The following is a 46228-nucleotide window of genomic DNA, read 5'->3' on the forward strand; positions in this document are numbered from 1 at the left end:
TCGTTCATGATCCCGACCCGCCAGTAGTAATAACGGTTTTCAACAAGGGGTTCGGTCACCGTATATGAAGGGGCAGTGAGGGTGTCGTCGTCAACGATAAAGCCGCTTTTGAAATCCCCGTTCCCGCATACCTGGAGGTGGTATTTGAGGATGTTTTTTCCTTCCGGCCAGCGTATGACGAGACTTTCCGGTATGACGCTTTCATTGTCCGGGGGTGAAAATCCGTCCGATCCAATATCGAATTTTTTTTCGTTATAGGTATCTTTATCCATGGGAAAGAAATCGCACGTCGAAATGAGGAATAGTGTAAGAAGCACGGGTAGTATGAAAATAATTCGATCAGGTGTTTTATTCATGGTATTGGTTTTCGTTTAGGATAATATTACCGGCAGTATATCATAAAAAACGCCCGGGTGCAATAAAATTCGAAATCGGTCTTTACGTTATTGACAGAAATAACAAAAAAACATATATTACTATATCAGGATATATTGATATAGATGAAAGCGCTCGAATACTTCAAGGCCCTGGCCGATGAAACGAGGATCAGACTCTTTACGCTGCTCGGCTCCCACGAACTGAATGTGCACGAGATTACGGAAATCCTCCGCATGGGCCAGTCGAGGGTGTCGAGGCATCTCAAAATTCTTTCCGACTGCGGCCTCCTTACGGCACGGCGGGACGGGTTGTGGTCGTTCTATTCCGTGCCGGATACCCCGGATGCCCGCCGGTTTGCCGGACTTGTACGGGAAGCGGTTGCGGGGGAAGCCGTGCTTGCTGAGGACGGCAGGGAAGCGGAAAAGGTGATACGGGCCCGGAAAGATCGGACGAGGGAGTTTTTCGATGCGGTCGCCTCGCACTGGGAGTACATGAAAAAGGAGCTTTTCGGGGATATCGATATCATCGGGCTGCTTTTGGAGACAGTTCCTTCATGCCGGACGATCGCGGATCTGGGGTGCGGGACCGGCGACCTCCTTCACGCGCTGCTCGGCAGGGCGGAACGGGTAATCGGGGTGGACAATTCGTCCCGCATGCTCGATGAAGCCCGGAGGCGTTTCGGGGCGGATCGGGGGCGGGCGGATTTTCGGCTCGGCGAACTCTCTCACCTCCCCCTCCGTGACGGGGAGGCGGAGTGCGCGGTGATCGCGATGGTTCTGCATCACCTGCAGGCGCCGGAGGTCGCGGTGGGGGAAGCCGCCCGCGTCCTTGAGCCCGGAGGCACGCTCGTCGTCATGGATTTCGACAAGCACGAAAACGAAATGCTCAGGGAGCGGTTTTCCGACCGCTGGCTCGGCTTCGGGATGGAGGGGCTTTGCTCTTTTTTGTCCGGAGCGGGTCTCGCAACGGAGGTGACGAAGCGGATTCCGGTCCTGAAAGGACTCGTGGTGAATATCGCGTCGGGAAAGAAGCAGGCCGATTGAAGGGCCACCGGGCTGAATGTATGGGCGAATACATCGGTCTGAAATTTCCGAATGAAAAAACAAGGGGACGATACCGTTTGACAACAACCGGTTTTACGACAATTGTCGCAGGGACGGGAGGCGGTCCCCATTAACGATTATGGAATCGATTCCCGCCCTCAGGCGGGGTTACGTTATTTTACATGAAGGGAGACAATCATGGATAAAGGAGATTTTTTTGAGGTAAAGGACCTGAAGCTGGCCGATCAGGGACGGAAAAATCTGGAGCTGGCCGAACTCAATATGGGCGCGCTTATGGTCGTGAAAGAACGGTTCGAAAAGGAAAAGCCGCTCGCCGGGATACGGATCGGGCTGGCGCTGCACGTGACAAAGGAGACCGGCATTCTGGTCAGGGTGCTGCGCGCGGGGGGAGCGGAAATCGCGATAACAGGGTGCAATCCCCTCTCCACACAGGACGACGTTGCCGCGGCCCTCGCTGAAGAAGGGGTGAAGGTCTGGGCGTACAAAGGCGAAACGAAAGAGGATTACTACCGCTATATCACCTACGTGATCGACAACAAACCGCATATCACGATTGACGACGGGTGCGACCTCGTCTCGGAGATCCACAAAAACCATCCGCACCTGATTCCGGACATTATCTGCGGGTGCGAAGAAACGACCACCGGCATCATACGGCTCAAGGCCATGGAACGCGACAACCGGCTCAAGTACCCGATGATCGCGGTCAATGACAACAACACGAAACACCTGGTGGACAACTATTACGGAACGGGCCAGTCGACGATCGACGGCATTCTCCGCGCGACGAACATTCTCTTTGCCGGAAAAACCGTCGTCGTCTGCGGGTACGGAAGCTGCGGCAAAGGGGTGTCTTTGCGGGCAAGCGCCCTCGGCGCGAATGTCATCGTCTGTGAGGTCGACAAATTCAGGGCCCTTCAGGCGGCATACGACGGATACCGCGTGATGAAAATGGAAGAGGCCGCCGTTATCGGGGACGTCTTCTGCACGGTTACCGGCAACAAGCACGTGATCCGGCTCGAACACATGAAGGAGATGAAGCACGGGGCGATCATGCTCAATTCGGGCCATTTCGATATCGAAATAGACCTTGCCTCGTTACGGGAAGCGGGTGATTCATCCCGAAAGGTGCGGCCGTTCATGGACGAATACGTCCTCGGCGGGAAGAAGCTTTTCGTGCTGGGTGAAGGCCGGCTCGTCAATCTCGCCGCGGCGGAAGGGCACCCGAGCGAGGTGATGTCAACCTCGTTCTGCGGCCAGGCCCTCTCGTGCGAATACGGGGCAAAAAACAGGGGAAAAATGGAGAATAAAGTGATCCAGCTTCCCGCCGAGATCGACGACGAGATCGCCGGTCTCCAGCTCAAGGCCATGGGAATCACGATCGACACCCTGACCGCGGAACAGATCGCCTATCTCGATTCGTGGGAAGAAGGAACCTGAGCAACATGTTTCAATCCGGCCGCCGGCCGAAGATTGTTTCGGACAGTTCCCTGTCATAGGCGAAAAGCATAAACCCGCCGGTTTTGAGCTCTCTTGTCGTGCGGATCTGCTCGAAAAGCATCGTCATGTCGTACGGGGTATCCCAGACACTGATCCCGATGCCGGGATAACAGGGAACCCCATACGCGTGGCCGAGCTGCGCCGAAGTCAGCACCCCGAACCGGAGGGCGTTGTCCGTATAGGTCATGGGGCAGACGAAATCGACATAGCGTCTTTCACACCAGCGTCCCCACTCCTGGGCGACCTCCTCACGGTCGAGGAACGGGTTGGGAAAAACCGCGGCTGACACGCCGATTCCGGGCCGGACTTTTTTTACTTCTTCGCTTATCCGTTCGACAAGCCCTGTTATTGTTTCCCTCCTGAAATTCTCCCACGAGTCCGTCAGCACGGGATCGGAAAAAATCTCTTCCGGCCACTTATAAAGATTCCTGCCGATTTTTTCCTCGAACCGTTTTCTGCATTCATCGCAAAAACAATACCCCGCGGATGGGTAGCGAATATAATCGAGATGGATACCGTGTACGCGATAACGCCGGACGATCTCGACTGCGGCTGCCGTCTCCAATTCCCGGTTTTTCGGGTGTGAAGGACACAGCCATGCTTCGGAAGGGGTCCCGGAAGAAGAAACCTGGAGACGCTTTTCCTTTTTCAGGAGTGAAAGAAATGAGGCGGGAACCTCCTGCCCGAGCTTGAAGCATATCTTCCAGACATGGCATCTGATGCCGTTCTTATTGCAGGCGGTCAGGCACTCATCGAGCCGGTCACCTCCTGTTTTTACAGCGGCATGATTCGGGATAAGGGAGCTTTTGTAATAAGCGATACCGCTCGTCCCCATATTCGGGAAAAGGTCGGTAAACCGGCTTTCTTTCAACCGCCCGACCGCCTCGTCCCACGAAAGTCCGGGTATTCCCGCCGCATTTGCGCACCAGACACCCCTGAACTCATTCCCCCCGCCCGACTCAAAAAACTTTTCAAACTCCAATTTACCGATACCGCCTTTTTCCGGCGGGATATACCCCGTTCGTTCTTTCAATCCGGGAAAGAAATGTTCGAGTATCGCCGCAAGCATCAGGCGTTTCCCGACGGGATCGTCCTGTAAAAGTACATGAGAAAAATGAACGCAGTTGTCCGAAATAACGGCGGCCGACAGTCCCGTGTTCTCTCCATTGACCGTATACCATGACCCGAGTGTTTTACTTTTGCCCGGGATCGGGGCCGGTTCGATAATGTTCCAGGAAGCCTGAACTACCGAGGGGGGAATCCCTCTCACCGTTTCATCCTCGAAGCGCATGGTATAGAAATATCCGGGATACTCCTCCGCAATAAAAGATCCGGCGCCGAAACCGCAATCGCCGCGAAGCGAAGGAGGAAGGATATAAAAACTAATCAGGTGACCGCCTAAAAGAAGGTAATCTTTGAGGACATCAAGCGAGGAATCACTCATCGCGGGATTATAGGGCAGAATCAGGACTTTCTTGGATCGTATTTGCTGTAGCGACAGCTTTGTATCGCTCAATATATTGCAGGTCATCCCTAAAGCGGAGAGGGTACGGGATACATTATTCGTATACTCGATAACGGAGGGCCCTTTGGCCGGATCTTTTTTATACACCGATTCATTACGAATGACTGCGACCGGAAACTCGTCCTTCATCATGGCAATCTCGGAGACGGCAAACCATGTATCTCGGCCGCTGCAGGGATAGGCGGCAAGACGGATCATCTCGATCCTGTTGTACCCTTCAGGCGACCCCGTTATCTGCATACTGCTTTTGGGAATAGTGATTGTGTCCCAGCAGTCCTTTCGCCGCGGATAAAAGGAAGCATAATACCAGCCGGTACCGCTTTTCAGATAAAGATAAAAATGCGATATCGATGAAAGATCGGCGCAATAGAAGCGGATCCGTATACCCGGATACATTGTCATATCCGAAGCATCCTGCAATGCGACGGCTTTGTCCCAGAATGACCTTTCAGGCGGCAGTGAAGAAAAGAGACAGGGAAAACGGACGGCCTTTATCCCTTTCTGTTTTTTGAGTGAAACCTTGCCGCTTTTCCCTCCGGATTTCCAGGCATTTCTGGCGGCGTTATCATCGGTGTATGAACAATTTTCAACGGCCATTTTGTCCCGCGGGACCGGCCTTGTCCCGAACTGGCGGCACGAGGGGGTCGTTACAAGGAAAACGAACAGCAGAGGATATACGAATTTCAAAGCGTTACCGAACATAACGGAATCCCGTCTTTCAGTATATGCGGAGAGAAGAGGAAAAGCAATAACCGGACGCCATGATAAAACGGCTGCCGGTAATCCCACGAAAGTGTCATTTATCCGTGAATATCATACCGTGTTTTTAATAAAGTGAGAATTTTTCTATTTTATCTTTTACGGCGGTGGCGGGAGATAATATTTCAATCACGATATCCGGCGCACCGAGACACCCTTTCTCATCCAGCTTTCCCGAATCACATATAACAACAAGGTCCGGCTGGACGACCGTTTATATTTCCTTTTCCGATTCGCCTTCTTCAGGCAGACGGACGTCAAAAGGGGCGAAGTAAATTGTGCATGATTTGTTCTTGAGGAATTGCGCGATTTGCATTCCTATTTCCCTCAGAATATCCCGGTGCCTTCTGGATGGTGCGTGGGACATATTATAAGCCTCGCTATCGATGAGTTCCCACCGTTCATTGTCGGGCCAGTCCACATAATCCGCATAGGTATAGTGATGATGAGATTTTTTAAGGGCACCGACATGATAGAGCCATTATACGTTAAAGATCGGAAAGAGTCAAGGATTGCCCCATTGATGCAGGTACCGGCTACATGTTCCAGATTTCCTTGAACTGGTGGGGTTTTTCGCAATATTTACAGATATAGAAATCCGCCTTCAACCGGTAGAATTCCGGAATCGCATTTTCATGGTGTACGGGGTGGGAGATGCAATCCGGATTCGTACACCCGATTTCCTCGAAATTATATACGCGGGGCGGCGCAAGAAGCCGGAGCTTCTTGATCACCCGCTGATGTTTGATAAAATTGAGTGTGCATCCCGGAGCGATCGCCGCGAGTTTTTTTATCTTCTTCTCTTCGAAATCGACGACATCGACTTCGGGAAGAGAGACGATTCCTTTTGTGTCGTTGGTTTTGAGCGATTCGAACACGCCGTGGGAACTGGGCATATTGAGATCGAGGATTTTTCGTATTTTGTAGATGTGATCCCAGATCGTGTCCACGTTGTCCCCCCGTCCGATATGATCGATGACGATTCCGTTTTCGATCGGTTTGATCCCGACTTTATATTCCGTTTTCGGCTGATCGTGAGGCTCGGCCTCTTTTATGAAATCATCCTGAAACCGAAGGGGTTCGGGGTGTTTGCCGGAAAAATCACGACCCAGTCTCCCGCCCAGCATACCGATAGCGATAATCCGGATAAAGTATCCGTTCAGTGCCTGCTCCTCCCATCCGTTCAACGGTGTATTGTCGAGAAAAAGCGGGACGGTGGGATGCTCGCGGTGCCGCGGGAGGGGATGATAGAAGCGGGTTTCCTCCGGAATCCGGTCGATAAATCCTCGTTGAAAGGTAACGGCATCCCGCAATATGTCACTCTTCTCGCGAACGTCTTCTCCCATCCGCTCGAGCTGCAGGCGGCTGAAATACCAGATATTCGCGATACTGTCCTGCTTCAGATATTCTTCGATCGATGAAAAGGTACGGACTGCGAATTCGTTTTTTGCCATTTTTTCCGTATAGTGGGCGGGCATCTGGAGTTCTTCCGGGGCGATCAGATCCACGGTAACCTCATGGAAAATCCTCAAGCCGTCGGCTTTCGAGTGAACGGTTCTGCCGTGGAAAAGGTCCCCTAAAAGCGCGATATGAATAGAGTCCCTGTTCCAGTTCTTCTGTTCAAAGAAGGTATATTCATCCAGGAACTCCTGGGTGGGGTGTTCGTGCTTCCCGTCACCTCCGTTGATAAAAGAAGGTTTGGGCAGGTGATTCCGCTCCGCGTATTCGGCGAGGGTGGCCTCGAGCCATCTGCATACGCCTTCCAGTTTGGTTCGTACGATATAGATCGAATAATCGTTGTATCCGCAAAGCATTTTAAAGGTGTCCGAATAACTTTCCATTTTATTAAAGGAGGAATGACCGGGGTCGAGAACGTTCAGCCGCGTGTTGTGAAACTCGGCGGCGTTCTTGAATGATTCTTTTGTTCGCGTGCTGTCTTCGAGAAAGATAATGTAGGTACCGATATTCTGATTGTTGATTTGAAACGATTCGAGTGTTTTTTTTGTACGAATGGCTTCTTTAAGTTCCTTTGTTTTCCGGTAAAGATACAGCTGCTCGTCGATGGAAAGATCATTGACAACGGCGATGGTTCTTCCTTTAAACGGACCGTCTTCAAACGGTGGTCTCTTCATCGGCACACTCCTTTTTAAGGAAGAATCTCTCACGCGGTTTTCTCACATTCAGTCCGAAAGTACGACAATTGTCGTAAAAAAAAGATTCGAGAGACAACCGGGCTCGTATTCCCGTAAAAGTAAACTATAAATCTCGGGCATTGTCAATGGATATTCTATACAAAGAAGAACTTTCGGGGTATTATGTCAATCGTGCTTTGCGGGTTTATTAAAGACACCCTCAAAAAAATGGTAAAGCAACTATAGGGTAATAAAGGAGTGTTTTTATGTCTTGTCGTCTGAAAGGCCGTTCGTTTCTCACTCTTTTAGATTATTCGGAAGAAGAGATCCGGTGTCTTCTCGAGGCCGCACACAAAGCAAAAAAAGAAAAAAAATCGGGGAAAATATTCCGCCGTTTCGCTTCCAAAACGCTCGCGCTGCTTTTCGAGAAAAGATCGACGCGGACACGATGCGCGTTCGAAACCGCGTTTGGGGAAGAGGGCGGACATCCGGTTTTTCTGGGTGCAGGCGATATTCACCTCGGCGAAAAGGAATCGATCGAAGACACGGCACGGGTCATGGGCCGCATGTTCGATTGTATCATGTTCAGGGGTTATGAACAGAAAACAGCCGAAATACTCGCCGAGTATTCGGGGGTTCCGGTCTATAACGGGCTTACCGATCTCTTCCACCCGACGCAGACACTCGCGGACCTCATGACCATGGAAGAGGCGTTCGGAACACTCAACGGGAAAAAATGCGTGTACATCGGCGACGGAAGAAATAACGTGGCCAGGTCACTCCTTGCCGGGTGTTCGATTATGGGCGTCCATACGACAATTGTCGCACCGGAAGAACTCCGCCCGGACCGTGAATTCGTCGCGCGGTGCGGTACCATAAAGAAAGCCGGAGTAAAAATCGAAATCACGGATTCCGTGGACACCGGCCTTGACGGTGCCGATGTCGTTTATACCGACGTATGGGTTTCGATGGGTGAGGAGGAAAAGGAAGAAGAAAGGGTAAGACTGCTTACACCCTACAGGGTCACCGAAACCCTCATGAAAAAAAGCGGGAAATCCGAAACGATCTTTCTCCATTGCCTTCCCGCGGTAAAAGGAAAAGAAGTGACCGCACCGGTCATTGAAGGATCCTCCTCACGGGTATGGGACCAGGCGGAAAACAGGAAGCACACGATAAAGGCGCTCATGCTTCTGACGCTTTGACCGGCCGCGCTAAAAATAGTAATCGAAATCCTGTTCTTTACGCGTCCATCGGCGAAGCAGCAGGATATGCGCCGGTTCCTTTTCGGGGTCCAGACTGATGAAATTTTTTATCCCCTGCCAGTAGAATTTTTCTTCGGAAAGCAGATCGATGACTTCGTAGGATTCATCCGGCCGGATATGGAATTCTTCTATCGGGACCGAAATATAACTTTCTTCTTTTTTGTAGGGATCGAGATTGACGATCACCAAAACGATATCCTCGAGATCCGGGGTATATTTTCCGTAAAAAAGGATGTTTTCGTTTTCAGCCGCGTAAAACCTCAAGTTTTTATAGGACTGAAGGGCCGGGTGCGCTTTCCGGATCACGTTGAGTTTTTTGATAAACGCCTTGATGTGACCGGGCCTGTCCCAATCCCAGACTTTATACTGGTATTTTTCGGAATTGAGGTATTCCTCCGTCCCCGGTTTCGGAGTGCCTTCGCAGAGTTCGAATCCGTTATAGATGCCCCAGGTCGGGCTGAGGGTTGCCGCGAGGACGGCCCTCATTTTGAAAGCACTGCGCGGCGCATTCTGAAGGACGACGGGAAGAATATCCGGTGTATTGGTAAATAGATTTCCGATCATATACTCGGCCACCTGTGACCGGGTGAGTTCGGTGAAATAATCGGTTAACTCCTGCTTGAAATTACGCCAGGTAAAATAGGTGTAGCTCTGTGTAAATCCGGCCTTCGCGAGCGCCTTCATGATTTTGGGCCGAGTAAAGGCTTCGGCGAGAAAGATGACATCGGGATCCTTCCGGTGAATTTCTTCGATCAGCCATTGCCAGAAAAAAACAGGCTTTGTGTGCGGATTATCGACCCGGAAAATCCTGATTCCCTGATCCATCCAGAACCTGATTACAGACAATATTTCCTTCCATAATCCTTCCCTGTCTTTTGTGTTAAAGTTGAGGGGATAGATATCCTCGTATTTTTTAGGCGGATTTTCCGCATATTTTATCGTGCCGTCAGGCCGCTTATAATACCATTCCGGGTGTTCGGTGACCCATGGGTGATCCGGTGAAGACTGAAGGGCAAGATCGAGCGCTATTTCCATGCCGAGTTTCCGGCATTCCTTCTCGAACCGTCTGAAATCCTCGATCGTTCCCAATTCGGAATGTATCGCCGTATGACCGCCTTCCTTGCTTCCGATCGCAAAGGGACAACCGGGGCTTCCCGGGGGACAAATGAGACTGTTGTTCGGACCTTTTCTGTTGGTTATACCGATGGGATGAACGGGCGGAAGGTAGATGACATCGAACCCCATGTCCTGTATTTCAGGAAGCCGCGCGATCATATCGTCGAATGTCGCGCTTTTCCCTTTGACCGTTCCCTGCGACCGGTGCCACATTTCATACCAGGAAGAAAACCGTGCTTTTTTTCTTATCGCCTCCACGCGGAGAGTTCTGCCGTAGCGGCCGCAGTCCGATCTGTCGGCATAGGCGTACATGACACTCTTCAACTCTTCACCCAAAATGATTTCGCTGACCGGATCATGGGCGGGTTTGATAAGAGTCTTTTCCGGAGATATGGCTTCGACCAGTTTCCTCATTTTTGCCAGTTGAGAGGAGATCGGTTTTTTCTCTTTGGATTTGACTTCGATTGTATCGATGATTTTAAAAAGATCTTCGGTCGCCCGTGCCGGTTTCAGTTCCCTGTCGAAATAGGTAAGTATCCGCTTCAAAAACACCTTGTCCTCTTCCTTTGCCTCAGGGAGTATCGATTCGATCATGCTCTTTCCCTGAATCAGTTCGCTTGTAATATCCTGGTCCGCCGTATACTTTTTCTCGAGGTCTTCAGCCCAGGAGAGAAAGGGATCTCGCCAGGCAAAAAATGTATATTCATAGGCGGTGTTTTCATCAAGGCAGAACGAAGCTTCCCACCGGTCGTTGGTCGCGGGGATCATTTCCGTCTCGGTCCAAACAGGAGCCCCTTGTTTTCTGTACATGCAGACCGCCTTTATCACCTCATGGCCGTGCGAAAAAATATCCGCCTCGACATGAAACACGTCTCCGACTGTACGTTTGACCGCGAACGAACCGCAGTCGATTTCCGGATAGACGTTTTCTATGATTACCGTGTTGATGTTCGTATTCATCCTGTCATTATCCTCCTTGAACATGCTGATATAATTCATATACCTTTCCCGCAATCGCATGCCAGGAAAAATGATCGCATACCCTCTTCCTGCCGGCCTCCGCCATCGCCTTTCTCTTTTCACCATCCGACATGAGGGAACTCATCGCGGCAGCGAGATCCCTGGCGAATTTCTCCGGATGCCGCGCTTCGAAAGGAGGCAAAGATTCCTGTTCCAGGGGAACGAGAAGACCCGTTTCATCATGAACGACGACCTCCGGTATCCCCCCCACCTTGCTCGCAACAACGGGAGTTCCGCACGACATGGCTTCGAGGTTGATGATTCCGAACGGTTCGTAGATCGACGGACAACAAAACAGCGACGCGTGACTGTAAAACTGGACGATCCGGTTTTTTGGAAGCATCTCTTCGATCCAATAGACATGGGGATGCGTTTTTTTCAATTCGGCGACTTTTTCCTTCATCTCCTGCGCAATTTCGGGGGTGTCCGGTGCCCCTGCACAAAGAACGATCCCGATATCCGGATCGAGGTATGTCGCTGAGCGCACGAGATGGATGATCCCTTTCTGCCGCGTAATTCGACCGACAAAAAGAATATACTCGAGGTCGCGCGGTATCCCGTAGCGGTCGAGGGCCTCACGCTCCTCCGTTTTTCTATACTCGCCGGTATCGATGCCATTGGGTATAATCGCGATACGGTCCGGATCGCAGTTGAAATGGGCTAAAATATCTTCTTTCGTCGACCGGGAGACGGCGATGACGGCATCGGCCATCTCGAGTGCGGTTTTTTCTATCCATGAGGAATAATTAAAACCACGCCCGATCTGCTCTTTTTTCCATGGCCGGAGCGGTTCCAGGGAATGGGTGGTGATGACCAGGGCGGCATCGTAAAGCAGCTTCGCCAGTATGCCGCCGAAATGGGAATACCATGTGTGGCAATGGACGACATCGGCTGCAACCGGCAGCGCGTTGAACTGCACGCACCGGTCGATCGTCCCGATCGTCGAGCGCAATATATCGGGCGCCGTCTGAATACGGTCCCGGGCAACGGGAAAACCCCTGACGGTCAGATTCTCCGAGGCGGACCGCTGGTCGCCGAAGCAGCGGACTTCCACATTCGCGAAGGAACACAGACTGCGGGAAAGGTAATCCACATGCACTCCGGCCCCGCCGTAGACGTGCGGGGGGTATTCATTGGTCAGAAAAAGTACGTTCATGAGCGTCCGCTCCCGTGCTTGATGGCTGAGGTTATGGGCTGCCGTTGTTCGATGATACGAGTCACGTCCATATGGTATCCTCTGTTTATGACCGACTATAATAAGTATAAGAGGTTTTGTAAAGGGAGGAGTCTCATCCGGCTTTTCACAAACGGCGTACAGACTGAGGACTGATCGCTTATTTGTCTATAACAAAAACACTTACAACAGCCGCGCCACGTGCCCGCCGGCGGGATTATGAAGAAAAACATGAGTTAAAACCCTATCGACATAATGAAGGCCGCTGATGCGATACAAAACCCGATAAACTGCGCTTTGACGATAAACCTGAGTACGGGATACTTCACACCCCCGAACCTGACCTGTGATTTACCGATGTAATAACCGAACGACACACAGATAAACGGCGCGATATATCTGAACGCGTGGGTTGTATGGTAGGGCGACGAGAAATGCATCCATATATAAAAGAGGATCGAGACCGCGAAATTGACGAACAGGATATATCCTTTACCCTCGAGTTCTCCTTTCCCGCTCAGCAGAAAGTAAAGGACGAGCAGCCCGAGCGTGATGAGATAGAAAAACATGAGACAAACCGCGACATCGCCGATTCCGGGAAGCGCCTCGTTATGGAAAAAAACGCCGAATACCGATGTCCGGATAAACTCCATGAAAAGAAAGATCCTGTCCGCGCCGTCTTCGAGGACAAAGGGATGTTCGAGTAGTTTTTCCACGGAGACGTAGAAGAGGTTATAGGGATTACTCGGCATGACCGGACCGGTCACCGAGACCGCATACCCAAGGTCCTGCTGAAAAAGAATATAATTCCTGATCTGGAAACTCAGGCCAAGGGGAACGGCTATCGCCAGAAAGATCAAAGCGAGTCTGATGTAGCGTTTGAAGTCGATGCGGTTTCTCACCAGTTCGACCAGAAAGACAATACCGCCGACCAGGAAAATAATGAGCGCCGATTTTTTTGAAAGAACGGAGAGTGCGGCAAAAACGGCGAAGAGAACAGTGTGTTTGACCGATGAATCGCCGGCCCATTTGAGTAGATAATAGAAGCTGATCGTGTAGAAAAACGCGAGGGTCATATCGTTATTGAGGTAAACCGACATGAAGATCAGGCTCGGCAGAAAACAGGCAAATGCCATGCCGATGAGGGTGACCCGTTCATCGCACTTGAGCAACAGGAATATGCGGTAAATGACGAGAAGAAGGACGGCGGAAATAAAGAGCAGATACACCTGCACCGCCCTGAACGCGTTCACCTCATTGAGGCCGAAACTTTCGGCGATCCTGAATACGATACCACTCAGCAGATAATGGAGGGGCGGATGGTAAGCTTCGTGTGTGCCGACCGGAGGAAGCAGGAACGTCCTGCCCATATATTTGATGTATTCGGTGTGACTCCACGCCCCCCACAGGTCATGCTGGCGTCCGCCGATAATATCGGTAAAAGGCGAATAGAGAAAGTAACAAAGCCGCAAGGCGATACCGAGAAAAATGACGATCTTTATCACGTTTGTCCACGTAAGCTGTTTCAACCGGTACAGATAGACCATTATTCCTGCCGCCATAAGCACAAAAAGCGCAAAGCAAAGCTGGACATCAAGGGCTGTCAGGGGCGAGGGGGCGTTCAGATGAACGATAAAAAACAGGACAAAAAACAGCGCCATCGGGACGTAAAACCACCGGGTAAACGTTTTCCGGACGATCGTATCCAGCGTATTGTTTTTGCCCCTGAGTATCAGCATATACAATGAAAAACATATGCTTGCGGCGAGCATACAGAGTGAGATAAAAAGCGACATATGAAGGTTTCTCCTTGTGTAGTGTATGTTATTGACACGCGCGAAGTATTCATCGGCTTTTTCATCGGAATAATTTTCATTGAAAGCGAACGAATGTATTTTCGAATTCGCCGGCTTCCCCGTCACCTGTTCGATCCGTATATCGTCGAAAAAGGCGGCTCCTTCGGAATCGGCCGCCCAGCTCCCGATCCTCAAGGCCACGGGCATCTGTGTCTGATACGGGGCGGTCATACCGTAAAGAGTCGCCATTTCCCATTTTCCCCCCGTATCCCTGTAGTCATTCGAATGGGCCGATGAATCAAGGACGGCGATATTGGCGCCGAGACTGCCCCGTATATCAATTGCTTTTATCCAGCAGGTAATTTTGTAGATCGTCTCCGGCAAAACCGTGATATACTGATATACCCTGGCGTCATTCGGCCGGGTGTTCTCAATCCTGACCGACCGCTTCCCCGTATGGGCGGTTCCTTCGGCGACCGCATAATTGACATGATCTCCGGCCTCGTACAGGGCGCGTTTATGCCAATGGGATACCCAGTCCATGCGAATATCTTCAAAAGAAGCGTTTTTAATCGTGTTTTCAATCGAGTCTTTCTCCGGGACCATGCCGCACGATAAAAAAAGGCCAGAGATGACGAACAGGATAATAATCAACAGAGCCGGATGTTTCATTATTTCCTCCATGAAATCGACCGACGGGTTCGTGATTCATTTATTACAGGTAATACCGCTTCCCGTTCCGGCCGTAATATACGGGCCGCCTGACAATTTATTTTCCTCATCGGCATAATATAACCGGCGCATGAGCAAAGGAAATGCATAAACCGGATTCTTCTAAACCATTCATCCCGAATAATTTACAAGTAAAAATCCGCCTGCAAAGGAGCAACCGTCTTTTGAAGCCGTTTGCTAACGGCAACCAATCGACGGCATATTGCTGTTTTTTACCCTCTACCGGTATTATCGTTACAATGGCGACTACCTGACGAAGTCATATGAATCATTCCCGTCTGCCGTATATTATTCCCGTGATGGGGATTGGAAACGGACAAATCAAACACGAGATATGGGATTCGGCCAATACACGATTCGCCGTCGACATCGGCGACGTCCATCCCGGTATTTGGTCTCATATCGTCCTTACATGGAAAACCGGCGGGAAAATGCGTTCATACATCGACGGCATCCTGACCCGTGAAATCGATACCGGCTCTAATCCCATGGGGATCGCGGTGTGTCGACTCCCCTTGAGGATAGGCTGCGCACCGCGGGATATCGATTACGCCGGATTCAACGGCAACATCGACGACCTCCGGCTGTATGAAGAAGAACTCGGTGCATCGGAAATCCTGGCGCTGTATCATTATCTCCCTTATTGACATACCTTTTTATACTTGTCCCGATGCCTATCTTTTATTATATATGTGAAGACAGTATTATATTGACGGAGGATTTGTCGTCCGTCCGGATGGAAAACAGAAGCGATGAACCTTTCCGGCCGCAAAGGAAGCCGGCGCCTTTCTCGTTATTTCCGGACGGTAATACGTGAAGAGAAAAACATCGGGAGGATACCATATGGCCGGACATGTCGTTATTACCGGAAGCACAAGGGGATTCGGTTTTGCCATGGCAAAAGAGTTTTTGAATGCCGGATGGAAGGTGGCTTTATCGGGAAGAAGTGATGCCGGGGTAACCCGTGCCGCGGCCGGACTTACCGACTCGGGAAATCTTCTTTTTCTCAAACCCTGCGATGTGACCTCTTACGATCAGGTATCGGCCCTCTGGAAGGAAGCCGCTTCGAAATGGGGCCGGATCGATATCTGGATCAACAACGCGGGGGTAAGTCAGCCCGACGCCCCGGTCTGGGATATACCCGCGCTTTATATCGATGCGCTGGTGAAAACGAATATCCTCGGTGTTGTGTATGGTTCCCGTATCGCCTTCAACAATATGGTGAAACAGGGATTCGGCGCAATCTACAATCTGGAAGGATGGGGAAGCGACGGCAGACACATGGACAACCTCACGTTGTATGGAACGAGTAAATGCGCGGTCGCCTATTTTACCGAAGGTCTTGTGCAGGAAGCAAAAAACAAGGGAGTGATCGTCGGGACCATCCAGCCCGGTATGATGGTCACCGATTTTGTCCTCCTCCCCATGAAAGAAAACAGGGAAAAATTCGCACGATTCAAAAAAATTCTGAATATCATCGCGGATAAACCGGAAACCGTTGCCGCGTGGCTCGTCCCGCGGCTTATCCGCAATAAAAAACACGGTACCCGCTTTCGATGGATGTCCGGACCGAAACTCCTTTCGAGATTCATTACCGCGCCCCTTTCGGGAAGAAAAGTAATTTAGTGCGGTTTTCACATACAGTCTCCGGCAGACAGAGTGCATTCCGAATGCGATATTGCCGATAAGCCGGTTCAAAACAGCCTTGCATCGCTTTCTATCATAGGATATTATGTCCGGTAAGATGGCACAGGAAAAGGAATCCATACAGCAGATCGTCGAGAAGGAACTTCAAAATCTCATTAAAGCGACCGAGTTTATACAGTCGTTTTATACCCAGATCTATGATTCAATTATCAATCTGCGGGACAATGTTTTTACGAACGCATTCACCTCGAATCAGGAATGGAAGAAATCACTCGATCCTTCCGCCGAAACGCTTCAATTCCCCCAATTCACCCTTCAGAGTCTCGAAGGAGAGATACAGAACAACGCGGACCTGATCGTCACGGTATTGAATAATATCCAGGCTATCGAAAATATCTCGCTCAAGAATCCGGAATCCATGTCCATCGCCTCCCTCAACACGATGAAGGAACTCAACACATATATCATCGCCTTTATCCAGCGGCTGTATTCCCACGATCACCTTTCCGTTCTTGCGTCACAGCGTCTCAATCTTGCCAAGAACATCAGGGAGTCGATCGCACAGGTCTTTGAAAACAATATCAATCCTTATATCGAGCGCTTTATCACGATCAAACAGGACGAATACAGAATCAAGCTTCGCCCCGAACTCAAACGTCTTGTCGGGTCCCACGCCCTCTATATTCAAAACACTAAAAAGTACGACGAATCGATCCGTCAAAAATGCAGGGAACTGTCGCTGGAATATCTTCAGGATCTTGTCGTGGTGGGTATTGCCGACCTCGCGAAATCCGACGAAAGTTTCGAGCGCGAGATACGGTCGCGATACGCGACACAGGACACGCAAACACGATCCGGGAGGGTCTTCAGGCTCAAGGAAATCGCCAACCGTTCCATCGCCCAGATACAGAATCTGACGAATCTCGAACAGTTTCTCTCATCCGTGTATGAATACTATCAGCCGCTTACGATTTTCCAGCAGATCATCAATTTCGTCAAAAAACTGTTTACGGGAGCCGGGATAGATTTTCCCAAAAAAGACCTCGTCTTTTTCTATTCCTCCCGGTCGGGGAGAATCGAACGCCGGCAGACATCGGTGAGGAACCTGCTGCACGATGTCGCTTCTCTCAGGAATTTTCTGACAAAAATCAAAAACACCTTTGATTTCTACACCTATACGAAGAACACCAGCATTACCACGATCAAGGAAATGGAAAATGTCATTGACAACAGCATCTCCTCCCTCGACAGTATCCATACGCAATGCATCGGTCTCAGGGACTGGCTCATCTGGAAAAAGAATATCAATTACCTGAAAAAAATCCCCCCCAGACAGCAGGAAGAGTTCAATGACCTGATTCTCGCGATCAACCACAATCTCATTATCAACAAACAGAACCTCAGGGATATGAATAAAAAGTACGAGCAGCGGGATTGACGGCGGACCGGCTTTCAGGGCCGTGTTCGATTTGTATCTTCTACGGATTGTTTCGTGAAAAGTCCGGGGAAGCGGTCAATCGGCCTCCCCTCCTACCGCAGACGGTAGTCCAGGGACCTCTTGATAATGTTTTTCCAGCCCTCATACCGCCTTTTCCGCTCCTTCTCGTCTATTGTCGGATGATAGGCGACACCCTTTTTCGCGAGGCCTTCGAGTTCGTCTTCAGATTTCCAGAATCCGGCTGCGAGTCCCGCCATGTAGGCGGCGCCGAGTGCCGTGGGTTCGGGGTGCGGAAAGTATTCGACATCAAAACCGAGAATGTCGCTTAAAAACTGGCAGAGAAATCTGTTCCTGGAAACCCCCCCGTCGAGTTTGATATTTCCGGGTCTGATCCCCGTATCGCTTCCGATCCCGTCGACAATGTCCTTGATACGAAAGCAGAGTCCTTCGAGCACCGCCCGGATGAGATGGTTTTTTTTTGTATCCAGACTGATTCCAAAGAAGTTCCCCGTTGCCGTGGGGTCCCAGTACGGAAAGGTAAGCCCGGAGGTAAAAGCGGGAAGGAAATAGACCCCGTTGGTCGATTCCACTTCACCGGCAAGCGCCTCCGATTCATCGGGGTGCTTGATGAGGTTGAGTTCATCCTTGAGCCAGTCGATGATGTTGCCGGTATTCTGCGACTGGCCCTCGAGCATATAGGTGGTTTCACCGTTCACCCGCCACGCGACAAGCGGATAAAGCCTTCGTTTCGAGGCGAACGGGCGTTTCCCTGTGTTTATGTCGATAAAGGAACCTGTCCCGTTCGTGCATTTCATATCGCCGTAGCGGAAACAAAGCTGGCCGAACAGTGACGCCTGCTGATCCGCGACCATCGCGAGGATGGGAATCCCGCCGCCGAAAAGGGTCGTCGTGCCGAAATTCCCCCTCGTTTCCCTGATTTCCGGGAGGATATGTTCGGGAATTTTAAAAATCCCCCGCACGATCGGATTCCACTTCAATGTGAAGGGGTCGAGAATCCCGGTCGAAGATGCGGAAGAATAATCCGTTGCGTGGACCTTTCCCCCGGTGAGGTTCCAGAGTATCCATGAATCGATCGTTCCCCACGCGACCTGCGATGAGGGCTTTTTCACCTTTTCATTGAGTTCGGGATGTTTCTGAAGCAGGTACCCCGTCCTCGAGGAGGCATGGACGGAATCGAATTTCAGAATCGATATGGTCGTGAGTTTTGTGTTCGGGATTACGGAACAGAGCATCCCGACGATTCGCCTCAGGATACGCAGCCAGAAAAGCCCCGTTTTTTCTTTTGCGTACGCCGCGGACCGTTTGTCCTGCCAGGTGATGATGTTCGTGTAATGTTTTCCGGTTTTTTTGTCCCATAAAAGAAATGAAGCGCGCTGTGTCGAAATACCCATGGAGACGATGTCGTCCGCCGTGTATTTTTTGGTTGAAAGGACATCCGCGATCACCTGCCTGCTCATCTTCCAGATTTGACCTGGATCTTGTTCAACCTGGCCTTCCTCGTTGATAATATAGGAAGGTTTCGCCCGTACTTCATGGACGATCGAACCATTTTTATCAAAAAGAAATCCCTTGATATTTGTCGTTCCGACATCAAGAACCAAAACAAATTTTTTCATTTTTATAGCATTGTATAGCACAATAACGACCTTTGTACAATATAAAAAACATTTCTCGCCTTGACAAGGAAACCCCGGGTTGTTATAAACGTACCATAACGAACAAGGAGCATACCACATGGCGGAAAAAAAATGCAAAGGCGATCACGAAGGGCATCTCTGTGTGCTTGCGAGCAGGGAGCTGTTCGATGACATCATGAAACTGACAAAGGACCCGCAGTATATCTGCTTCAATTGCGGCCGCGTGGCCGATTGCGAAAAAAACCTCTGTAATCCAATGAAATATTGACGCCTTCCAATGTCCGGGCCCGCCGCCTATCACTATAAACGGTTTCCGGCACCGAGCCATAAGACATCCGGTTCCGGTGCCGGCTCCGATCAACAAAAGGTTTCAACAAGCCCCACATAGTATTGCGCGATAAGAAGGGCATCCACTATATTTATCACACCGTCGCAATTTGCATCCGCCCTGTCGAAAATGAAATTAGCCGGGTCCAGTCCGACATAATACTGCGCAACGAGGAGGGCATCCACGATATCGATATTCCCGTTGTCATTGACATCCCCCATCGCGGAGTGGGAAACCGGCCGGCTCTTCAGGATGATATGTGCAACGGAAAGCTTCGGGAGGGTACAAACAAACCGGTTCCCTGTTATCGAGGAAATCCCCGTACGTTTTGTAATCGAAGAGCCGGCGGAATCGAACGCCCATACTTCCCCGGAGGAGTAATCGATATTTCCGCTGATGGCAAAGATCGCATTCATGCTTTGATCGTAATTTTTATTGATCGCGATAATATGGAGTTCGGACTCATCACCGCTGAAATACGATGCGTAGACTGAACTGTCGCCCACATTGTTCGTCTCCGCCTTCACCGTTGTGTCCCCGAATGTGCCGTTATTACCGTCATAGTTTCTGTATATTTTGAACGCCGCACTCGTATACCGGGTGGTATCCTCGAGTTGCCAGTAATTGGCGAGGTACACGCCGTATTTACCGAAAATGCCAAGGACATCGGCGGTCGCGATACCGCCTGAAACATGGTTTTCGCCGCCATAGCAGTATTCGGTGACCGCGCATTTCGTTCCCGGATAATATCCGTCGATCGACTGCTTTAGCCGGGGGATCAGGGGGAGAAAATCGGAAAACCATTCCCCGATCCAGCTGTCTTCCGTATAGGAAGGATCCCAGAGGCTTCGGGGGGCCTGAATACGGGCTTTGCACGTTTCATCGCTTCCCGCACCATTGAATACGATCCGCTGTCCTCCGCCCTGCGCTTCGGGATACCAGTGAACATCGAGGACGTCGAGCAGTCTTCTGCCGTCCGAATTGGAAGCGGCGCGCATTGAATCCAGATAATAGTCGATAAACCATTCGTAACCGCCGCGGACGGATTCCCAGTCGGGGGCGTCCTGAAAGCTGCTGAACGCGGCAAACCCGTAAAGAACGGGTCCCAGAAGTTCGGCTTCAGCATCCACATCCTTGACCGATTTAGCAAGGGCGACGGTTTTTTCGATTATTTCACGGCACCCGGACTCATCGGGATGAATCCGGGGGTGGGTGGAAGGCCAGAGTGCGGGTTCATTGTCCAGGCAGTAGAACCGGATGCCCAAAGCACTCCCCGCGGGGCCGTTTTTGTTCACGAGAAAATTGACAAACTCGTCCATATACACATAATTGTCCCCGGTATCGGGATTGAGGGAAAAGGCCGATCCCTTTTTCGCTATTACCTCCTTCCATCTCGGCGACGGAGCCGTTTCGCTTTCCGCAACTTCTCCGTTTTTGTCCGCCGACACATAACCCGCCATCTGAAGCGTGACAATTGTCGCACGGGCTTTTGTGACGTCTGCCTCACGGGCAACGGTCATGACAGCCGCCGGCGTCTCGAACATATTGTCCGGTACATCAAGCGAATCGCAAAGGTAATTGTCGCTGCTGTTGTGCCAGTCTTCACCCGCATTCGATGCATTGGTTTCCCAGTTATAGCCGGTTGTCCTGTTTCCGCCAATCCTCCGAACGGTCCAGTTTTCCGTTCCGGTAAGCAGCTGGTTTGTCCCGTAAATATAAGGACTGATCGGCTTGTTATCGGTTTCGGTATCGATGGTAAAGGTGACATCGAGTCCGAATGTACTCAGACAGATAAAAAGAAAAAGAAAAATAAGCCCGCAACGGAGTGTCTTTCCCCCAAAAAAAAGATACGATTGCATGATAAACCTCCACAGCCATTGATTTTTAATCTTCCGACAGATTGTTTATATCGGTTTTTAATCATTTCATTTATCATATATACCATTGTTTTTCCCGCAAATATATAGGACATATGTCCGTGTTTTCATGCTGATCACCACACCAGGCGCACAAAAACGGGGCGGACATGCCGCGCCCGCCCCGTTTCTTAATATTTCATTTATTACGGTACGATCGCCTGAACGATCATGTTGTTCACGGTGATGAACAGCCCCACGAAAACGATCGATACCATACTCATGAGTTTGACAAGGATATTGATCGATGGACCCGAAGTATCCTTGAAGGGGTCCCCGACCGTATCGCCGACAACCGCCGCCTTGTGCGCTTCGGAACCTTTTCCACCGTGCTGTCCTTTTTCGATAAACTTTTTCGCGTTATCCCAAGCACCGCCCGCGTTCGCCATCATGATGGCCAAAACAAACCCGGAGGCAAGGGCTCCGGCCAGAAGGGCGATCACGGCAAAAGGGCCGAAAATAATACCGACAAGGATCGGCGCTATAATCGCCAGAAGCGAGGGGAGGATCATCTCCCGCTGCGCCCCTTTTGTGGAAATGGCCACACACGCAGCGTAATCCGGCTCGTCTTTCCCCTCGAGGATCTTCTTCTCCTTGAACTGCCGCCTTACTTCCTTAACCATATCGCCGGCCGCGCGGCCCACCGCACTCATCGAAAGGGAGGAAAAAACAAAGGGGAGTACGGTCCCGATAAACAGCCCGATAAGGATGACCGGATTCAGGAGATTGATCTTGAGAAAATCGATATTGACCGCGTTTTCGGCCGGAACCGCCATCCACGCCCCGAAATCGATTATCCCGGAATAGAAGGAGCGGAACGAAGCCGAAATGGATTCGATATTCTTATGCATGAACTCCAGGATTTTATTACCGTATTCGGCAAGCAGCGCGAGTGCGGTGAGTGCAGCCGACCCGATGGCGAATCCCTTGCCTGTGGCTGCCGTGGTATTTCCCAGGGCGTCGAGGGCGTCCGTCCTCTCCCGGACTTCGGCTTCGAGACCCGCCATTTCGGCGATACCTCCCGCGTTATCGGCGACCGGGCCGTACGCGTCGGTCGAAAGCGTGATGCCCAGGGTCGAAAGCATACCAACCGCGGCCATTCCGATCCCGTAAAGTCCCTGTCCCCCTCCTCCAGAGAGGAAATATGCCGCGAGGGTGGCGGCAACGACGGTCAGGACCGGAATAAGCGTAGAAACCATTCCAAGGGAAAGACCGGCGATAATGATGGTCGCCGGGCCGGTAAGGGATTCGTTTGAAAGCCTTTGTGTCGGCTTGTAATGGTCGGAAGTATAGTATTCGGAGAAAATACCGATGATATTCCCCGCGAGAAGACCGACAAACATGGCAAGCCATATACCGATGTACCCGGGACCCATAATAAACCATACAAGAATGAAGGAACATATCGCGATAAGGACGGTCGACGTATAGACCCCTGTTCGTAATGACCGGAGAAGAACCTTCTGTGAAGCCCCCTCCTTTGTCCGCACCAGGAACGTTCCGATAATCGAGCAAAGCACACCGATCGTTGCGATCGTCACCGGAATCTGTATGGCATTCAGGGCCATATTCGCCGGAAACATACTGCCGGTAAAGGCGACGGATCCCAATGCCATTGTCGCGACGATCGAACCCACATACGATTCGTAAAGGTCCGCGCCCATTCCCGCGACATCGCCCACATTGTCTCCGACATTGTCCGCGATCGTTGCCGGGTTTCTCGGATCGTCTTCAGGTATCCCCGCTTCGACCTTGCCGACAAGGTCGGCTCCCACATCTGCCGCCTTGGTAAAAATACCGCCTCCAAGACGGGCAAAGAGGGCGACGGATGAAGCCCCCATTCCGAAGGTGATCATGATCGGCGGTATTTCATTCACATCCTTTATCCAGTGGAGTGTCTCGAGGAACAGCCACCTGAGAAGGGTCCACCAGATCGAAAGATCCAGGAGCCCCAGCCCGACGACGACCATCCCCATCACCGTCCCCGATGAAAAGGCGACACGGAGTCCCGCGTTCAGGGATTTACGCGCCGCCCACGCGGTACGGGCGTTCGACCGTGTCGAGATATACATACCGATAAATCCGGCAAGCCCGGAGAAAAACCCGCCTGTGATAAAGGCGAACGGAACGAACCCGGATATAATATCAAACCCGAAAGAAAGAACAAGGAAAATTATAAAAAGAACCAGAAGGAAAATTCCGACCACCTTATACTGCTGCTTCAGGTAGGCCATGGCCCCTTTCTGGACATGCCTGCTGATCTCTTTCATTTTATCCGTTCCCGCATCCTTTTTAAGGATGGTAAGGGCAAGGACAAGGGCAAAAACAAGCGCCGCGATCGAACCGATCCAGGCGATCAACATGAGACTCGCCCCGCCGCTTTCTCCCGTATCCCCGAAAGAAAGGGCAGCGGGGACGATACTCAGGAGAATAATAAGTAAAAAAAGAGTACTTTTTTTCATTTTTTTGATTATTCCTCTCTCGTTATAGGATGTTCCCCCTAATGTAAAGATAAAACTATTTTCAGTCAAGACGATAAACTTTCTTGCACTAATCGAGACAACATGATAGCATTATGGTTTGTGAAAAACGTAATATTCATGCCTTTTATATTTCTGTTTGTCCTCATCGTTATATTTCTTCTTCTCACCTCGATTCATGTGCTGAATCAGGTTCTCGCCGAACATATCGAGGCGGGCCAGATAACGATCGGGTTTATTCTTTCAGCGTTTCCGTTCGCTTTTCTCTACGCCCTTCCCGCATCCGTCCTTCTCGCCTACATCTTCATTTTTTTTAAAATGCTCAAGACACCGGGCTACAGATTCTTTACGGTTATTTTCGTCGCCGGTGCAGCGTTTGTCGTACTCGCGGCCGGGATGATCTTTTTTACCGCCATTACACCAAAAGGCCAATCGGAAAGAAAAACAGTCGAACAGATTATCCTTCCCGGAAAGTTCTATAATGCCGAAAAAGCGACGATCAATACAGGTGCCATCGACAACAACACACTCTCCAATACCCTCGTCTTCTCTCCGGGAAGCATGAGAACCCGTATGGCATTTTACAGAAACGGTGTGGGCAGGATAAGCGGTAATATCATCAGACTGAGTTTATCCGGTGACGGCAGAGAAATGATTTCTCTGCCGGTCGGGAACCCGTACCGGAGTGCCGGATCGAATGATTTTTTTACCAGTGAGTTTTTTTCCGCGTACGGAGATTTTGTACGTGACCTGATCCAGCTCGTCGTATCGGGAGGAATCGGGTTCTACATCTACTGTTTTGCATTTTCATTCTTTTTCATGACCACAGGTGTTTTCATGAGAATATCGAAATGGCCCCTCTTTAATCTCTGTTTCATGTTTTTTATCATAACCGGTGTCTTTTTTCTCTACAGGCTTTACAAAAATATCCTGCTCATCGAACTGGATAAACTCATGAAAGGGATAACGCTATCATCAATGGTTCCGGCCGTTGCCTTGATTATTACCGGCGCGCTCCTCTTTCTCATCGACATACTCTTTATACCGGCGGGATTCGAAAAAAAGGAAACCGCAGGTGCTTAGATCGAGTTTGAACAAAGTCGTTCCAATTTTACTCGTCACCTATCTTGTCAGCTATCTGGGGTTGTTCCTCTTCTGTCTCATCTTCCCGCCGCCCGACCTTCTTCCCTATTTCCGTCTCGATACCGCGGCAAAAAGCGGTCTCGACCTTTTTATCGAATACCTTATTCCCATTCATGCAACGGGAGTCCTCATTGCCTATTCGCTTTTCGTCGAATTTGCCGCGATCGGTATCGGGAAACGTTCCGGTATCCACAGGATCGTCACGTCTGTCATCATCTTTTTTATCATCATATCCATGATATATGCGGCGATCATCATATGGGTTCAGCCTGCCGTCATCACCGGCATTAATGAAAACAGATCCAAAAGCATGCTGTCACAACGTTATTACGAACAGGCGGAACAGGCAACGATTGACGCGGATAAAGCCACAGGAGACGAGAGAGAACGGCTTTACCGGAGCGCCTTTCTATATATCGACTCGTCTCTCTCCATCAATCCGGAATACAAACCCGCACAGGAACTTGAAAGGAAAATCAGGCGCGTTATTTCAAACGAAGAAATACCGCTTACAGAAAGCGGGCATCATGAAAAGGCGGAGCAGGAGGATCAGGGGAAAGCCCGTATCGAAGGACTCGATGCCGACGGTCTTATGGAAAACGCAAACAGAATGTACGCAAAAGAGGATTATTATTCCGCTTACTATTACGCCTCAATGGCCTTTCGGCTTGACAACACAAGGGTTGATGCAAAAAATATGATCGTTACATCAATGGAAAAGATAAAATCATACGATCTGTCCGGGGAAGATGAAAGAATCCGGAGTCTGTATTTGAAAAAACAGGAAGGATACGAGAAACTGGCAAGCGGGGAGTTCATATCGGCATACTATCTGTTCAAGGAATTACATGAGGAGTACCCGGCCGATCAGGACGCAAGCGATTACCTGGCAAAAATCGAAGGGGAATTTCTCGATAAACTCGCTTTCTTCTATGAAGAATTGGAACATCTCGACCTTCTTGTCGGTGTCCGGGATATCCTCTTTTCCAATCAGATTGATGAAACGGAAGCCGAGTATGTTTCCGTCGAAAAAATGGTCCGTGTCGATGAGGGGATATATTTCTTTAATACCGAGGTGATGCGCGTTTCCCCTTCCGGAACCATCCTGAGTCATTATCTGGCCCCCTACGGCAAGTATATGTTTGTCGATACCTCGATGCTTTCGGGCGGAAAGGAAAAAAAGCGGTCCAGCCACCATATTAATTTCAACTGTATCTATAAAAACTCACCGGTTCGGGGAAGCGGCCTCAGGCAGGGAACGGATCTGCTTCCCGTCTATTTCATTCAATCGAAAAAAGAAGGGAATGAACTCAAAAACATACTCCCGCTTTCGCCCGACATCAGCCTGTTCAAGAATTTCAGATCGACGCCGGACAATCTCCGGGAAACGGGACTGCTGGAACTCCTTTCAATTGCATTCAATCGGGAATACGAAAAGGCGGGTTATTCGATAAAAACGGTCGATGCTGAAATTGTGACAAGATGCATGTTACCCTTTCTCTTCATCGTATTTTCCCTCTTCGCGATCGCATTGGGCTGGGCGTGCCGTTCCCGTTATGAAGATCGTCCGTCATTGTTTACCATGATCTTTATCCCCGTATTCCCCATTGTCGTCACACTTTTCATCCGGTTTTTCATGACGGGTATGATGACGCTCTTTGATTTTTTCACGCTCATCTTCCCCCTTCTCGTATCGCTAGCGGTCTGCATCGCCATCCAGTTTATCTTCATCTTTGCCGGGCTGATCGTTATCGCGGGGAAACTCACCGATTGACACCTTTTTCATGGTTCAGCCCGCCCTACCAGACCATCTCCTTGGCGTCGGCGTCGATATAAATCGGGTCCTTGAGCGACCATTTCTTCAATATGGTCCTGCCGACTCTGGCAGCCGCCTGCTCCGGAGTTATCGGTGCCTCTTTGCCGCCCATATCGGAACTGAACCATCCGGGATGCATCGCCAGAATTTTAATCCCCTCTTCCCTGAACCGTGTCTGGAGAATTTTCGAAGCCATGTTCAGGGCGGTTTTGGACATACAATAAGAATACTCGGTTTTTCTCCAGGCATTCCCGATCGATCCCGCTTCGGATGATATATTGATCACGAGTTTTTTGTCGCCCGCTTTGAGGAGGGGGATAAAGGCTTTTATCACCATCAGGGGCGCAATCGAGTTGACGAGAAAGGTCTGTTGGTAGACGGAGAAATCGATCTCGTCGAGATCGGGTTTTTGCTGTTCGAGATGAACCGCCGCGTTATTGACGAGAATATCGAGATGGGGTGTTTTCCCTTTTATGGCCTCATATGCATCCAGCAACTGCTTTTCATTTGTCACATCCGCACCATAAAATGCGAACCGTTCTCCATGTTTCTTCTCAAGATCCTTCATCCCGTCGCTTTTCCGTCTTCCGAGACCGATAACACGGTGACCGTTTTCAAGAAAAAAATCCGCGAGGGAGAGTCCAAGCCCCCGCGTGACGCCGGTAACGAGTATGTGGAACGACAGTTTGTTCATACGCTTCCTTTTCATCATTTCAGAATAGTCTTCAGGTTGACACGATTATAGTATAGTAAAAGCGGGCGGGGATATCCACATAAAAAAACTGTTGGAAGGGAGGATCTGAACCATCCCTTCCAACAGCAAGCATGCCGAAAAATCTCGAGACGATTACATCACCGGAATTGCGGGTATCGGAATCGTATATGAATATTTCAACGAATATGCATAGCCATTGACCGTATATCCTCCGGAAAAATCAACTGTGGCGTTTGCCCCGTCGTTTGTCATAGAACATTCCATGTCCCAGATCACATCGTAGCGTTCACCCTTCCAGACAATCTTCATTCCGCCTACATAACTCATCTCCATATTCATATAATCATCCATGGTCATCGTCATCGTCAATGAACCGTCCGCGACCGCCTGATAATACCCTTGAGCTTTAAATCCGGAAAACGTTATTTTTCCGACCCAGATGACGGGGTAAAAGTCATCATCATTATACTCATACCCGACTTCGATAGTACATGTCCCCGATCCGTTCGTATACGTACCGTCTCCGGTCCCCCGCGATTTCATCAGATTAACGTTGTTGATCTCACCTATTGCGGGCAACATTTCCAGCATGACGCTTCCCATCACCGTCATTGCCATCTGCTCCGCTTCCGCCTCGGCAAGGGGCGGTGAATCCGTGGAGCAGCCCGAAAAGAAAAGTGCCGCGCAGACCAGCACGGGAAAAACAAATGCCTTTTTCATTATATATTCCTTTCTTCCATATGATGTCTCTGTACGCACCAGTATACCACATATCGGTTATATTTCAAGAATTTTTCTCATATCAGCCGGGTTCCTCACTTTCCCTTGTCCGTTCGACCCTGGCGCCCAGGATTCTCAACCGCTCGGCGATATTCTCGTATCCGCGTTCGATCTGGTAGACATTATGCATCGTGCTCCTGCCCTCCGCGCAGAGTGCGGCAATCAGCAGACCCATCCCCGCCCTCACGTCCGGCGAGACGAGTTCCGATTCCTTGAGCCGCGTGGGCCCGGCGACGACGGCCCGGTGGGGATCGCAGAGAATGATTCGCGCTCCCATGCCGATGAGTTTGTCGACAAAAAACATCCGGGATTCGAACATTTTCTCGTGAATGAGAATCGTTCCCTCCACCTGAGTCGCCACGACCAGGGCGATACTGATCAGATCCGGTGGAAAGCCGGGCCATGGGGCGTCATCGATCTTCGGGATCATCCCTCCCAAATCGGGAACCACTTTCAGTTTTTGTGACGGTGAAACATAGATCGTGCTTCCGTCCGTCTCCCATGAAATTCCGAGCTTACCGAAAGCAATTTTTGTCATCCGGTGATGGTGCGGGGCCGCGTCCTCGATTTCGAGCTCGCCCCGGCTTGCCGCCGCGAGGCCGATGAACGACCCCACCTCCATATAATCGGAACTTATCGAAAACTCGGTACCGTGCAGTTTTTTCACGCCCTCTATGGTGAGAATATTCGAACCGATACCGCCGATCCGCGCGCCCATCCGATTCAACATCACGCACAGATCCTGAATATGCGGCTCGGATGCCGCGTTCATGAGGGTCGTCGTGCCCCCGGCCAGAACGGCGGCCATAATCGCGTTCTCCGTGGCGGTGACCGACGCTTCATCGAGGAAAATATCCGTTCCCATGAGTTTTTGAACCTCGAATACGAATTTCCCGTCGATGGTAATCTTTACACCCAGTTCCTTGAGCGCGAGAAAATGGGTATCGAGCCGCCTTCTCCCGATAACATCGCCGCCCGGCGGCGGGAGGACAACCTTTCCTGTTCTCGCGCAAAGGGGACCCGCAAAAAGAATCGACGCCCTGACCATCCGGGAATATTCCGGGGAAATCTCCGTGCGGTTGATATTATTCGTTTCAAGCACGTAGACGTTTTTTTCCGGCCGCTCGATTTTCGAACCGAGGTCTTCGAGAATCCTGACCATAACGGTCACGTCTTCCAGATCGGGTATATTGCGGAGAACAACCCGTTCGTCGGTGAGGAGTGTCGCGGCGAGACAGGGGAGAGCTGCATTCTTGTTTCCGCTCGGTCTGATTTTTCCCCGTATGGGGAATCCTCCCTCGATAATATATTTATACATAGTCCGATATGGTAACTCTTGGCGATAATAATGTCAATAATATGACATCTTCAAGGTATGATTGTGCAATTCATAGCGAATTGTGCAATTCATAGCGAATTGTGCAATTCATAGCGAATTGTGCAATTCATAGCGAATTATAAAGGAACGTTCGGCTCTCGACAAACCGGAGACGATTTATTCAGCGGGAATCGGGTACAGGACGAACTGCCGTTTGCCGAAGGGATTTTTGAGCATGTAGATGAGGACTTCCGGAATCACCGACAGACCGTTTCCATAAATGATACGAAAGGAGAGTTTGAAATAGGAACCTTTCCCGTCTTTGACATAAAAAGGATTATCGAGTATCTCGGGAAAGACAACCTCCTCGATCCCGTCGAGAACATTGATGCCGGTAAGATCCTGTTCAAAAAAACGCGACAACCCGAACAAATTAAAAAGTATCTGTTGCTGCGTCATCCCCGATTTTTCAAATTTCCGCTTTTCGGCCGGATCGAGTGAATACGAAAGAAGTTGTTCGATACTGCCGGTCAGACAAATTTCCCTGAGTCCTTCGAGAAAACCATTGAGGTTTCTCACGATATTTATTGTCTTGTATTCGATAAACCTCTTTTTGTTCCACCTTTTCCATGTGAGAAATGTCTCATATCCGACACCTTCCTCCATCCCGCGTTCATACAGAAGAATATCGAGAATACCGTCATTATCGATATCCTCGACAATGGTCTTTACCGAAACCGTCTCCTTCAGACTGACGGTCGCAACGGGATAAATCACCGGACTTTTAAAAACAAGCCATTCCTGCACGGACCCCTCTTTGGTTTGAAACGAAACAGCGATGACGACGGGATCGGGCTGGTTTTTATCGAGGTTGAACTTTGTAATCGACCCGTACACCGAATGTTCCCCCAGGGCTATCGAATTAACGAGGGAATAACTGTCGTTGTGAAGGGAAAATATATTGAAAAAAAAGGGAAACACTTCCCGTTTTTCCTTGAACAGGCGGGAAAAATCCGATATGAACTCGAGCTGCGCGTTCGCCGGATCGTCGCTTTTTATACTCAACACACATACTTCTTCCACGTCGTCCTGCGTGAAATCATGGATAAGATAGAGGATTTTTTTGTTGTTGACAAGGGGGTAGTCCGGATAATGAAAGAGACCCGCAATTTCATCATGTACTTTCTCCCGCCTGAACGGGGCCGGTGAGGCAGCCGCACCCGTATCGCTTTTATCGTCATGAAGCGAAGAATCCGTCTTGCCGCTTCCGAAGAGACCGGCGTTTTGTTCCTCGTCCTTTCCGAAAGTACCGTCTTCCTTGTCTCCGCTTGCGTCATGGATTTCGTTTTGCCGGGAAACCGATGTGCACACGGAAAACAGGGGAAGGATTGCCATCAGCATAATAATCACGGGCCCCGCTGTCTTTTTCATCTCATTCTATTATCGTTAATTTATGGTGTTCTGTTCAAGTCCCTCATTGGGTATTTTATCCGGTTTACCGGCGGAGCATGCGTGCTGCCAAAATGCCGCGGATCGGTAAAACGAGGATGCCCGCCGTCGGGCGGTGCAAAGAGAGTGTCCCGTGAATCGACGGCGAACAGCCGGAAACGGAAGCGTTATGGACAACGGCGATAATTTACCGTATACTCATCAATGATCGGGCGCCGGAAAAAGATCGAACCGGTATATCGACTCTTTTTCCAAAAACGAACGGGTGTAAAACGGAAATCCCGCAAGGAGGGGAGAGCATGAAAATAATGAAGTTCGGAGGCAGTTCTATCGCGAACAGCACACTCATCGAAAAAGTGGCGCGAATTGTCGCCGGTGAATCGGAAAAAACCGGGATTTGCCTCGTCCTGTCGGCGATGAAAGGGGTGACCGACCTTCTCATCGGGTGCGCAAGGGAAGCCGAAAACGGCAAAACATGCTATAAAGAAACCTTCAACGAGATTAAGAAAAAACACCTCGATACGGTTGAAACACTCTTCACTCAAAATAAAAAAAAGGAAATCAGGGAAGCGGTCATTTGGATGCTTTCGGAACTCGAGGAAATTCTGCACGGTATCGAACTCGTGCGGGAATGCTCCGCGCGAAGCCTCGACGTCGTCATGAGTTTCGGAGAAAAACTCAGCTGCCGCATCATGGCATCCTATCTCCCCGTCCTGGGACATGAAGCCGTTTTCATCGATGCAAGCGACGGGGTCATTATCACCGATAACGTGCACGGCAGCGCGGCCGTTTTATTTACACAAAGCTATAAAGCCATTTTGAAACGAATCAAAAGCGTAAAAGGAATTCCCGTTGTCACCGGTTTTATTGCATCGACTTCAAGCGGTGTCGTCACGACATTGGGACGGAACGGCTCCGATTATACGGCATCGATCGTCGGCGCGGGACTCGATGCGGATATCATCGAAATCTGGACCGATGTCGACGGCGTATTGAGTGCCGATCCTCGGTATGTAAAGGAAGCGTTCGTCATCCCCGAACTCAGCTACCAGGAAGCCATGGAGCTTTCGTACTTCGGAGCAAAAGTGATTCATCCCTACACGATGATTCCCGCAATCGAAAAGAAAAAAAACATTCTCATAAAGAACACACTCAATCCGGAAACCAAAGGAACCCTCATCGCGGATACGGTGAAACGTCATTCCACATGCATTACCGGTATCGCCTGTATCGACCGGATCGCGATCATCAATGTCGAAGGGTGCGGGATGGTCGGTATTCCCGGTATCGCCGCACGAATCCTGGGTGAAATAGCGGCCGCACATATCAATATCATCATGATATCGCAGGCATCATCCGAACATTCCATCTGTCTGGCCCTGAAAGAAAACGAAGCGGTCAAGGCACACGACCTGCTGAACCGGGCGCTGGCGGACGAACTGGCGACAAAACAGATTCAGAATATCGATCTTCTTCGGGATCTGGTTATCATTGCCGTCATCGGTGAAAACATGAGGGGGACGCCGGGGATTTCAGGACGCCTCTTCAGCGCCCTGGGACTCAAGAAGATCAATGTGTACGCGATCGCGCAGGGCTCGTCGGAAAGAAACATCAGTTTCGTCACGGGGAGCGGGGACAAGGAACAGGCCTTATTGACGCTTCATCACGCGTTTCTGGAAGTCTCACCGGAGAATACATCGGGATAAAAAAATTTGACTTTTCTCCTTTTTATGCAAATAGTTTAATTATGGCATTATGGAAAAATCTGTCGCAACATCCGTTTATCCTTGAGATCATGATCGAAAAACGAGGAGGGTTTTTTTATGATCCGGAAAGAAAGTAAAAAATATTCCGCAAAAACCCCCGCGACCGCCTGCGCGATACTGATCTCGTTTTTTTTTCTTATCGCCGGATGTGATGCGCTGCATAAAAGGATTTCACCGGATACCGAAGCGCCGGAGGAATCGTCCGGAATCAAGGACGCCGCCCGGATCGAACGATCCCGGCTCAATCTGTTCGGGAAAAAGGTACTTGCCCTCTATAAATCCACCGAGAATCAGACGGACAGGGAAAATCTGATTCTCTATCATCTGGCGGATATTCTCAATGATATGGGGTTTACCATCGAATACTGGGATATCGATTCGGGTATTCCCGATTCGCTGATCATGCAGGAAATAAGGGTCATTATCAGCTGGTACGGCAGCCCCGAGATGGAGGACCCGGTCGCCTATCTCGATTTTATCGACCGCTCGGTCAATGAAGGAAGAAAGTTTATCGTCATCGATAATTTTGGCGCATGGCGTTACCGGAAAGAAGGCGACGAGGTCTACGTGGACATACAACGGCTGAACCTCACCCTCTCGAAACTCGGCCTCTGGTATCTCGGTGAATGGGCCCAGGGAAAGGACGTGATCGCTATTTCGGAGAAAGTACCGGAAATGGTCGAGGCGGGCGGAAAACAGATACTCACCGAGGAAAGCTTTTACTATTATTTTCTCAAGGTCGACAGGGACCTCGACGTCTATCTTTCCCTGAAAAGAAAGGACGAGGATTTTGAAGCGAGTCCGGTGATCGTATCGAACCGGAACGGCGGTTTCGTTTTTTCGACATATATCTACCGGATGGACCAGGACGGGACGGCGACCATACTCATCGATTTCAGGAAATTTCTGAAAACGGCGATCTTCCCGTCATATAAAAACGAACATATCGGTCTGATCGCCGATACCGGGAACGACCCCTCCCGTAAACTCCTCGAATACGCAACGGAAATCCTTGCCCGCGTCAAGCTTCCGTTCACCGTCATCACCAGGGACCAGTTCGAACGGCTTCTGCCAGGCGATCTTTCCCGTTTTTCCGCGGTCGGGCTCATGGTCGCTTCCGCTGAAGGGTTGAACGGTCAGATATTCGAAGATTATCTGGATTCAGGCGGGTCCCTTGTCTCGTTCCTCCAGTTTTTTGCCTCATCGCCGGTTCCCTGGCTTGCCTCGACCGCGCGCGAACTGTCCGAAAAAGAAGTGGTAATGAACGGATACAGAATAAACGGTGGCTTCGCACTCGGGGAATCGGTTTCCGTCGAACGGGAAGAATTCAGGTGGCAATGCGGTTTCCTGTTTCCCGACGATACCGCCCGGGTCCTCGGAACAGACTTCGACGACACCCATCCCCTGCTCTGGAGCGCAGAAAAGGGGAACGGGAAGGTGCTCGTCTGGAACTGGGACGGTTTTCTCTGGGCGGAACTTGTCGGTCTTATCCTCGAATCCTTTCTGTATGTCCGGCCCGTCGGCGTGTGCGGCACACTCGGCATCGGCCATCTTTTTATCGACGACTGGCCGCTTCCCATGTACAATGTGACAAAGGAACCGGTGGAGACAACCGATACCGAATTCTATACGGAGGTCTGGTGGCCCGATGTCAAGAATATTATAGACCGATTCGAGATCCCGTACAGCGCCTACCTTATCTTCAACTACAATGCCACCGTCGAACCACCCTTTACCGGCGGAGAGTTTTTCGCCGCTGATAACATGGCATCGCTCAAAACGGCAAACGAACTCATGACGAACGACAGGGAGGTCGGCTTCCACGGCTATAATCATATGTCGCTCACCAGGGAAAAGACGAATGCGAACATCAACAAATGGCCTTCGATCGCGATGATGGAGGGTTCCCTTACGGAAGGTAAAAAGACATGGATCAACCTCTTCGGGGAAAATTCCCTTCCCTTCGGGTATGTCGCGGTCAACAATATCATTTCGGAAGAAGGGATAATCGCCCTTCACCGGGTTTTTCCCTCCATACGGACCGTATCGGCCCTCCGTTGGGGGACCGAAGAAGAGACCTATACCGAAATAGGCCCGCACCCGAGGATTCCGTCAATCTACTTCATTCCCCGAATCTCCTTCGGATACCGATTCGACGAACAGCTTAGAACACTCGTCGTTTCCGGCATGAGCGGCCCGGGATTTATCAGCCACTTCATTCACCCGGACGATGTCTACGACGAAGAACGGTCGAACGGTAAAAACTGGGAGACATTAAAAGAGGAGTTCGCACAGATATTCGGCTTTATCCGGACACATTACCCGTGGGTGGAATGGCTCGGACTCCGTGAACTCCACAAGCGTCTCCTCGAACACGACGCGACGACCTTTACATTCAGGCGGACGAATGAAAACCTCGAAGTCTTCACGTCGGCCGGCGGGTTGTTTCGGGTACGCCTCAACGGAAAACGACTCGAAGCGATAAAAGGGGGGACCGTAATCCATCACTACCGGAACCAGAACGCTTTCATCATAAAGACCCACGACAGACACTGCGTCCTCACGATCCGCTGACAACCGTAAATGTAGCCGGGCGTATTCACGGCCGGTACCGCGATGAATACGGCGGATGTTGCCGTGAATACGGCCACCGCTATGTTCATAGCGGGTGTTATCCCCTTTACCGGCCCATACCGTTCATGGTAGAATACCGTTATCGATGCGGTATAAAAAATTAGTTCCAAGTTACGCCTTTGTCTTTATATCGAGCATCCTCCTTTTAATCCCCCTATACACGGCGCGCGCCGATCTCGTCTTCGACATCCGGCTCCCGGTGTTCGCGTTTGCCGAAACACTCGAAATAGAAAACTCGATCGACGAATATTTCGACGACTATAACGATTCAATCGAAACGGAAATCCAAAAGAAAAACATGATGAAGGCCTTTTCCGAAGCGAACGCCTTTTCCTTTTCTTCGATCGCGCATCCGGCGGCCGGTAATATCGGCAGCTTCGCCGTTACCCTGGACATGACGGTAAGCGGCCAGTCGTTTACCTTCGATACGGAGGAAATATCCTCCTCGCTCGTCGACACCACGGAGGGCTCGGATTCATACCTCGGGTTCGGATTGCAATTGTTTACCGTTACCCTACTCTTTTATCCCGAAGCCTTCCTCGATATTTTCAATACGGCTTTTCCCGGTCTTCTTATCGGCATTAATTGCGGCGCGTCAAGCTTCTCGTATAACGACTACCGGTTCCGTTCGTTCAACGCGGGCGTTTCTCTCTTTTACCCGTTATTCGACGATATGAAGCCTTTTCCGGCCTTGACGTGGCGGCCCCTGACACTGGCGACTGGAATCTCATACGTATACAACAAAATCGTCAAACCGGTCCAGTGGGATTTTTCGATTCCCGTCGCCCAGGACCCGGACGGCCTTGGCGGCCCTGTTCCGGTGATAACCGGTGAGGCGGAAATATCATCCGATCCCGATGTGGGCATCTGTTCCCGGACATTCGTCGTACCGGTCTCGGGAACCACCTCCCTCGATATCGGCTGGTTTCTCATGCTGGATCTCGGATGCGGCTTCGATATGTTATTCGGCAGGGCATACGTGTCGATCGAAGACGAAGCGGATATCACAATCTCGGGCGACATGGCTTCATATGTGGATACCCCCGGCAGTCTTTCGGTCAAAGGAAGCATCAACGAAAACGCCCCGGACTTCATCCGTTTCAGAGTAACGGCGGCGGCCGGTATCCGCATCGATCCTGTCTGGATCAAAATCCCGTTTGTCTACTATTTCGATTACGGGCTGAGCGCGGGAATCAAGATGGGCATGAGTTATTGAGGAGGCGGGGGTTCCAGTGCGGATTTCAGGACGGCAAACGACAACCCGCCCACGACAAATCCAAATGAAACGAAAAACAATCCCCTGTCCGCTTCATGGGAGAAGCGGCCCTCGTTTATCGTCCGCGCGATGATATCCGAAAGCCCGTACAGGATAAAACCGATTCCGGCCGCGGTTCCCGTTCCGCCGACCGCGACGAGTTCAACGTTATACGTACCGATAACCGTATCGTCGAGTAGCGGCGTGGATAACGGCGGAAAGTCGAATTCCTCGTCGGGTGAGCTTTCCCCGTTTTCATCGCCGTCACCCCACACATAAAACGCGAAAAAAAATACCAATAATAGACAGGAAGATCTCCTCAACATATCAGGGAAGAATGGTATCACGGCGCACCGCCGGGTGTCAAGACGAAGGCCGTTCGGCGGGCGGCGCGCGATATGAACCCGGAAACCTGAAATATTAAAGGCGCGGTGTTACCTGATTCCCCGTTTTCCGTTTTCTTTTATGTTATGGCTTTTGCTTGAAAAATAGCTTAGAATTACGGGGGAGGATCTCATATGAAAAAATGTATCCTGGCCGTCCTGCTGGCCGCCGTCCTTTGTTCCACCTGCATCGAAACACAGATAAAAAAAGACACCGGTAACGATTCCGGCGTCACGGAGAATCTTTCGGGCTGGGAGAAGATAGCGCAGCTGCGGGAAAAGGGACTCATGGCGTCAATACTGAAAGAACTGGATGTCCTCTATACGAAGGCAAAAAAAGAAAAAGACGAGCTCGAACTCATTAAGATACTCATATACAGGCTGCCGTATGAATTGTTCTCAAGCGATTACGCATATAAAGAGATCATCGAAAACCTCGAACGAGAAATCGGAGAAATAAAGGAACCGGCAGCCTCGATCCTGAAATCGATTCTCGCAGAATATTACTTCAGCTACTTCCGGCGTTTTTCATATCAATTTTCCTACAGAACGGAAACCTTCGGTATCGAGGAAGACGATATCGAAACCTGGAATGCGGCAGCCTTCGGCAATAAGATTACCGGTCTTTATCTCGATTCGCTTGAAAACGAAAAGCTGCTTGAGAAAAAGAAAATGGACGCATTTAGCGACATACTCGAAGAGGGAAACTCGCGGGACATCCGGCCCACCCTCTACGATTTTCTCGCTTACAGGGCCCTCGATTTTTTCACGAGCGGGATGGTCTTCAGTTTCACGCCTCCGGCCGGGACCTTCGCGTTCGACGATCCCCGTTTGTTCGGGAGTCCGAAGGAGTTTTTGTCCCTGAAGATACCGATTGAAGACACCTCACCGATAACACTCCATGCCCTGCGTCTCCTCCAGAAGCTGACCGCCTTTCATCTCAAGGATAAAAAGCCCGAAGCCCTCATTCACCTCGATCTGAAACGCCTCGACTTCGTGAGAACGCAGGCGGCCGGACCGGACAAGGACAAACACTATGAAAGCGCCCTCGAAAAGCTCGAATCCGCATACCGGAAGCACCCTTCGTACGGACTCGTTTCATACCGCCTGGCACGATTATACAGGGAAAAGGGCAGCCGCTATCGTCCGGCAGTCTCGGACGAGCATCGCATGGATATTAAAAAGGCGTACGAAATCTGTGAAAGCGTGATCGAACGTTTTCCCGGCACCGAAGGGGCGGCGGACTGCCTCGCACTCCGCTCGTCGATTCTGGAAAAGTCGCTCGACTTCTCCATTGAAAAAGCGAACCTTCCGGAGAAACCCTTCCGCGCGCTTCTCCGTTTCAAAAACATCGAAAAGGTTTATTTCCGCGCCGTTCCGCTCGAAAGCCCGATGCGTGAAACGATCGGGGAAATACGGCGCACAGAGGGTTATGACGCGGCTTTCGACAGTTACCTGACATTGCCCGCCCGTAAAGCGTGGGCGGTCGATATTCCCGATACAGGGGATTTCCAGCCGCACAAGGCAGAGACGGCAATACCGGGCCTTGCGAAGGGATACTACGTCATCCTCGCCTCGGCAAACGAGGATTTTTCCACAGCCGGCAACGCAATCTCCTATTCCCCGGTCTGGATCACCGAAATCTCGTTTCTCAAGTGCGACGAATGGACGGAGGGAAACGGGCGCTATTACGCGGCGCACCGGGAAACGGGCCGGCCGCTTGCGGGGATAACGGTCGACATCATCGAACCAAAGTGGAATTCCATGACACAAAAATATACGCGCACACAGGCCGAACGATACACGACGGATAAAAACGGTTTATTTTCAGTGAAAAAGGGATTCGAACGCGATTACCTGATATCCTTTACCTCGAAAGACGATGCACTCCTTTTCGACGACGAGTTTTACCAGTACCCGCCGCCGGACTACGAGGAAAACCCGCTTGCGACCTACTTTATCACCGACAGGTCGATCTACAGGCCCGGCCAGACGATCTATTTCAAAGGCATCGTCATACGCCACCTGGAAAACGGGGGCGACCGGCTGAAAACCGAAGCGCGACACAAGACAATTGTCGTATTCCATGACGTCAATTCGAAAGAGATAAGCAAGCTGAATCTGGAAACGAACGAGTACGGTTCGTTCAGCGGCTCCTTCGTCGCGCCGATTGACCGGCTTACCGGAAGCATGTCGATAACGAACGAATCCGGTTCCGTCACCTTATCCGTCGAGGAATACAAGCGGCCGGGCTTCGAGGTCTCCATGGCCCCCCCGCAGGGAAGCGTCACGCTGGGGAAAGAGGTGACGGTGACGGGAACGGCGCGCGCCTTCTCCGGCTACGGAATTGCCGATGCGGCCGTACGCTTCCGCGTGGTGCGGAACGCCTCGTATCCCTACCGGTGGTGGGGGTACCGGGGCTATTATCATCCTTCACCCGAGACGGAAATAAGGCACGGAACGGCAACGACGGATATCGCCGGAACCTTCACGATAGGGTTTACCGCCGCCCCCGATCCTTCCGTCCCGGAAGAAGAGCTTCCCGTCTTCAGCTACACGGTCTACGCCGATGTCACGGATACGACCGGGGAGACCCATTCGAACAGCATAACGGTGAGATCAGGCTATGTGTCGCTCGACCTCTCGATCGACGTGCCCGAACACCTCGAAAGGGAACAACCCCGCGAGTTTCCGATCAAAAGCCGGAATCTCGACGGTGTCTTTATCCCGGCTTCGGGAACGGTCGCCATTACGCGGCTCGCACCGCCCGGGAGGGAGTTCAGGGAGCGGCTCTGGGAACGGCCGGATATCTTTCTCATGGACCGCGAATCCTTTTACGCGGCATTCCCCAATGACGTCTACGACGATGAAAACGAACCCCGCACATGGAAAAGGGAAGAACGCGTTTATTCTGGAAAATTCGACACGGCGAAACACCGGTCGCTCGAACTTGAAAACATCTCGGGGTGGAAGGGGGGGATGTATCTGCTCGAAATGGCGTCCGCGGACACCTCGGGAAGGAAGATCACCGTCGAGCGTTACTTCACCCTCTCATCCGGAAAGGCCGCCCCGCTTCCCGTTCCCGAAACGCTCCGCATACGCCCGGTCACCGAAACGTGCAGGCCCGGAGACGACATCGAGTTCGAAATCGGTACGACGGAAACCGGCGTGTCCGTGACATACGAAATTTCCCACAAGGCCCGTATCGTCGAACACAAGGCCCTCGTCATCGACAATGAAACAAGGACCGTCCGCTTTCCGGTAAAAGAGGACCACCGGGGCATGCTCAATGTCCACGTCATCGGTATCCGGCACAACAGGGCATACACGGTCAACTATCCGGTGTTCGTGGACTGGGACAATGACGACATCGGCATCGAATTCGAGACATTCAGGGACACCCTCCTCCCCGGTGCAAAGGAGGAATGGCGGCTGAAACTCTCCGGCCCGAAGGGCGAAGCGGCCGCCGCAGAAATGGCCGCGACCCTCTACGACGCCTCGCTCGATTCCTTTCTTCCCCATGCATGGCCGAATACCTTTCTTCCGCAATTGTACGCGGCAAAATACTGGGAGGGGGATGTTTCATTCGCCCCCCTTTCATCCCGCACCGTCGAATGGAACTGGAATATATACGAGGAAGGGTACAACCGCACCTATGACAGACTCAAATTCCTGGATGAATCGATGTCCGCCTCTTTTCAGTACGCCGTGGCACGGAGTTCAATCTCCATGGTTCCCGAAGTTGCCGATACGTTTCTGAAAGAAGAAAGCGAGGCATTGCCGCCTTCGCCCGGGATATCCACGGACAAGACGGCGGACGGCAGGGACGGGGCGCCCCGGAAAGACACCGGTACCGGCCCCGGCACGCCCTTCGCCGATATCGATATCCGCACCAACCTGAACGAGACCGCTTTTTTCTTTCCCCACCTGAAAACGGACAAAGACGGAAGGATCGTTATCGCCTTCACCATGCCCGAAGCGCTGACGCGGTGGAAAATGATCGGTTTCGCGCATACGAAAACGATGTCATACGGGTATATCGAAAAGGAAACGGTCACGAAAAAGGACCTCATGATCTCACCGAACGCCCCCAGGTTTTTCAGGGAAGGGGACCGCATCGCCTTTGCCGCGAAAGTGACCAACCTTTCTGAAAAAAAACTTTCCGGAAAAGCCGCCCTCATGTTGTTCGACGCCTTCTCGATGAAACCGGTCGATGCCGTTTTCAAAAACACCAATGCGTCCGTCCCGTTTACCGTGGACAAGGAACAGAGCGTGCCGGTTTCGTGGGACATCGAGATCCCGGAGAGTATTCAAGCCGTCACCTACCGGCTCACGGCGCGGGCGGGCGATTTTACGGACGGGGAGGAGTCGACCCTGCCCGTTCTCCCGAACAGGATGCTCGTCACCGAAGCCTTACCCCTGCCGATAAAGGGAAAGCAGACGAAAACATTCGGGTTTGAAAAACTCGCCGCCTCCGGCGCTTCGAAAACGCTCAGGCACCACCGCCTCACCCTCGAATTCACCTCGAACCCGGCCTGGTACGCGGTCCAGGCATTGCCCTATCTGATGGAATTCCCCCACGAGTGCGCGGAACAGATCGCAAGCAGGTATTACGCCAACAGTCTCGCCGCGCATATCATCGGTCTCAATCCCAAAATAAAAAAGGTCTTCGATGCATGGGGGGACGGCGGGTCGAACATTTCGAACCTTGAAAAAAACGAGGACCTGAAATCCCTTCTCCTCAGGGAGACACCATGGGTCCTTCAGGCGCAGGACGAAACGGAACGGAAAAAGCGGGTCGCCCTGCTTTTCGACATCAACCGCTTGGCGCGGGAAAACGGCATCGCGTTCGGGAAACTCATGGACATGCAGGCCCCGAACGGCGGGTGGCCGTGGTTTTCCGGACTTCCCGAAGACAGGTACATCACCCAGCATATCGTCGCGCTCACGGGCCACCTGGACAAACTCGGCGTGAAAAGCGCCCGCGTGGATGACCGTGTGCGGAACACGATCGCGAGGGCGCTCGATTTTCTCGATAAGGCGATGCAGACCGATTACGACCGGTTGAAAAAATCCGGGACCGATCCCGAAAAACATCATCCCGGTTACCTTATGATCCATTACCTCTACGCGCGGAGCTTTTTCCCGGATGCGGCGGTAGAGGAGCACCGCCGCGAGGCGTTCGACTACTGGAAAACGCAGGCGGGGCGTTACTGGAACGAGTACGGCCCCTACCTCAAAGCCATGACAGGGCTCGCGCTTTACCGCTTCGGGGAGAAAACGATACCGGAAGCGATCATCCGGTCCCTGAAAGAAAGCGCGATCGTCTCCGAAGAAACGGGCATGTACTGGAGCGTCCCCCCGGGTTATTACTGGTATCAGGCCAGGATCGAGACACAGGCCCTCCTCATCGAGGCGTTCAGCGACATCGCGGGCGACAGGGAAGCGGTGGATGAAATGCAGGTGTGGCTTCTCAAGCAGAAACAGACCCAGGACTGGAAGACGACAAAGGCGACCGCGGAAGCGTGCTACGCCCTTCTCATGCAGGGAAGCGATCTTCTCTCCGACAATGAGGCGGTCGGAATCACCCTGGGCACGACAACAATCGACCCGCGCGCCATGGAAGCCGCGAAGCCCGAGGCGGGCACCGGCTATTTCAGGACATCATGGGGGCCGGGTGAAATAAAGCCCGACATGGGAAAGGTCACCGTGGAAAAAAAGACCGGCGGGGTCGCATGGGGCGCCCTTTACTGGCAATATTTCGAGGAACTCGACAAAATTACGCCTTATAAAACGCCCCTCGGCCTCGAAAAGACCCTCACCCTCACCGTCGATACGGAGAAGGGCCGGATTCTCAAGCCGGTTAAAAAAACAACCGTCCTTTCGACCGGCGACCTCCTCACGGTTCGGATCGTGCTCAGGGTCGACCGGGACATGGAATACGTGCACATGAAAGACATGCGCGCCGCGGCCCTGGAACCGGTGAACGCCAACTCCGGCTACCGCTATCGGGACGGGCTGTGGTACTACGAAAGCATCAAGGACGCAACGGTCGATTTCTTCTTTCCCCGCCTTGTCAGGGGAACCTATGTTTTCGAGTACCCGCTCAGGATCACCCAGCGGGGGAATTTCGCCAACGGGATCACGACGATCCAATGTATGTACGCCCCGGAGTTCACCTCGCATTCGGAAGGGGTGAGGATCGGGGTGGAGTAGGAGGGGGGGGCCGGTTATTTCACCGTGGTTGTTGCAGGTGCATGCGGCGGTTTTTCCGTTCGGTCAGGTAAGACCGGTGATTTTGTTCATGATGCCGTATGGGGTTACGACGGATTTCGCGGTATGTGTATAACATTCCGTCATTCACGTTGCCTCTTTTAACGAACGTGTATTTGTTATTCTTCCGTGTTACTTCGACTACATCTGTTTCATTAATATCGTGTAACGGCTCCATGTCAATTGTCTCGGCGCTGAGACAATTCGGGTGTAAATTTCAAAAATCGAAGGGTTTTATATAATAAGCTTTGTCCTGGTTTATACCGATTTCCCTGGCAAGCGTTGTAAAGACAATATCACCGTAATCAGCCCGGAAAGTTTCTGTTCGGAATAATTGGGGTTACTACGGATTTCGCGGTAAAGAACGGATTACGCGGGGACGGGAGTGATAGCGTAATACGGAAAAGCGGGATGTTTTGAATTATCAGGTTTTTTATTGTTATTATAATTCGTATAACGTCCGATTTAAAAAAACAATATTAATTCCATATAATCATAGCCACATTCATAATTTTATTGAATTCTCATTCTCCATATCCATCCGCGTAATCCGTCTTCTTCCGTGGAATCCGTAGTTACTCTTCTTTCCTTCGTATGGCGTTTACCATTCACGCACATTTCGGGCCGGGTTTGCTTGAATCCGTCTACGAAAGCGCTTTTTGCGTCGAACTCGCCCATGCCGGTATTCCGTTTGAACGGCAGAAAGTGTTTTCACTCAACTACAAACACGAATATGTCGGCGCCTATATCGCGGACCTTGTTGTCGACAATACCGTTATCCTCGAACTCAAGGCCGTCGCCCGGCTTGCAGCGGTAATGGAAGCGCAGCTTATCAGCTATCTCAGGCTTTCAGGGCTTCCGGTCGGCTACATCATCAACTTCAACTCTTTCTGCCTTGAATGGAAACGCTTTGTCAATCAACGGGAAGGATAGCCTTCGGGCTGTCTTTTCCGTATTAAGCTCAATTGACATCACACTCGCTTTCTATACGGAGAAGGTGCGGATTCTCAAACCGGTTAATAAAACAACCGCTTCCTTTCGACCGGCGACCTCCTCACGTGTCAGGATCGTGCTCAGGATCGACCGGGACATGGAATACGTGCATATGAAAGACATGCGCGCCGCGTGTAAAATGCTTGACATTTACACCGCGGCCCTTGAACCGGTGAACGCCAATTCATCAACATTTTACAGCCTTGTGAAGCTGCCAAAGTAAGACTACGGCAACCCTCCTATATTTGATCATTACTGATTTCTTTAAACCAATCAAAAATTACCGGATAATACCATATACCATTAATTTTATCCTGATTCAGCTTGTCAATAAAATGAGAGAAAAGCTGTTTATTTTCCTTATTAACGGGGATTTTCCCTTTTAAGACACGAAATAGAAATTGATTTAAATTCAACGGAGATTCATCGTCAACAAAAGCGACAGCCAATAAACCTTTTTTATTATCCTTGAAATGAGTCTCTTTAACATAAATTATATCGTCAGGTTTAAATTCATATAGTTCGCTTCTATCATCAGGTTCATAATCAAACGGTAAAATCTTAAAACGTACAGAATCCGGTGTTTCTGCTTTTACCGGAATATATGATTCCGATCCATTAATACAAGTTAAATATATTGTACTTGTCATATTGCCTACCTGTCTTTTTTGACAAAGTTTTTATTATAGAAAAATCAATATTACGCATATACAATCGCCCATGGCCGGATCGCCCAAACGCCTACGCGGTGTTGGCCGATCCGGCCATTCATCAATAATCCATACCTTCAACAGAATGATATAATTTCCAATCGCTTAAAAATAAATAAGGTATTATATCCAGCGGAAAAATATCGTCATGATGTTTATATAAATATCCATTTATCCATATAATGTCCGGATTTGATTCGGAAAATGCAAATGAATAAATGACATGCTTATAAGATAAAATATCACATCTGATAGTAAAGTCAATATTTTTTGTATCGTATATTTGTTGTAAATGTATGACTCCCTTTATTTTATTAAGCAATTTTGCAATTGGAACGACTTTATACTTTCTTATTTCAATCTTGACATCACAATCTGTTTTTAAATCATCAGGTGTGTTATATCTATCAAATACCGTTAAACCATTATAATACACAACTATCTCAACCGCTTTATTAAATATCGTGTAAGAATCAAATGTATCATTAATTGAAATTGGCTTATTACAGCAATAAAATAATAAAAATGCTTGAGAGATCCATAATATTTTTAATATGTTTTTTATCGCATCTTTCATAAGCTAATTGTCATTTTAACCAACACCCCTCGCAATTGCGTTGGTTTTGTCAAAAATTTCTACAAGATAAACGTTACATTCAAATTTTGCAGGTTAATTATAAAACAATTGTTTTGCAAATTCAATTTTAAAAATAGCATAATCACCCCGTCGATCCGGGAACCGATCCGTCCGCACAATATCATAGACCGCGGGGGCCGGACATCATTCATGAATGGCCCGTTATGTGCATTATCTTAGTCTTCATATTCATTATAGATATACCAATTTTCTTTTATCTTTATATAAATATAATAAGAGCCATTTTCGGGATATATCACATCTCTTATAGTATCAAAAGGTTTTGTTTGAATGGTATTATTGTTATATTTGAAAAAATTGGCAGGTTCTTCCATTGAGTAAAGAATATACTGCTCCCAAGAAACTGGACAGTACCTGAGTTAGATTGGTACTATATAAGAAAGGGAGAATAAATATGGGAAGAAAAAGAA

Annotated in this window: 33 protein-coding genes; 15 read left to right on the forward strand and 18 right to left on the reverse strand. The window is 50.4% G+C overall.

The window, feature by feature from the left end; translation table 11 throughout:
• Positions 1–356, reverse strand: a 356-nt coding sequence (locus JW881_05835; GenBank protein MBN1697012.1) for a hypothetical protein, incomplete at its 3' end; no start/stop codon positions are given.
• Between the two features lie 144 nt (positions 357–500).
• On the opposite strand from JW881_05835, the gene JW881_05840 reads away from it, so the two are divergent.
• Positions 501–1421 (forward strand): metalloregulator ArsR/SmtB family transcription factor, encoded by a 921-nt coding sequence (locus tag JW881_05840; GenBank protein MBN1697013.1) that lies wholly within the window; start codon positions 501–503, stop codon positions 1419–1421.
• Between the two features lie 198 nt (positions 1422–1619).
• Positions 1620–2882 (forward strand): adenosylhomocysteinase, encoded by a 1263-nt coding sequence (locus JW881_05845; protein ID MBN1697014.1) that lies wholly within the window; start codon positions 1620–1622, stop codon positions 2880–2882.
• Between the two features lie 10 nt (positions 2883–2892).
• Here JW881_05845 and JW881_05850 read toward each other — a convergent pair whose 3' ends face one another.
• The 4 genes from JW881_05850 to JW881_05865 form a co-directional block, all read right to left on the reverse strand.
• Positions 2893–5169: a family 10 glycosylhydrolase gene (locus JW881_05850; protein ID MBN1697015.1), complete on the reverse strand. Its 2277-nt coding sequence runs from the start codon at positions 5167–5169 to the stop codon at positions 2893–2895.
• A 124-nt stretch (positions 5170–5293) separates the two neighbouring features.
• Positions 5294–5413, reverse strand: a complete 120-nt coding sequence (locus tag JW881_05855; protein ID MBN1697016.1) for a Uma2 family endonuclease — start codon at positions 5411–5413, stop codon at positions 5294–5296.
• Between the two features lie 27 nt (positions 5414–5440).
• Positions 5441–5647, reverse strand: a complete 207-nt coding sequence (locus tag JW881_05860; GenBank protein MBN1697017.1) for a Uma2 family endonuclease — start codon at positions 5645–5647, stop codon at positions 5441–5443.
• A gap of 115 nt (positions 5648–5762) precedes the next feature.
• Positions 5763–7358, reverse strand: a complete 1596-nt coding sequence (locus JW881_05865; GenBank protein MBN1697018.1) for a bifunctional aspartate carbamoyltransferase catalytic subunit/aspartate carbamoyltransferase regulatory subunit — start codon at positions 7356–7358, stop codon at positions 5763–5765.
• A gap of 266 nt (positions 7359–7624) precedes the next feature.
• On the opposite strand from JW881_05865, the gene argF reads away from it, so the two are divergent.
• The gene (gene argF / locus JW881_05870) at positions 7625–8560 is read left to right on the forward strand and encodes an ornithine carbamoyltransferase (protein MBN1697019.1); all 936 of its coding nucleotides are present in this window, start codon (positions 7625–7627) and stop codon (positions 8558–8560) included.
• Positions 8561–8569: 9 nt separating this feature from the next.
• Here argF and JW881_05875 read toward each other — a convergent pair whose 3' ends face one another.
• The 3 genes from JW881_05875 to JW881_05885 all read right to left on the reverse strand — a co-directional run bounded on the left by JW881_05875 (position 8570) and on the right by JW881_05885 (position 14398).
• Positions 8570–10735 (reverse strand): alpha-1,4-glucan--maltose-1-phosphate maltosyltransferase, encoded by a 2166-nt coding sequence (locus JW881_05875; protein ID MBN1697020.1) that lies wholly within the window; start codon positions 10733–10735, stop codon positions 8570–8572.
• Positions 10704–11912, reverse strand: coding sequence for a glycogen synthase (gene glgA / locus JW881_05880; GenBank protein ID MBN1697021.1), 1209 nt, complete (start codon positions 11910–11912; stop codon positions 10704–10706). Before glgA ends, JW881_05875 begins: the two co-directional genes overlap by 32 nt.
• A gap of 254 nt (positions 11913–12166) precedes the next feature.
• On the reverse strand, positions 12167–14398 hold the full coding sequence (locus JW881_05885; protein ID MBN1697022.1) for a glycosyltransferase family 39 protein: 2232 nt from the start codon (positions 14396–14398) through the stop codon (positions 12167–12169).
• A 323-nt stretch (positions 14399–14721) separates the two neighbouring features.
• On the opposite strand from JW881_05885, the gene JW881_05890 reads away from it, so the two are divergent.
• The 3 genes from JW881_05890 to JW881_05900 all read left to right on the forward strand — a co-directional run bounded on the left by JW881_05890 (position 14722) and on the right by JW881_05900 (position 17543).
• On the forward strand, positions 14722–15105 hold the full coding sequence (locus JW881_05890) for a LamG domain-containing protein (GenBank protein MBN1697023.1): 384 nt from the start codon (positions 14722–14724) through the stop codon (positions 15103–15105).
• Positions 15106–15301: 196 nt separating this feature from the next.
• Positions 15302–16084: an SDR family oxidoreductase gene (locus JW881_05895; GenBank protein ID MBN1697024.1), complete on the forward strand. Its 783-nt coding sequence runs from the start codon at positions 15302–15304 to the stop codon at positions 16082–16084.
• 106 nt (positions 16085–16190) lie between these two features.
• Positions 16191–17543, forward strand: coding sequence for a hypothetical protein (locus JW881_05900; GenBank protein ID MBN1697025.1), 1353 nt, complete (start codon positions 16191–16193; stop codon positions 17541–17543).
• Positions 17544–17635: 92 nt separating this feature from the next.
• On the opposite strand, the gene JW881_05905 is transcribed toward JW881_05900, so the two are convergent.
• Positions 17636–19180 carry a hypothetical protein gene (locus JW881_05905; protein MBN1697026.1) on the reverse strand — a complete coding sequence of 515 codons (1545 nt, stop codon included), beginning with the start codon at positions 19178–19180 and terminating at the stop codon, positions 17636–17638.
• A gap of 118 nt (positions 19181–19298) precedes the next feature.
• Between JW881_05905 and JW881_05910 the strand changes: the two genes are divergently transcribed.
• Positions 19299–19469 carry a hypothetical protein gene (locus JW881_05910; GenBank protein ID MBN1697027.1) on the forward strand — a complete coding sequence of 57 codons (171 nt, stop codon included), beginning with the start codon at positions 19299–19301 and terminating at the stop codon, positions 19467–19469.
• Between the two features lie 89 nt (positions 19470–19558).
• Here JW881_05910 and JW881_05915 read toward each other — a convergent pair whose 3' ends face one another.
• Both JW881_05915 and JW881_05920 read right to left on the reverse strand, forming a co-directional pair.
• A complete protein-coding gene (locus JW881_05915; GenBank protein ID MBN1697028.1) occupies positions 19559–21388 on the reverse strand; it encodes a hypothetical protein in 1830 nt (609 codons plus the stop codon).
• A gap of 203 nt (positions 21389–21591) precedes the next feature.
• Entirely contained in the window at positions 21592–23808 is a 2217-nt protein-coding gene (locus JW881_05920) for a sodium-translocating pyrophosphatase (GenBank protein MBN1697029.1), read from the reverse strand.
• 237 nt (positions 23809–24045) lie between these two features.
• Between JW881_05920 and JW881_05925 the strand changes: the two genes are divergently transcribed.
• Together JW881_05925 and JW881_05930 are read left to right on the forward strand one after the other, a co-directional pair.
• Positions 24046–25008 (forward strand): hypothetical protein, encoded by a 963-nt coding sequence (locus JW881_05925; GenBank protein MBN1697030.1) that lies wholly within the window; start codon positions 24046–24048, stop codon positions 25006–25008.
• The gene (locus JW881_05930; protein MBN1697031.1) at positions 25001–26842 is read left to right on the forward strand and encodes a hypothetical protein; all 1842 of its coding nucleotides are present in this window, start codon (positions 25001–25003) and stop codon (positions 26840–26842) included. The genes JW881_05925 and JW881_05930 overlap by 8 nt, the downstream gene beginning before the upstream one ends.
• 25 nt (positions 26843–26867) lie before the next feature.
• Here JW881_05930 and JW881_05935 read toward each other — a convergent pair whose 3' ends face one another.
• The 4 genes from JW881_05935 to JW881_05950 all read right to left on the reverse strand — a co-directional run bounded on the left by JW881_05935 (position 26868) and on the right by JW881_05950 (position 31128).
• The gene (locus JW881_05935; GenBank protein MBN1697032.1) at positions 26868–27578 is read right to left on the reverse strand and encodes an SDR family NAD(P)-dependent oxidoreductase; all 711 of its coding nucleotides are present in this window, start codon (positions 27576–27578) and stop codon (positions 26868–26870) included.
• Between the two features lie 153 nt (positions 27579–27731).
• A complete protein-coding gene (locus JW881_05940) occupies positions 27732–28319 on the reverse strand; it encodes a hypothetical protein (protein MBN1697033.1) in 588 nt (195 codons plus the stop codon).
• 82 nt (positions 28320–28401) lie between these two features.
• On the reverse strand, positions 28402–29697 hold the full coding sequence (gene murA / locus JW881_05945; GenBank protein ID MBN1697034.1) for a UDP-N-acetylglucosamine 1-carboxyvinyltransferase: 1296 nt from the start codon (positions 29695–29697) through the stop codon (positions 28402–28404).
• Positions 29698–29874: 177 nt separating this feature from the next.
• Positions 29875–31128: a hypothetical protein gene (locus JW881_05950; protein MBN1697035.1), complete on the reverse strand. Its 1254-nt coding sequence runs from the start codon at positions 31126–31128 to the stop codon at positions 29875–29877.
• Positions 31129–31445: 317 nt separating this feature from the next.
• Between JW881_05950 and JW881_05955 the strand changes: the two genes are divergently transcribed.
• From JW881_05955 to JW881_05965, 3 genes are all read left to right on the forward strand, one after another.
• On the forward strand, positions 31446–32852 hold the full coding sequence (locus JW881_05955; GenBank protein ID MBN1697036.1) for an aspartate kinase: 1407 nt from the start codon (positions 31446–31448) through the stop codon (positions 32850–32852).
• A gap of 117 nt (positions 32853–32969) precedes the next feature.
• On the forward strand, positions 32970–35486 hold the full coding sequence (locus tag JW881_05960; protein ID MBN1697037.1) for a DUF2194 domain-containing protein: 2517 nt from the start codon (positions 32970–32972) through the stop codon (positions 35484–35486).
• A gap of 145 nt (positions 35487–35631) precedes the next feature.
• A complete protein-coding gene (locus JW881_05965) occupies positions 35632–36762 on the forward strand; it encodes a hypothetical protein (GenBank protein MBN1697038.1) in 1131 nt (376 codons plus the stop codon).
• On the opposite strand, the gene JW881_05970 is transcribed toward JW881_05965, so the two are convergent.
• The gene (locus JW881_05970; GenBank protein MBN1697039.1) at positions 36756–37148 is read right to left on the reverse strand and encodes a hypothetical protein; all 393 of its coding nucleotides are present in this window, start codon (positions 37146–37148) and stop codon (positions 36756–36758) included. The two genes, JW881_05965 and JW881_05970, sit on opposite strands and share 7 nt — an antisense overlap.
• Before the next feature lie 171 nt (positions 37149–37319).
• Between JW881_05970 and JW881_05975 the strand changes: the two genes are divergently transcribed.
• From JW881_05975 to JW881_05985, 3 genes are all read left to right on the forward strand, one after another.
• Positions 37320–43400, forward strand: a complete 6081-nt coding sequence (locus JW881_05975) for a hypothetical protein (GenBank protein MBN1697040.1) — start codon at positions 37320–37322, stop codon at positions 43398–43400.
• 651 nt (positions 43401–44051) lie between these two features.
• The gene (locus JW881_05980; protein MBN1697041.1) at positions 44052–44390 is read left to right on the forward strand and encodes a GxxExxY protein; all 339 of its coding nucleotides are present in this window, start codon (positions 44052–44054) and stop codon (positions 44388–44390) included.
• Positions 44368–44673 carry a hypothetical protein gene (locus tag JW881_05985; GenBank protein ID MBN1697042.1) on the forward strand — a complete coding sequence of 102 codons (306 nt, stop codon included), beginning with the start codon at positions 44368–44370 and terminating at the stop codon, positions 44671–44673. The genes JW881_05980 and JW881_05985 overlap by 23 nt, the downstream gene beginning before the upstream one ends.
• 16 nt (positions 44674–44689) lie before the next feature.
• On the opposite strand, the gene JW881_05990 is transcribed toward JW881_05985, so the two are convergent.
• Together JW881_05990 and JW881_05995 are read right to left on the reverse strand one after the other, a co-directional pair.
• Complete coding sequence (locus JW881_05990) at positions 44690–45100, reverse strand: hypothetical protein (protein ID MBN1697043.1); 411 nt, start codon at positions 45098–45100, stop codon at positions 44690–44692.
• 121 nt (positions 45101–45221) lie between these two features.
• Complete coding sequence (locus JW881_05995) at positions 45222–45737, reverse strand: hypothetical protein (protein MBN1697044.1); 516 nt, start codon at positions 45735–45737, stop codon at positions 45222–45224.
• Between the last annotated feature and the right edge of the window lie 491 nt (positions 45738–46228).

The organism is Spirochaetales bacterium (assembly GCA_016930085.1).
In the GTDB taxonomy this organism is placed as follows: Bacteria; Spirochaetota; Spirochaetia; order SZUA-6; family JAFGRV01; genus JAFGHO01.

Coding starts and splice junctions, on each gene's coding strand:
- JW881_05840 (MBN1697013.1), top strand. CDS start 501: ATGAAAGCGCTCGAATACTTCAAGGCCCTGGCCGATGAAACGAGGATC.
- JW881_05845 (MBN1697014.1), top strand. CDS start 1,620: ATGGATAAAGGAGATTTTTTTGAGGTAAAGGACCTGAAGCTGGCCGAT.
- JW881_05850 (MBN1697015.1), bottom strand. CDS start 5,169: ATGTTCGGTAACGCTTTGAAATTCGTATATCCTCTGCTGTTCGTTTTC.
- JW881_05865 (MBN1697018.1), bottom strand. CDS start 7,358: ATGAAGAGACCACCGTTTGAAGACGGTCCGTTTAAAGGAAGAACCATC.
- argF (MBN1697019.1), top strand. CDS start 7,625: ATGTCTTGTCGTCTGAAAGGCCGTTCGTTTCTCACTCTTTTAGATTAT.
- JW881_05875 (MBN1697020.1), bottom strand. CDS start 10,735: ATGAATTATATCAGCATGTTCAAGGAGGATAATGACAGGATGAATACG.
- glgA (MBN1697021.1), bottom strand. CDS start 11,912: ATGAACGTACTTTTTCTGACCAATGAATACCCCCCGCACGTCTACGGC.
- JW881_05885 (MBN1697022.1), bottom strand. CDS start 14,398: ATGAAACATCCGGCTCTGTTGATTATTATCCTGTTCGTCATCTCTGGC.
- JW881_05890 (MBN1697023.1), top strand. CDS start 14,722: ATGAATCATTCCCGTCTGCCGTATATTATTCCCGTGATGGGGATTGGA.
- JW881_05895 (MBN1697024.1), top strand. CDS start 15,302: ATGGCCGGACATGTCGTTATTACCGGAAGCACAAGGGGATTCGGTTTT.
- JW881_05900 (MBN1697025.1), top strand. CDS start 16,191: ATGTCCGGTAAGATGGCACAGGAAAAGGAATCCATACAGCAGATCGTC.
- JW881_05905 (MBN1697026.1), bottom strand. CDS start 19,180: ATGAAAAAATTTGTTTTGGTTCTTGATGTCGGAACGACAAATATCAAG.
- JW881_05910 (MBN1697027.1), top strand. CDS start 19,299: ATGGCGGAAAAAAAATGCAAAGGCGATCACGAAGGGCATCTCTGTGTG.
- JW881_05915 (MBN1697028.1), bottom strand. CDS start 21,388: ATGCAATCGTATCTTTTTTTTGGGGGAAAGACACTCCGTTGCGGGCTT.
- JW881_05920 (MBN1697029.1), bottom strand. CDS start 23,808: ATGTTGATCGCCTGGATCGGTTCGATCGCGGCGCTTGTTTTTGCCCTT.
- JW881_05925 (MBN1697030.1), top strand. CDS start 24,046: ATGCCTTTTATATTTCTGTTTGTCCTCATCGTTATATTTCTTCTTCTC.
- JW881_05935 (MBN1697032.1), bottom strand. CDS start 27,578: ATGAACAAACTGTCGTTCCACATACTCGTTACCGGCGTCACGCGGGGG.
- JW881_05940 (MBN1697033.1), bottom strand. CDS start 28,319: ATGAAAAAGGCATTTGTTTTTCCCGTGCTGGTCTGCGCGGCACTTTTC.
- murA (MBN1697034.1), bottom strand. CDS start 29,697: ATGTATAAATATATTATCGAGGGAGGATTCCCCATACGGGGAAAAATC.
- JW881_05950 (MBN1697035.1), bottom strand. CDS start 31,128: ATGAAAAAGACAGCGGGGCCCGTGATTATTATGCTGATGGCAATCCTT.
- JW881_05955 (MBN1697036.1), top strand. CDS start 31,446: ATGAAAATAATGAAGTTCGGAGGCAGTTCTATCGCGAACAGCACACTC.
- JW881_05960 (MBN1697037.1), top strand. CDS start 32,970: ATGATCCGGAAAGAAAGTAAAAAATATTCCGCAAAAACCCCCGCGACC.
- JW881_05965 (MBN1697038.1), top strand. CDS start 35,632: ATGCGGTATAAAAAATTAGTTCCAAGTTACGCCTTTGTCTTTATATCG.
- JW881_05975 (MBN1697040.1), top strand. CDS start 37,320: ATGAAAAAATGTATCCTGGCCGTCCTGCTGGCCGCCGTCCTTTGTTCC.
- JW881_05980 (MBN1697041.1), top strand. CDS start 44,052: ATGGCGTTTACCATTCACGCACATTTCGGGCCGGGTTTGCTTGAATCC.
- JW881_05990 (MBN1697043.1), bottom strand. CDS start 45,100: ATGACAAGTACAATATATTTAACTTGTATTAATGGATCGGAATCATAT.
- JW881_05995 (MBN1697044.1), bottom strand. CDS start 45,737: ATGAAAGATGCGATAAAAAACATATTAAAAATATTATGGATCTCTCAA.